Source organism: Streptomyces sp. NPDC048349 (assembly GCF_040651925.1).
Taxonomy (GTDB): domain Bacteria; phylum Actinomycetota; class Actinomycetes; order Streptomycetales; family Streptomycetaceae; genus Streptomyces.
Map to the genome: position 1 here is coordinate 56,056 of NZ_JBEZLA010000017.1, position 56,522 is coordinate 112,577.

Genomic DNA, 56,522 nt, shown 5'->3' on the forward strand with positions numbered 1-56,522 from the left:
GAGACGAAATCCGGTTTTCACGGAGGGGCGTGCGGCGGGGGCGGGGCGCCGGGCGGTAGCGGTCCGCCGCGACCGGGGCCAGGCCGAGGGCGGAGAAGAGTGGGCCCGGGCCGCGGCCCGGATCAGGGCACGAAGGCCGCCGGGACGGTGCGACGGGACGGTGCGACGCCGACGGTGCGACGGGGCGTGATCATCCCGTCGGCGTACCTACGCCTGCGTCTTCGGCGTCAGAGTCAGGAGGGTCGCTTCCGGCGGGCACGCGAAGCGGACCGGGGTGAACCGGTTGGTGCCGCATCCCGCCGAGACGTGGAGGTACGCGCGGTTGCCGTCCGCCTCGTGCGCGGAGAGGCCCTTCACCCGCTTGGTGTCCAGGTCGCAGTTGGTGACGAGCGCCCCGTAGAAGGGGATGCACAGCTGTCCGCCGTGCGTGTGCCCGGCGAGGATCAGCGGGTACCGGTCGGCGGTGAAGGCCTCGAGGACCCGCAGGTAGGGGGCGTGCACCACGGCCATCGAGAAGTCCGCGTCCGGCTCCGGGCCGCCCGCGACCTGCTCGTAGCGGTCGCGCTTGATGTGCGGGTCGTCCAGGCCGGTGAAGGCCAGCTCCATGCCCTCCAGCCGCAGCCGGCCCCGGGTGTTGGTGAGGTTCAGCCAGCCCGCCTTGTCGAAGGCGTCCCGCATCTCCTCCCACGGGTTGTGGACGGCTCCGACGACCGGCTTGTTGCCGTTCAGCCCGTGCCGGCCCTGGGCCTTCTCGAGCAGGTAGCGCCCGGGGTTGCGCAGCCGGGGCCCGTAGTAGTCGTTCGACCCGAAGACGTACACGCCCGGGAAGTCCATCAGGGGACCCAGCGCGTCGAGCAGCTCGGGGATGCCCTCGGTGTCCGAGAGGTTGTCGCCGGTGTTGACGACGAAGTCGGGGCGCAGGCCCGCCAGGGAATGCAGCCAGGCGCGCTTCTTGCGCTGGCCGCCGACCATGTGGATGTCCGAGACCTGGAGCACGCGCAACGGGCGCATGCCCTGCGGGAGCACCGGCACCGTGACCCGGCGCAGCCGGAAGGACCTCGCCTCGAAACCGGCGGCGTAGGCCAGGCCCGCGGCCCCCACCGCGGCGATTCCGGCAGCTGCCTTCAGGGGGACTCCGTAACGCGCACGCATGGCCCCATCGTCGCAGACCCGGAAAACCTGCGGGCGCCACCGCCCCCGCAGGTGGCAGACTCAGGTGCATGACCACGCTCAAGGCCAAGCTCCAGGAAGACCTCACGACCGCCATCAGGGAGCGGAACGAGCTGCACTCGTCCACCCTGCGGCTGACCCTCTCCGCCATCACCAACCAGGAGGTCGCGGGCAAGGAAGCCCGTGTCCTGTCCGACGAGGAAGTCCTCAAGGTGATCGCCAAGGAGGCGAAGAAGCGCCGTGAGGCGGCGGATGCCTTCACCCAGGGCGGCCGTCCCGAGCAGGCCGCCCGAGAGGCCGCGGAGGGCGAGTTCCTCGACACGTACCTGCCCAAGCAGCTGGCCGACGACGAGCTCGTCGCGATCGTGGCGCAGGCCGTCGAAGAGGCCAGGGCGGCGGGCGCCGAGGGGCCGCGGGCCATGGGCGCCGTCATGAAGATCGTGGGCCCGAAGGTCGCCGGGCTGGCCGAGGGCGGTCGCGTCGCCGCCGTCGTCAAGCAGCAGCTCTCCTGAGCCGTACGTGACGAAGGGGCACTCGGCCGGACCGGCCGGGTGCCCCTTCGCGTGTCGTTGCCGCCTACTGGGTGTCGCGGCCGCCGATCAGGCCGGGCTGGATGGTGATCCCGGGGAACGGGTTGTCCGGCGTGGCGCCGCCCGTCGTACCGCCGTCCGTCGTCCCGCCGGGCCGTCCGCCGGGCTTGTTGTCGCCCCCGGGCTTGCCGGGCTTGCCGGGCTTGCTCGGGTTCGTGGCCGGCCTGCCGCCGTTGGTGCCGCCCGGAAGTGCGGGTTCCGGGATGCTGACGGTGGTGAAGGTGGGGGCCTCGCGTCCGGCGAGTGCTCCGGTGATCGCGTCCTTCCAGATCGGACCGGGCAGACCGCCGCCGAAGACCTTGTCGTAGTACCTGCCGCCGATCTCGATGTTCTCCATCGTGATCTTCTTCGCGCCGCCCGAGCCGACCCACACCGCGCCCGAGATGTTCGGGGTGTAGCCGACGAACCAGGCGTTGTACCGGGAGTCGGTCGTACCGGTCTTGCCCGCGCTGTCGCGGTCGGTCAGGCCGGCCCGCTCACCGGTACCGGAGTCGACCACTCCGCGCAGCAGGGTGTTGATGGTGTCGGCGGTGTCCGGAGCCATCGCACGGTCGCACTTGGTCTTCGGCACGGCGAGCGCCTTGCCGTGCGCGTCGGTGATCGACTCGATGGCGACGGGGGTGCAGTACACGCCGCGGTTGGCGAAGGTCGCGTAGGCGTTGGCCATCGTCAGCGGGGAGAGCTCGGCGGATCCGAGCGCGATCGAGGGCGCCTCCACCAGCTTCTCGCCGTTGGCCGAGACCACGCCGAGCTTCTGCGTCATCTCCGTAACCGGGCACAGCCCGATCTCCGAGATCATCTGCACGAAGTAGGTGTTGATGGACTTCTCCATCGCCGTCCGCATCGCGTACGGGCCGACCTCGTCCTCGGTCTCGTTCTCGGCCGTCTGCAGCTTGCCGTTCGACAGCGGCAGGTTGAGCCAGTTGGTGCCGTCGCACTTCGGCACCGGGCTCGGGTAGTCCATCTTGTTCGGCGCCGGGTACACCTTGGTCGGCGGCATGCCCCGCTCTATGGCGGCGGCCGCGATGAACGGCTTGAAGGTGGAGCCGACCTGGAAGCCGAAGTTCGAGCCGCCCATCCGCTTGTCCACGGAGTAGTTGATCTGCGTCTCGTTCTTCCCGAAGCCGTACGGCTTGGACTGCCCCATGGCCAGCACCCGGCCGGTGCCCGGCTGGACCATGGTCACGGCCGTCGCGATCGAGTCGTCCTGGTAGACGTGGTCCTTGATCGACTCGTTGGCCGCGTCCTGCGACTGCGGGTCCAGGGTGGTGCGGACGGTCAGGCCGCCCTGGTTCCAGACCTTGGCCCGCTCCTCGCGCGTCTTGCCGAAGACCGCGTCGGTCAGGAAGCTGTTGCGCACGTAGTCGCAGAAGAAGCCCGCGCCCTTGACCGCGGTGATGCAGCCGTTCTTGGGCCGGGTCACCTTCAGCGTGACCGGCTTGGCCTTCGCCGCGTCCGCCTCCGCCTGCGAGACGTCCTTGATGTCGGCCATCCGCTGGAGGACGATGTTGCGGCGCTTCATCGCCTCCTGCGCGTCGTTCACCGGGTCGTAGCGGCTCGGCGACTGGACGACGCCCGCGAGCAGCGCGGACTCCTCGAGGGTGAGGTCCTTGGCCGGCTTGCTGAAGTAGCGCTGGGCCGCGGATTCGATTCCGTACGCCTGCTGGCCGAAGTACGTGATGTTGAGGTAGTTCTCGAGGATCTTCTTCTTCCCGAGTTCCTCTTCGACCTGGATCGCGTACTTCAGCTCGCGGATCTTGCGGCCGAGGCTCTTCTCCTGGGCCTCGCGCACCTTGGTCTCGTCGTCGCCCGCCTCTTCGACGAACACGTTCTTCACGTACTGCTGGGTGAGGGTGGAGGCGCCCTGCGCGGCGCCGCCTTCCTGTGCGTTGCGGTTGACCGCGCGCAGGATGCCCTTCAGGTCGACCGCGCCGTGCTCGTAGAAACGCGAGTCCTCGATGGCGACGATTGCCTTCTGCATGTACGGGGAGATCGCCGTGAGGGGGACCACCTGCCGGTCCCGCGAATAGACAGTGGCGATCAAGCCACCTTCGGAGTCCAGAATCGTGGTCCGCTGGCTCAGCGGCGGAGTCTTGAGATTGGCCGGGATCTCATCGAATCCCTCGACCGTTCCCTTGGCCGCGAGCCCCAGGGCGCCTGCCGCCGGGATCGCCATGCCGGCCAGCACAACTCCGGAGAGAACGGACACACCGAGGAACTTGGCGGCCTGCTGGCTCCCCGTGAGCCCGCCGCCCGAGCGCTTCTTTCCCATGGAGGGCAGCCTACGTTCTCATTCGCCGGACACACGCGAATGCCTTGGCCTAAGCTGTCCTCAACTGTCACAGCAGCGCGGTGCGACATCAACCCCTCGGCTTGATTTTCACCCTTCCCGAATGGGGTGGACTCATGTCCGAATCCCGCCTGCCGCGTCGGACGGCCCCACTGGCGGCTCGGTGATTTCACCCGAATCGCCGGAATGGTCGGGCATGTCGTCCGATCACTCCGTCGGGTGATCTGCCGCTTACCCATAGTCCGTTCGGACCATTCAAGATTGGGCCCGTCGGGGGTGTTGCACTGTGCTCGCCTTCCGTAACGTCCTCAACTGGCAGCGGTGAATATGCCGCTACCGCCGTGGGGGAGCCTCGATTCGGGAGAGGACGGCGCCGGGATGGGCTGGGTTACCGACTGGAGTGCGCAGGCAGCCTGCCGCACTACCGATCCGGATGAACTGTTCGTTCAAGGAGCGGCACAGAACAGGGCCAAGGCGGTGTGCACCGGATGTCCGGTGCGGACCGAGTGCCTGGCCGACGCGCTCGACAATCGCGTCGAGTTCGGCGTGTGGGGCGGAATGACCGAGCGGGAACGCCGTGCACTGCTGCGCAGGCGCCCCACCGTCACCTCGTGGCGACGGCTGCTCGAAACCGCGCGCACGGAGTACGAGCGCAGTACGGGCATCCTGACCATGGATGCCGGCGAGGAGATCGACGTTCCGTACGAGACGTACGCGGCAGCCGGGTAGATCACCCGGACGCCACGTCGTACGGACGCCGAACGCCTATGCTCCGGCCGGAACCCCGGCCGCGAGTCGCTCTCCGATGGCCCGCAGCCCGGCGAGGTCGTGTACATCGCCGGGCAGGGCCGCCACTTCGGCCACTGCCACCTCGGGGTGCAGTGAGGTGAAGCGGTCGCGCGTGCGTCGTTCGCGCGCGATCACCTGCATCCGCTCGGCGTGCAGCCGCAGCAGTCCTGCCGTGATCTCGTCCACGTCGGGTGCGGGGGAGCCGTCGTCGGCGGAGTCACGAAGTCCAGCTTTCCCGGGCTCCTGATCGACAATGCCGCGGTCCTCAAGATTCTCTGCGGCGGCCAGGGCCCGTTCGGCGGACAGCTGGTCGGCGCCGCTGCCGTGCACCCGGTTCAGTACCAGACCGGCCAGCGGCATCTTCTCCGCGGCCAGCCGCTCCACGAAGTACGCCGCCTCGCGCAGGGCGTCCGGTTCGGGGGCCGCGACCACGAGGAAGGCCGTACCGGGAGCCTGGAGCAGCCGGAAGGTGGCGTCCGCCCGCGTGCGGAACCCACCGAACATCGTGTCCATCGCCGCCACGAAGGTCTGTACGTCCTTCAGCAGCGAGGCGCCCATCAGCTTGCTCAGCGTGCCCGTCATCATCGACATGCCGACATTCAGGAACTTCATCCCGGCCCGGCCGCCCACCTTCGCCGGCGCCATCAGCACGCGGATGAACTTCCCGTCCAGGAAGGACCCGAGCCGCTTCGGCGCGTCCAGGAAGTCCAGCGCGGACCGGCTCGGCGGGGTGTCCACGATGATCAGGTCCCAGTCGTCCCTGGCCCGCAGTTGCCCCAGCTTCTCCATCGCCATGTACTCCTGCGTGCCCGCGAAGCCGGCCGACAGCGACTGGTAGAAGGGGTTGGCGAGGATGGCCTGGGCCCGCTCGCCGTCCGCGTGCGTCTCGACGATCTCGTCGAAGGTCCGCTTCATGTCCAGCATCATGGCGTGCAGTTCGCCGTCGTCCGCCGCTGCGGCTCCCACCCCGGTGACCCTGCGCGGGGTGTTGTCCAGCGAGTCGATCCCCATCGACTGCGCGAGGCGCCGCGCCGGGTCGATGGTGAGCACGACCGCCTTGCGCCCGCGCTCGGCCGCCCGCACGCCCAGCGCCGCGGCGGTGGTCGTCTTGCCGACCCCGCCCGCCCCGCAGCACACGATGATCCGGGTCTGCGGATCGTCCAGCAGCCCGTCGACCGCCAGCCGCGGCGGAGTGTCCAGGCCCACGGTGTCCACCCCCTCGCTCATTCGCCCACCGACTGCTTCCGCAGTTCCTTGGCCAGCTCGTACAACCCGGCCAGATCCATCCCCGCACCGAGGAGGGGGAGTTCGTACGCCGGCACGTCCAGCCCCGCCAGTACGGCGCGCTGCGCGCGCTCCAGTTCCACCCGGCCGGCGTGTTCGGCGGCCTGCGCGAGCAGCGGGTCCACCAGCCGCTCGGCCAGCCCGCCGCGGCGCGCGCCGCCCAGGCCGGCCCGCGACAGCGCCTGCGCCACCCCGGCCCGGTGGTCCTCGGCCGCGGCCCGCAGGGTGTCCTCGTCCAGGTGGTGCGGGCGCACCATGTTGACGACGACCCGCCCGACGGGCAGTCCGGCCTGCCGTAGTTCCTCGATGCCGTCCGCGGTCTCCTGGACGGGCATCTCCTCCAGGAGGGTGACCAGGTGCACCGCCGTCTCGGCGGACTTGAGCACCTTCATGACGGCCTGGGCCTGGTTGTGGATCGGCCCGAACCGGGCCAGGCCGGCCACCTCGTCGTTGACGTTCAGGAACCGGGTGATCCGCCCGGTCGGCGGCGCGTCCATGACCACGTGGTCGTAGACGAACCGGCCCGCCCTGTCCTTGCGCCGCACCGCCTCGCAGGCCTTGCCGGTCAGCAGCACGTCGCGGAGCCCGGGCGCGATGGTCGTCGCGAAGTCGATCGCGCCGAGCTTCTTGAGCGCGCGGCCCGCGGAGCCGAGCTTGTAGAACATCTGGAGGTAGTCCAGCAGCGCCCGTTCGGCGTCGATGGCGAGTGCGAAGACCTCGCCGCTGCCGCCCGGCGCGACGGCGATCTTCCGCTCCTCGTACGGGAGCGCCTCCGTCCCGAAGATCTGTGCGATGCCCTGCCTGCCCTCGACCTCCACGAGAAGAGTCCGCTTGCCCTCGCGTGCGAGGGCGAGCGCGAGTGCCGCGGCGACCGTGGTCTTGCCGGTGCCGCCCTTGCCGCTGACCACCTGGAGCCTGCTCACAGCGTCCGAGCCTAATTCCTTCGCCCCGGACCGCAGGCACTACCCTCGCTCCCATGACCAAGAAGTTCGAATACGCGACGGTCCCGCTGCTGGTTCACGCCACCAAGCAGATCCTGGACACCTGGGGCGAGGACGGCTGGGAGCTCGTCCAGGTCGTGCCCGGGCCGAACAACCCCGAGCAGCTCGTGGCCTACCTCAAGCGGGAGAAGGCATGAGCGGCGTCGTCGAGGCGAAGCTGGCCGAGCTCGGCCTGACCATGCCCGAGGTCGTCCCGCCGCTGGCCACGTACCAGCCGGCCGTCCGCTCGGGCTCGTACGTCTACACCGCGGGCCAGCTCCCGATGGTCAAGGGCAACCTGCCGGTCACCGGCAAGGTCGGCGCCGAGGTCTCGGCGGAGCAGGCCAAGGAGCTGGCCGCCACGTGCGCGCTGAACGCCCTGGCCGCGGTCAAGTCGGTCGTCGGCGACCTCGACAAGATCGCGCGTGTCGTGAAGGTCGTCGGCTTCGTCGCCTCGGCCCCGGACTTCACCGCCCAGCCGGGCGTGCTGAACGGCGCGAGCGAGCTCCTGGGCGCCGTCCTCGGCGACAAGGGCGTCCACGCCCGCAGCGCGGTGGGCGTGGCGGTCCTCCCGCTGGACGCCCCGGTGGAGATCGAGATCCAGGTCGAGCTGGTCGCCGGAGCCTGAGCCCGAGCCCGAGCCCGACCCCGGCGGGGCTGGAACTGGTCCACAGGACGGTTCCAGCCCCGCCGCCGTGTGGGGCGCGGGTCAGGGCCGGAGCCCCGGGAGGCCGGGCGGAGCCCGTTCCACGACCGCGCCGGGCCCGGCTGCTCTCGAACATCGGGCCGGATGGCCGTAGCATCCGGCCATGCCGAATGGTCAGCAGCAGCCCCAGGCCCAGCCCCCCGCCGGAGGCCAGTGGTACCCGCCGGAGTGGCCGGACCGCATCCGCGCGCTCGCCGACGGGTCCCTCACCCCGGTGGACCCCAGACGCGCCGCCACCGTGATGCTGCTGCGCGACACCCCCGACGGTCCCGTCGTGCACATGCTGCGCCGCCGCGCCTCCATGGCCTTCGCCGGCGGCGCGTACGCCTATCCGGGCGGCGGGGTCGACCCCCGCGACGAGGACCACCAGGTCGGCTGGGCGGGCCCGAGCCGGGAAGACTGGGCCCGCCGCCTCGGTACGGACGCCCGTTCCGCCCAGGCCATCGTCTGCGGCGCCGTACGCGAGACCTTCGAGGAGGCGGGCGTCCTGCTCGCCGGCGAGACCCCCGGCACGGTCGTCGGCGACACCACCGGCGACGACTGGGAGGCCGACCGGCAGGCGCTCGTGGCGCGGGAGCTGTCCTTCGCCGAGTTCCTGGACCGCCGCGGCCTGCGGCTGCGCTCCGACCTGCTCGGCGCGTGGGCGCGCTGGATCACCCCGGAGTTCGAGCCGCGCCGCTACGACACCTGGTTCTTCGTCGCGGCCCTCCCCGAGGGCCAGCGCACCCGCAACGCCTCCACCGAAGCCGACCGGACCGTCTGGATCCGCCCGGCCGACGCCGCCGGCGGGTACGACAAGGGCGAGCTTCTGATGATGCCGCCCACCATCTCGACCCTGCGCTCCCTCGAGCCGTACGGGAGCGCCGCCGAGGCGCTCGCCGCGGCCGGGGCGCAGGACCTGACCCCCGTACTGGCCCAGGCGGCGCTGGAGAACGGCGAGCTGGTGCTCAGCTGGCCGGGCCACGACGAGTTCACCAAACGAGTGCGCCCCGGAGGCCCCTCATGACCGACGCCGCCGCACTCCCCGGCCAGCCCCGCGGAACCGTTACCTCAGGGCCCGCCACCGCCCGCGCGGTCAACGTCCTGGCCCCCAACGCCTCCGCGATGACGCTGGACGGCACCAACACCTGGCTGCTCTCCGAGCCCGGATCCACCCAGGCCGTCGTCATCGACCCGGGCCCGCTGGACGAGGCCCACCTGCGCGCGGTCATCGACACCGCGGAGCGCGCCGGGAAGCGGATCGCCCTGACCTTGCTCACCCACGGGCACCCCGACCACGCCGAGGGCGCCGGCCGGTTCGCCGAGCTCACCGGCACCAAGGTCCGCGCCCTGGACCCGGCCCTGCGGCTCGGCGACGAGGGTCTGGCCGCCGGGGACGTGATCCGGACGGGGGGCCTGGAGCTGCGCGTGGTCCCGACCCCCGGACACACCAGTGACTCGCTCTGCTTCCACCTGCCCGCCGACCGGGCCGTCCTGACCGGAGACACCATCCTCGGCCGCGGCACCACCGTCGTGGCCCACCCCGACGGCCGCCTGGGGGACTACCTGGACTCCCTGCGCCGCCTGCGCTCGCTCACGGTCGACGACGGCGTGCACACCGTGCTGCCGGGCCACGGGCCGGTCCTGGAGGACGCCCAGGGCGTCGTCGAGTACTACCTGGCCCACCGCGCACACCGCCTGGCCCAGGTCGAGACCGCGGTCGAGGACGGCTACGCCACCCCGGAGGCGGTCGTCGCCCACGTCTACGCGGACGTGGACCGCTCCCTGTGGCCGGCCGCGGAATGGTCCGTACGCGCCCAGCTGGAGTACCTCCAGGAGCACGGCCTCATCCCGGGCGGCCCCGAGCTCTAGGCCGGCCCGGAGCTCTGAGCAGGCCCCGAGCTTCCAGCCGGCCCGGAGCTCTGGGCCGGCCGGGGCGTCTTGGTGCCGTGGCGGGCCGTGTACTCGTCCGCCAGCCACGGTCCGAGGTCCTCGATGTAGGTGCGCAGCACGGCCGGGTCCGCGACCGGATCCAGCGCCACGGCGGCCGCGGCCCGCATCTGGTCGGCGCGCTGCGGGTAGTACGTACCGAAGACCTCCGCGGACTCGGCGAGGTCGCTGGTCCAGCCGCCCCACCGGGGCATGACCAGGGTGAATCCGGTGCGCACCAGGCGCCGCGCGAAGATCCGGCTCAGCCTGCGGTACTCCTGCGGGGTCGACGCGGCCTGTGCCCTGGCCCGCCAGGCGGGCAGGAGCTCCGCCAGATCGCCGTTGGTCTCCCGGGCGAGCAGGCCGTCGGGGCGGTAGCGCGGCAGGTGCTCGGCCAGGTCGGCGCCGAGCAGCGGGGTGCACAGGCAGGCCAGGAACCAGCCGAGGTCGTACCGCTCCTGCTCGCTGAGCAGGGTCTCCTTGCCGTAGAGCAGGATGCCGACCCCGTCGGTCTCGGGGAAGTCCTCGTCGAGCCCGCGCGCCAGGACGTCGGCGGCGGCCCGGTCCTCGTCGGCGGGCTCGCGGTGCAGGGCGAGCAGCAGGTCGAGGTCGGAGCGCCCGGGCCGGGCCGTCCCGCGCGGCACGGACCCGTACAGGTAGGCGCTGTGCAGCCGCCGTCCGTACGCCTCGGCGATCCGCTCCCGCGCCGCGGCGACGACGGCCCTGAACTCCCCCGGCACCTTCCCGAGGGACCCCTCCCGCTCGAAGTACCCGTACGCGTCGAGACCTCTGTGCTCCATGAGTCCACTGTGCCTGGCTCCCGGCCCGATGCGGCCCACCTGCGCCGGTCGGATCACATCCGGCGCCGGCCGGATCGCGTCCCGGCGTCCCGGAAGGCGCGAAGGGGCCCCGCCCAGACCGGGCAGGACCCCTCGAAACCGCCGGTACCGGCGTCAGCGCGAACGCTTCGCCAGCCGCTCCACGTCCAGCAGGATCACGGCGCGCGCCTCGAGGCGGAGCCAGCCGCGTCCCGCGAAGTCGGCCAGGGCCTTGTTCACGGTCTCGCGGGAGGCGCCGACGAGCTGCGCGAGCTCCTCCTGCGTGAGGTCGTGCACGACGTGGATGCCCTCCTCCGACTGCACGCCGAACCGGCGCGACAGGTCGAGGAGCGCCCGCGCCACACGGCCCGGGACGTCGGAGAAGACCAGGTCGGACATCTGGTCGTTGGTCTTGCGCAGGCGCCGCGCGACGGCGCGCAGCAGGGCGGTCGCGACCTCGGGCCGGGCGTTGAGCCAGGGCTGGAGGTCGCCGTGGCCCAGGCCGAGGAGCTTGACCTCGGTCAGCGCGGTGGCGGTGGCGGTGCGCGGGCCCGGGTCGAACAGCGACAGTTCGCCGATCAGCTCGCCGGGGCCGAGGACGGCCAGCATGTTCTCGCGACCGTCGGGGGAGGTGCGGTGGAGCTTCACCTTGCCCTCGGTCACGACGTACAGCCGGTCGCCGGGGTCGCCCTCGTGGAACAGGGCGTCACCGCGTGCGAGGGTCACCTCGCCCATGGAGGCGCGGAGCTCCGCGGCCTGCTCGTCATCGAGCGCCGCGAAGAGCGGGGCGCGCCGCAGAACGTCGTCCACGAGTTTCTCTCCTATGTCGACCAGCTCAGGGGACCGGTCCCCCATTTTGCCGGACGGCTCAAACAGTGCGATCAATCACTACCAAGGATGCCGGACGGACGCCCGTGCTGTGTGGTGGGAGACCAATCGGGGTGGTGTTACCTGAGGTCCGGGCGGGTGTCAGCGCCCGGCCTTAGGCTGGCCGGGTGTCCAATAAGCCGGTGAGAGCACAGGCCAAGGGGTCCGCGGGTGTGAGGGCGGCCCATAATTCAGCTGTGGGCGAACAAGCCTCCGGGAGGGCGATCCCAGCGGCCCCGCCCGCCCCTCAGGGCAAAGGTTCGGCCAAGAAAGCCGCGTCGAGACCCGCCGCGAAACCCTCTGCGGCCAAGCCGGAGTCCCGGCTGGCCATGGTGCGCCGGGCGCGGAGGATCAACCGCGAGCTGGCCGAAATCTATCCATACGCCCATCCGGAGCTCGACTTCCGCAACCCGTTCGAACTGCTCGTCGCGACCGTGCTGTCCGCGCAGACCACGGACCTGCGGGTGAACCAGACGACGCCGGCCCTCTTCGCGGCCTACCCGACCCCCGAGGACATGGCCGCGGCCGTCCCGGAGGAACTCGAGGAACTGATCCGGCCGACCGGGTTCTTCCGGATGAAGGCCAAGTCCCTCCTCGGCCTCTCGCAGGCCCTGCGGGACGACTTCGGCGGCGAGGTGCCCGGGCGGCTCGAGGACCTCGTGACCCTGCCCGGAGTCGGCCGCAAGACGGCGAACGTGGTCCTCGGCAATGCCTTCGGCGTCCCGGGCATCACCGTGGACACCCACTTCGGCCGGCTCGTGCGCCGTTGGAAGTGGACCGAACAGGAGGACCCGGAGAAGGTCGAGGCGGACATCTGCACGATCTTCCCCAAGAGCGAGTGGACGATGCTCTCGCACCGCGTCGTCTTCCACGGCCGCCGGATCTGCCACGCGCGCAATCCGGCCTGCGGGGCCTGCCCGATCGCCCCGCTCTGCCCGGCGTACGGGGAGGGCGAAACGGACCCGGAGAAGGCCCGCAAGCTGCTGAGGTACGAGAAGGGCGGCCGGCCGGGCCAGCGTCTGAGCCCGCCCCCGGACTACCCGGGCCTCCCGGCTCCGCCGCTGGGCGACCCGGCGCCGTAACAGGAACGAATCAGTGCCCGGACCGCGTTGGCGGTGTGGGGAGACGGTGTCGACAGAAGGACGCGGACAGGGGTGCCTATGACGCGCGGTAGCGATACACGGGACGAGACGGCGGCGGGAGCCGCGGCGGGCGGCAGCACGGCTCTGAGCACCGACGGCCTGCCCGCCTGGCTGGACCCCGTCGTCGAGGCCGCCCGGACCATCGAGCCGCCCCAGCTGAGCCGGTTCCTGCCGCCCGAGGACGGCCGCGGCCGGCAGTCCGCCGTGCTCGTGCTGTTCGGCGAGGGCCCCCGCGGGCCCGAGCTGCTGCTCATGGAGCGCGCCGGCACCCTCCGCTCGCACGCGGGCCAGCCCTCCTTCCCGGGCGGCGCCCTCGACCCCGAGGACGGCGATCCGCACACCACCGGCCCGCTGCGCGCCGCGCTGCGCGAGGCCGAGGAGGAGACCGGGCTGGACCCGTCCGGGGTCCAGCTCTTCGGGGTGCTGCCCCGCCTCTACATCCCGGTCAGCGAGTTCGTCGTCACCCCGGTCCTCGGCTGGTGGCGCACCCCGAGCCCGGTCGGCGCGGTGGACCCGGCCGAGACGGCCCGCGTGTTCACCGTGCCCGTGGCGGATCTCACGGACCCCGAGCACCGGGTCACGGCCGTCCACCCGAGCGGTCACCTGGGCCCGGGTTTCACCGTCGCATCGGCCCTGGTCTGGGGTTTCACGGCCGGGGTGATCGACCGGCTGCTGCACTTCGCGGGCTGGGAGCGCCCCTGGGACCGCTCGCGGCAGGTCCCGCTCGACTGGCGCGCGTGAGACGGTGGCCCATGTGAACGTGCTGGACATCCTGTTGCTGCTCGCTGCCGTGTGGTTCGCGATCGTCGGCTACCGCCAGGGGTTCGTCGTCGGCATCCTGTCGGTGATCGGGTTCCTCGGCGGTGGCCTCGTCGCCGTGTCCCTGCTCCCGCTGATCTGGGACCGGGTGACCGACAACGGCACCCAGGTGTCCACCACGGTCGTCGTGATCGCCGTCGTCGTGATCATCGTCTGTGCCTCGATCGGCCAGGCCCTGACCACCCACCTGGGCAGCCGGCTCCGCCGCCACATCACCTGGTCGCCGGCGCGCGCGCTGGACGCGACCGGCGGGGCCCTGGTCAACGTGGTCGCGATGCTGCTGGTGGCATGGCTGATCGGCTCCGCCCTCGCCGGGACCTCGCTTCCCACGCTGGGCAAGGAAGTGCGCAACTCCAAGGTGCTGCTCGGCGTGTCGCGGGTGCTGCCCGCGCAGGCCAACACGTGGTTCTCGGACTTCAGCTCCACCCTCGCGCGCAACGGCTTCCCGCAGGTGTTCAGCCCGTTCTCCAACGAGCCCATCACCGAGGTGAGGGCGCCCGATCCGGCACTCGCCCGCAGCCCGGTCACCGAGCAGGCCAAGCGCTCGATCGTGAAGGTCGTCGGCACCGCGCCCGGCTGCAGCAAGGTGCTGGAGGGCACGGGCTTCGTCTTCTCGCCCGGCAAGGTGATGACCAACGCGCACGTCGTCGGCGGGGTCGGCGAGCCGACGGTGCAGATCGGCGGCGAGGGCAAGCTCTACGACGGCAAGGTCGTGCTCTACGACTGGGAGCGCGACATCGCCGTCCTGGACGTGCCCAAGCTGAAGGCTCCGCCGCTGGAGTTCGCCGACCGGGACGCGGCGAGCGGCAGCGACGCGATCGTCGCCGGTTTCCCGGAGAACGGCGCGTACGACGTCCGATCCGCCCGCGTCCGCGGCCGGATCAACGCCAACGGCCCCGACATCTACCACCGGGGCACCGTCCGGCGTGACGTCTACTCGCTGTACGCGACGGTCCGCCAGGGCAACTCCGGCGGTCCGCTGCTGACGCCGGACGGCAAGGTGTACGGGGTCGTGTTCGCGAAGTCCCTCGACGACCCGAACACCGGATACGCCCTGACGGTGGACGAGATCCGCGACGACATCCGGATCGGCCGGAGCGCCGAACAGCGGGTCGACAGCCAGGGCTGCGCCCTCTGACACCGGAACGCCGGGCCCGCGGCGGGCCCGGCGGACGGGTGCGCCGGGTCTCTACGTCCGCGGATGGCGCAGGCGCGCCGAGACCCACAGGGCCCGGCGGCGCAGAATGCGCGGAATCCCGAGGCGGAGGTCGTGGCCCTCACGGCCGGCCCTCCCGTGGGTGCCCGGCGTCGCTGCCGAGCTGCGTTCGTGTGCGGTTTCGCGGTAGTCGTGCGTCCAGCCCATACTCCGAGCTGTGCCCGTGACCCATGGTCGGTAACCCCGTACGACGCGGCCAATTGGCCTATGCGCGCGGCAATTGAGTGCTTGTCATACCCATCAGCGGTCCGGTTCGGGGTCCTTGAGCCAGTTCACGAGCTCGGTCGAGAACGCCACGGGGTCCTCCTCGTGCGGGAAGTGCCCCAGACCGTCGAACAGCCGCCACCGGTACGGGGCTTCGACGTACTCGCCGGATCCGGCCGCGCTCCGCGTGCGCATCACCGGGTCGAGCGAGCCGTGCAGGTGCAGCGTCGGCACCCGCACCGGCCGCTTCATGCGCCGGTTGAACTGGAGGCCGTCGGGCCGTGCCATCGACCGCATCATCCAGCGGTACGGCTCGATCGAGCAGTGCGCGGTGGAGGGGATGCACATCGCCCGCCGGTACACGGCGAGCGCCTCCTCGTCGGCGCCGTCCTCCCGCAGCCGCGGCCCCGACCAGTCCCGGATCAGCTCCCCCACGAGCGCCCCGTCGTCGGCGACGAGCTGCCGCTCGGGGATGAACGGCCGCTGGAAGCCCCAGATGTGTGAACTCGCCCGGGTCTGGCCGAAGTCGGACAGCATGGCCGAACGCCAGCGGCGCGGATGGGGCATCGACGACACGACCAGGCGGCGCACCAGCTTGGGCCGCATCACGGCAGCCGTCCAGGCCAGGTAGCCGCCCAGGTCGTGCCCGACGAGCGCGGCGTCCGGCTCGCCGAGGGACCGTACGACCCCGGTGATGTCGAGCGCCAGATTGGCCGGGTCGTAGCCGCGCGGGGTGCGGTCGCTGCCGCCCACGCCGCGCAGGTCCATCGCGACGGCCCGGTAGCCGGCGTCGGCGAGCGCGGTCATCTGGTGCCGCCAGGTCCACCAGAACTGCGGGAAGCCGTGCAGGAGCAGCACCAGCGGCCCGTCACCGAGTTCGGCGACGTGGAAGCGGGCGCCGTTGGCGGCGACGTCCCGGTGCGTGACCGCCTGCCCGCCGGGCAGATCGAGCCGGATCGCCGAGGCGGCGGTGGGCGGATTGCCGGGGTCAGGGGAGGGGGCTGTCATGAGGACGAGCGTGCCACACCCACGGCGTTGTCACTCACCGGCCGCGGGTGCGGCTTGACGGTCCCGACGAGCGCCGCGGTCTGCTTGACCGACTCGATGGTCTTCACCGGCGGCTTGACCTTCTTGAACTTGACCACGGCGAGCAGCCCGACCAGGCCCGCGAGCAGCCAGAACGCGCCGCCGACGATGAGGAAGGACCACGCGAGGCCGAGGCCGAGGTTATGGATTCCGTAGGCCGCGGCGAAACTCAGTACGGGGAGGGAGAAGAGCACGAGCACGCCCGCGACGATCGCGGCGCCGCTGCCGATGCCCGCGCGCTTGACGTCCTGCTTGATCTCCACCTTGGCGAGGGCGATCTCGTCGTGCACCAGGGCCGACATCTCGGCGGTGGCCGAGGCGACCAGTTGGCCGAGTGTGCGCTCGGCTCCCCGCGCCCCTTGGTCCACTGCGCTCATCGCTCTCTCCCTCTGTCGTCTGCCGCGTGTGTGCGTGCGTGTGTACGCCGTCCTCCGTCAGATCATGCCGGACGGTCGCCCTCGATGCTGGACGCGGCCGCCGCTTCGGCCCGGCGCCGGTGTTCCGCGGCCTTCGCCTCGTGGATCTTCGCCATCCGCAGGTGGTACGCCGGGGTGTGCTCCTCGTAGATGTCCGGGATGCCGTCGCGGTCGTCGTCGCGCTCCTCGGCGTCGGTGAGGGCCCGGTACTTGCGGTCGCGGAGCTTGAGCAGGACGCAGGCGAACACCGCGGCGATGAGCGAGCCGATGAGGACGGCGGCCTTGATCTCGTCGGTGAGGACCGGGTCGTCGGCGAAGGCGAGTTCACCGATCAGCAGGGAGACGGTGAATCCGATCCCGGCGAGGGCGGCGACCGCGAGCACGTCCGGCCAGGCGAGGTCGTCGTTGAGCTCGGCCTTGGTGAAACGGGCGGCCAGCCAGGTCCCGCCGAAGATGCCCACGGCCTTGCCGACGACGAGGCCGAGGACCACGCCGAGGGTTTCCGGACGGGTGAAGACCTGCCCGATGGCCTCGTCGGAGAGGGAGACCCCGGCCGAGAACAGTGCGAACAGCGGTACGGCGAGACCGGCCGAGACCGGCCGTACGAGGTGCTCGATGTGCTCGCCGGGGGAGTGCTTCTCGCCGTCCTTGCGGGTGCAGCGCAGCATCAGGCCCATGGCGACGCCGGCGATGGTGGCGTGGACGCCGCTGTTGTACATCAGGCCCCACACGGCCAGGGCGAGGGGCACGTAGACGTACCAGCCGCGGACGCCCCGGCGCAGCAGGAACCAGAACAGCGCGAGTCCCACGACCGCGCCGCCGAGGGCCAGGAAGTCGATCTCGCTGGTGAAGAACACCGCGATGATGATGATCGCGAAGAGGTCGTCGACGACGGCGAGGGTGAGCAGGAACGCGCGCAGGGCGGAGGGCAGCGAGGTGCCGATGACCGCGAGGACGGCGAGTGCGAAGGCGATGTCGGTGGCGGTGGGGACCGCCCAGCCGGCCATGGACCCGTTGCCGAAGGCGTTGACCAGGGCGTAGACCCCGGCGGGGGCGGCCATGCCGCACAGGGCGGCGATGACGGGGAGCGCGGCGGCCTTGGGGTCGCGCAGGTCGCCCGCGACCAGCTCGCGCTTGAGCTCGATGCCGGCCACGAAGAAGAAGACGGCCAGCAGCCCGTCGGCGGCCCAGTGCTGGAGCGACAGGTTCAGGCCGAGCAGTCCGGGGCCGAGGTGGAAGTCCCGGACGGTCTCGTAGCTCTCCGTCAGGGCGGGGGTGTTCGCCCAGACCAGGGCGGCGACGGCGGCCACGAGGAGCAGAACACCGCCGACGGTTTCGGCGCGCAGGGCGTCGGCGACGAAACGGCGCTCGGGCAGTGAGAGCCTGCCGAGGAGCTTGCGGCTCTGGTGCTCGGTGGGGTGGGGCGCGGCCACGGGGGACACCTCCGGCGGGTCGACGGCACGGCTCATCACGTTGCCGACCAGACTTCCCGGCGCACCCTGAGACTTGAAACGTCAAACCTTGACGCTTCTCCTACGTTACAGGGTCACGCAGTCGTATCGGGTGATCTTCACCTTAAACGGCAGGGGGGCGCCCGGCGCGCTGTGCGCCGGACGCCCCAGGTCCTGCTTTTGCGTTCCGTGCCGCTCAGTCCTCGCTGGACGCGGACGGGAGCTTGCTCTGGATCAGGTCCATCACCGAGGAGTCGGCGAGCGTGGTGACGTCGCCGACCGTGCGGTTCTCCGCCACGTCGCGCAGCAGGCGGCGCATGATCTTGCCCGAGCGGGTCTTCGGCAGTTCCTGGACCGGCAGGATCCGCTTCGGCTTGGCGATCGGGCCGAGCGTGGCGCCCACGTGGTTGCGCAGTTCGGCGACCAGGTTCTCGGTCTCCGAGGCGCTGCCGCGCAGGATGACGAAGGCCACGATGGCCTGTCCGGTGGTCTCGTCGTTGGCGCCGACCACGGCCGCCTCGGCGACCGCGGGGTGCGAGACGAGCGCCGACTCGACCTCGGTCGTGGAGATGTTGTGGCCGGACACGAGCATCACGTCGTCCACCCGGCCGAGCAGCCAGATGTCGCCGTCGTCGTCCTTCTTGGCGCCGTCGCCCGCGAAGTACTTGCCCTCGAAGCGCGACCAGTAGGTGTCGATGAACCGCTGGTCGTCGCCCCAGATGGTGCGCAGCATCGACGGCCAGGGCTCGGTCAGGACCAGGTAGCCGCCCCCGCCGTTCGGGACCTCGTGCGCCTCGTCGTCCACGACGGTGGCGCAGATTCCGGGCAGGGCGCGCTGGGCCGAGCCCGGCTTGGTCTCCGTGACGCCCGGCAGCGGGGAGATCATCATCGCGCCGGTCTCGGTCTGCCACCAGGTGTCCACGATCGGGCAGCGGTCGCCGCCGATGTGCTTGCGGTACCAGATCCAGGCCTCGGGGTTGATCGGCTCGCCGACCGAGCCCAGGACACGCAGGCTCGACAGGTCGAACTTCGCGGGGATGTCGTCGCCCCACTTCATGAACGTACGGATGGCCGTGGGCGCCGTGTAGAGGATGGTGACGCCGTACTTCTGCACGACCTCCCAGAACCGGCCCTGGTGCGGGGTGTCCGGCGTGCCCTCGTACATCACCTGGGTGGCACCGTTCGCGAGCGGCCCGTAGACGATGTACGAGTGCCCGGTCACCCAGCCGATGTCGGCGGTGCACCAGTAGACGTCGGTCTCCGGCTTCAGGTCGAAGACCGCGTGGTGGGTGTACGCCGCCTGCGTGAGGTAGCCGCCCGAGGTGTGCAGGATGCCCTTCGGCTTACCCGTGGTCCCCGAGGTGTACAGGATGAAAAGCGGGTGCTCGGCGTCGAAGGCCTGCGGGGTGTGCTCGGCGGACTGCCGGCCGACCACGTCGTGCCACCAGAGGTCCCGGCCCTCGGTGAAGGCGGTGTCCTGGCCCGTGCGCTGCACGACGAGCACGTGCTCGACCTGCGGGCACTTGCCGACGGCCTCGTCGATGGCCGGCTTCAGGGCGGTGGGCTTTCCGCGGCGGTAGCCGCCGTCGGCGGTGATGACCAGCTTGGCGTCGGCGTCCTGGATGCGGGAGGCGACGGCGTCGGCGGAGAAACCGCCGAAGACCACGGAGTGCGCGGCGCCGATGCGGGCGCACGCGAGCATCGCCACGACCGCTTCGGGGATCATCGGCAGGTAGACGGCGACGCGGTCGCCGGCCTGGACCCCGAGCTCGGTCAGGGCGTTGGCGGCCTTGGAGACCTCGTCCTTGAGCTGGGCGTAGGTGATCGAGCGGCTGTCACCGGGCTCGCCCTCGAAGTGGAGGGCGACGCGCTCGCCGTTGCCGGCCTCGACGTGCCGGTCCACACAGTTGTAGGCGACGTTCAGCTTGCCGTCCGCGAACCACTTCGCGAAGGGCGGGTTCGTCCAGTCGAGCGTCTCGGTCGGCTCCGTGGCCCAGGTCAGCCGCCGGGCCTGCTCGGCCCAGAAGCCCAGCCGGTCCGCGTCGGCCTGTGCGTACGCAGCCCGTGTCACGTTGGCGGCGGCGGCCAGATCGGCGGGCGGTGCGAACCGCCGCTCCTCCTTGAGCAGATTGGCCAGGCTTTCATTGCTCACGACATATCCCTTTCCCAGGGTGTCCGTTGTGTCCCCGGCATAGCTCATCAGCCGGCGGCCCGGGTGACAAGAGGTAGCCGAGAATTGGTTTAGACCTATAGCACGTCCGGGGGCGTGCGACGGCCCCTCCCCGCTGCAAGGTGCGGAAAGGGGCCGAATGATGGCACGGATAGCGGAGGGTACCGGTTCGAACCTGCCGTGACGTTGTCGCGAATCAGGCGTTCTGGCCGACCGTGTCGAAGACCCGGCAGTCGAAGAAGTCCTCGCCCTCGGACAGCAGGTAGGCCTGCGCCTCGCCCACGTGGAAGTACATCCCGTGCAGCTCCAGCGTGCCCTCGGCCAGCCGCCGGGCCACCGATTCGTGGGCCCGCAGGTGCTCCAGCTGCTGCACCACATTGGTCAGGCACAGCTGCTCCACCGCGTCCGCGGGGAGCCGGCCCGAGATCCGGGCCCAGGCGTGGTGCCGGCTCGCCATCCGCTCCAGGCTGGGCAGCCCGTGCCGCAGCCAGCGGCGCAGCGGGGTCATGGGCGCCGCGGGGGAGGAGTTGAGCAGCGCCTGCATCGCTCCGCAGCCCGAGTGCCCGCACACGGTGATGCTGTCCACCTTGAGCACGTCCACCGCGTACTCGATGGCCGCCGCGACGGAGTCGTCGGTGGACTCGGCGCCCGGCAGCGGGACGAGGTTGCCGACGTTGCGCACGGTGAAAAGGTCACCCGGCCCGCTGGCCGTGATCATGCTGGTCACCAGACGGGAGTCCGCGCAGGTGAGGAAGAGCTGGGAGGGCCGCTGCCCCTCGCGGGCGAGGCGGGCCAGCTCGTCGCGCACGTGCGGTGCGGTGTCGCGCTGGAAGGCGCTGATCCCGTTGGCCAGTTGCCCGGCGCCGCGCCGCCGCGGCGCGGGCGCCGCGGATGCTGACGGTGCGGCGGCGGTGGCCGGGTCCGTGGGGGTCTCGGCGGCGCGGTGGTCGCAGTGGTTCTGCCACGGGGTCCAGGGGCGGCAGCACTGGTGCCCCCCGCGCTGCGGGGTGCGCCGGGCCGGATCGAAGTGCTGGGACCCGTCGGCCTTGCGGCCGGTGACCTCCACCGATCCGCCGTGGGCGAGGTGCGAGTCCTGCCAGTCCCGCAGCGTCTCGTAGGCCGCGTGGTCCATGAACGAGCCGTCCAGCTCGATCAGCGCGCGCCCGTCGTGCGGGATCTGGTTCAGCACCCGGCTCAGCCGCGGCACGGCGAGAAAGGTCAGCTGCCCGCGCGCCCAGACCCGGTGGACGCCGTTGTCCAGCTGCTCGAGCGTGATGCGGGTCCGGGCCAGCCGGTGCAGGGCCAGGGCGACCGCCACCGCGATGCCGATGGCCACGCCCTCCAGTACCCCGCCGAGGACCACGGCCACGATGGTGGTCGCGTAGACCGGGATCTCCCGGTGCCGGGTGACGCTGCGCAGGTGCGTGATGCTCACCATCTGCACCCCCACCGCCATGACCAGGGCGGCCAGCGCGGCGAGCGGGATCAGGTCGAGGACCGGGACCAGCAGCCCGGCCGCGAGCAGGACCCACAGGCCGTGCAGCATGGCCGACTTCCGGCTGGCGGCGCCGGCCTTGACGTTGGCCACGCTGCGGACGGCGACGCCGGTGATCGGCAGCCCGCCCAGCGCCCCGGAGACGATGTTCGCCGCGCCCTGTCCGCGCAGTTCGCGGTTGAGGTCGGCGCGCGGCGGGCGGTTGCTGCCCCGCTCCGAGGCGATCAGCTTGTCGGTCGCGACGGCGGAGAGCAGCGACTCCACGCTCCCGACCAGGGTGATGGTCAGCACGGCGGCGATCAGGCCGAGGACGGGTCCCTCGGGCAGTTCGGGCAGGGCGTGGCTGCGCCAGGACGGCAGGTCGACCCGGGGCAGGGAGAACCCGGCCAGGGTCGCGACGGCGGTGGCCGTCGCCACGGCGGCGAGCGCCGCCGGCACCTTGCGCAGTGCGCGGCCCGTCCGTCCGGGCAGCCGCGGCCAGCCCAGGAGGACGACCAGCGTCAGCACGCTGGTGCCGAGCGCGATCGGGTGCAGGTCCGCGAGCTGGCCCGGCAGGCCGAGGACGTTCGCCACGGCGGAGCTCTGCGGGGTGCCGCCGAGCACGATGTGCAGCTGGGCCAGCGCGATGGTCACGCCGATGCCGGCGAGCATGCCGTGCACGATGGCCGGGCTCACCATGAGCGCCGACCGTGCGGTGCGCAGCAGTGCGAGGCCCAGCTGGCACAGTCCGGCGAGCACGGTGATGGCGCAGGTGGTGCGCCAGCCGTAGCGCTGGATCAACTCGGCGGTGACCACGGTGAGTCCGGCCGCGGGACCGCTCACCTGGAGCGGGGCGCCGCCGAGCCGCCCGGCGACGATCCCGCCGGCGGCCGCCGCGACCAGACCGGCCTGGAGCGGGGCGCCGGTGGCCAGGGCGATGCCGAGGGAGAGCGGCAGGGCGATCAGGAACACGGCGATGGAGGCGGAGAGGTCAGCGGGCAGATCCTTGCGGAGCTGCGCGCGAGCCTCTTCACGAGCCCGCTCGTGTGCTTCTTTGCGGAGCTTGGTGGTGCTTTCTTCGTCTGCTGCGGGTGTACGTGGTGTGGCTGTCATAAGGTCCCGTCTCCTCGGGGGGAGGGGTGAAGCGGCGGGAGTCTCAACACTCGGTAAATGGATGGTAATGGAGAGTAAAGGGTCGTGGTAGAAAATACGGGCAAATGGCCTATGAATTAATCCCCTGGGGTGATTAAGCATTTTGTACGGCTTGTCACACCGGCCTCTCGGCAGACCGCATGGGACGTTGCGGCGCGGAAGTCCTGCGATGGAACTGCGAGGGAGAGGTGGGGCGGATGATCGCCGCCACGAAGAAGATCGCCGGCGGCCTGGTCGCCACGGCGCTGGTCCTGGGCGTCGCCGGGTGCAGCGGCTCGGAACCCGCCAAGTCTCCGGCGTCCGGCCCCCAGAACGCCCGGAAGGGCCCCGCCGCCCCCGAGGCCCCCGGCAGCGTCAACCGGCCCATCGGCGACGGTTCGACCGCCTACACCGGCGGGCAGCCGAACGTCCGGAAGCCGCAGAAGCTCAAGCCCGGCGAAAAGCCCCCGCAGTTCGTGGTGTTCTCGTGGGACGGGGCCGGCGAGGACAGCCAGAAGCTCTTCTCGCACTTCCGCGAGGTCGGCAAGAAGTACAACGCCCGGATGACGTACTTCCTCAGCGGCGTGTACATGCTCCCGGAGGAGAAGCGCTCCCTCTACACCGCCCCGCAGCACGAACCCGGCCGTTCGGACATCGGCTTCGGTGACCTCCAGGGCATCAAGGACACCGCCACCCAGGTGCGCGGGGCCTGGCTCGAGGGCAACGAGATCGGCACCCACTTCAACGGCCATTTCTGCGGCCCCGACGGCGGCGTCGGCACCTGGTCCGTGGACGAGTGGAAGAGCGAGATCAGCCAGGCGAAGTCCTTCGTCAAGAACTGGAAGACCAACGCCGGCCTGAAGAACATGGAGGCGCTCCCCTTCGACTACGACAAGGAGCTCATCGGGGCCCGCACCCCGTGCCTCGAAGGCCAGAAGAACTTCATGCTGGCGGCGAAGGGCCTGGGGTTCCGCTACGACTCCAGCGGCATCAGCAAGCAGATCTGGCCCAAGAAGACGGACGGGCTCTGGGACATCCCGCTGCAGCTGGTGCCGGTGCCGGGGCGCGCCTTCGAGACGCTGAGCATGGACTACAACTTCATGACGAACCAGTCCGGAACGACCTCGCAGGGCGACCCCTCGCAGCACGCGTACTGGGGCGACCAGATGCGCGACGGCCTGCGCCAGGCCTTCGACCGCGCCTACCAGGGCAACCGGGCGCCGCTGATCATCGGCAACCACTTCGAGTCCTGGAACGGCGGCACCTACATGCGCGCCGTCGAGGAGTCCATCAAGGGGATGTGCACCCAGAAGGAGGTCCGCTGCGTGCCGTTCCGCGAGCTGGTGGACTGGCTGGACGCCCAGGATCCCAAGGTCGTGGACTGGATGCGCACCCTCGACGTCGGCGAGGCGCCGAAGGAGGGCTGGGCGAAGTTCCTGACCGCGGGGCCGCCGCCCGCCCGGCCGACGGCCCCCGCCGGGGTCACGCCGGCTGCGGAGCCGGCTGAAGACGGGGCGGACGAGGGCTGACGAGAGCCTCGGCTCCTTCTTCGGACCCCTCGAACCCCTCGAACACCTCGGTCTCCTGGGGCCCGTCGGCCGCCTCCGCCGCCTGGGCCACCTCGGCCCCTTCCGCCGCCTCGGCCGCCTCGCGCAGGACGAAGCCGGGGTCGACCTGGTCCGCCAGGTCGACCCCGGTCTTCGCGTTTCCCCAGCTCTCCGCGTTCTTCACGTGGAACCGCACCATCTGCTCGGTGTACCGGTCCCAGTCGCGGTGCGCGTACGAGTCGTCCACCGCATCCTGGAGGGACTGGAGGGCGAGCCGGTTCGTCGCCTCCAGCAGCTCGAACGCGGCCGGCCGGCCCTTCTCCATGGCCCGCACCCAGTCGGAGTGCCCGACGGTGACGAGCAGGTCCTCGCCGACCTCGTCCTGGAGGAACTCGATGTCCTCGGGGCCCTGGACCTTGTTGCCGACGACCTTGAGGGCCACCCCGAAGTCCCGGGCGTACTCCTTGTACTGGCGGTAGACGGACACGCCCTTGCGGGTGGGCTCGGCGACCAGGAAGGTCACGTCGAAGCGGGTGAACATGCCGGAGGCGAAGGAGTCGGAGCCCGCGGTCATGTCGACGACGACGTACTCGTCGGGGCCGTCGACGAGGTGGTTGAGGCACAGCTCGACCGCCCCGACCTTGGAGTGGTAGCAGGCCACGCCCAGATCGGCCTCGGTGAACGGACCCGTGGCCATGAGCCGTACGGGCGCCCCGTCGAGCAGGAGCGTGCGCGCGCAGGCCTCGTACACCGGGTTGTCCTCGGTGACCCGCAGCAGGCGCGAACCCCGGCCGGGCGGAGTGGTCTTGATCATCGTGTCGGCGGACGCGATGCGCGGGTTGGAGCCCCGCAGGTAGTCCTTGATCAGGGGCAGGTGCGCGCCCAGGGCGGGCAGCTCGGCGGCTTCGTCCTCGCCGAGCCCGAGGGCGGCGCCCAGGTGCTGGTTGATGTCGGCGTCCACCGCGACGACGGGGGCTTCATTGGAGGCGAGGTGGCGGATGAAGAGGGAGGACAGCGTGGTCTTGCCGCTGCCGCCCTTTCCCACGAAAGCGATCTTCATGTTCACCAAGCGTAGTGGGTCGAAAGCGTAGAGTTGTCAAGGTGAGTGAAGAAGACCACTCCAAGGAGGGGTCGGTGCTACGGGTGCGCAGTGCGTAGGCTCCCTACTTATGAGTAGCGCTTCTGACCCGTTGGCCGCCCTGGCCGGGCTGCCGGGTGTCGCCGATTCCGTGGATTCCGTACGCAAGGCCGTGGACCGGGTCTACGGGCACCGGGTCATGCGCCGCCGCAGCGGCGAGATCACCTCGGAGGCCGCCCTGCGCGGCGCCCGGGCGAGCGCCGCGCTGTCGGGAGCGGACTGGGCGCTGGAAGAGGTGCGGCGCCGGACCGACTTCCGCGCCGAGCCCGAGGCCCTGACGGTGGGCGCCGCGCTGCGGCTCACCGCGGAGGCCGGTCAGCTGCTGAGCATCTGGCGCCAGTCGCCGCTGCGGGTTCTGGCGCGGCTCCACCTGGTCGCGTCGGGGTCGGCGGTGGAGGGGGACGTCGTGGGGCGGCCCCGCCTGGCGGGCGAGCCGGTGGACGAACCGCTGATCGGGCTCCCGCTGCCGAGCGCGGAGGAGGTCGCGGGCCGACTGGACGGCCTGTCCCGCCTGGTCATCGCGGGCGGGTCCGCCCCCGCCCTGGTCACGGCGGCGGTGGTGCACGGCGAGCTGCTGGCCCTGCGGCCCTTCGCCACCTGCAACGGACTGGTGGCGCGGGCGGCCGAGCGCATCGTCCTGATCAACAGTGGTCTGGATCCGAAGGCGATCTGCCCGGCGGAGGTCGGCCACGCGGAGCAGGGCCGGGAGGCGTACCTGGCCGCCTTCGAGGGCTACGTCTCCGGCACCGCGGAGGGGATGGCCGCCTGGATCGCCCACTGCGGCCGGGCGATCGAACTCGGTGTGCGCGAGTCGACGGCGGTCTGCGAGGCGCTGCAGCGCGGCGCGGCCTGAGCTCCGGGGGCCGGACCGACCGGACCGCCCGGGGTGTCGGGGTTTTCCGCCCGGACATGGGTTGCGGCGACACCGTACTGCTTTGGTGTCGCCGCTGGCATTCACGCCCAGTTACCAAGCGTCCTCGATGGTTGCCCATCAGGTCGGGAACTTTGCCCGTCACCTGGTGCGGCTGGCCCGTAATCGACGGGTCGACGTCGCGTGGGTGCTCGGCGTTCATGCTTCGGTCCGTGGGCCTTACTGCGTTTTAAAGATGATCCTCTCGGATGTTCTTTGGTCTCGCGGGCCGTTGCTTTATTTGTACTCCGCTTCGGTCCTATGCGAAACCCCTGGCTCCACTTTTTACTTTCCGGGGCGAGTCCGGCGAACCGGACGGCACGTATTGCCGCAGTTCAGGACAATCAGCTGCCGGCGGCCGCAGCCAGGGCCCCGGCCCGGCGCCTGCTCGCATACCAGACCAGGCCGGCGGTGGCGGCCGCCGCGCCCACGGCGGCGGCGGCGACCAGCGCGGGCCGCGCCGGCATCGACAGCCCGGGCAGCCGCTGCTTGAGGCGCACGGGACGGTTGAACACGAGGACCGGCCACTCCCGGGCCAGCGCCTCCCGGCGCAGCGCGCGGTCGGGATTGACGGCGTGCGGGTGCCCGACCGCCTCCAGCATCGGGATGTCGGTGGCCGAGTCGCTGTAGGCGTAGCAGCGGGCGAGGTCGTAGCCCTCGGACTCCGCGAGCTCGCGGACGGCTTCCGCCTTCGTGGGTCCGTAGGCGTAGTACTCGATCTCGCCGGTGAAGCAGCCGTCCTCGCCCACGACCATGCGCGTGGCGACGACGCGGTCGGCGCCGAGCATCTCCCCGATGGGCTCGACCACTTCTGCACCGGAGGTCGACACGATCACCACGTCGCGGCCGGCGGTGTGATGGGCCTCGATGAGGGACGCGGCCTCGTCGTAGATGATCGGGTCGATGAGGTCGTGCAGGGCTTCCGCGACGATCTCCCGGACCTGCTGCACGTTCCACCCCTTGCAGAGGGCGGAGAGGTACTCGCGCATCCGCTCCATCTGGTCGTGGTCGGCGCCGCCGGCCAGGAAGATGAACTGCGTGTACGCGGTGCGCAGCACGGCACGCCGGTTGATCAGTCCGCCCTGGTAGAAGGACTTGCTGAACGTCAGGGTGCTCGACTTCGCAATGACCGTCTTGTCCAGGTCGAAGAAGGCTGCGGTGCGAGGCGAGGAGTGCGGCAAGGGCTGATTTTCCACGCTCCGAGCATATGCGCCCACCATTCGGCGTAAGGTGTGGCGCGTGGGTTTGCCTGAGAAGGCTCTCGGGTACACCATGGAAGTCACGGATCGTTCGCGACCGTGCTAACCCGGTCTGGCTCCTCCCCCCCCGAGTCGGACCGTGGGGACGACCCCCGCTCTCCCCCCCGGCGGGGGTCGTCGCATGTCCGGACGCGGTTCGCGTCCCTGCCTTCGGCCCCAAGTGTCCATTCCTGCGGACCTCCCCGTCGTTCGGGGCCTCCACGGCGAAGGCCCTCACCCTCTGAGACTCGTGACGCTGCGTAGTGGTTCCGCCGCGCTCCGGAACTCACCTGAGTGGGTGACCGGGTTATTCACAATCGACTCGTTGTCCACAGTTTTCGAGCAAGATCCACTTCTTTTCCCCGATCGCGGCACGGTGATTCCGGCCGCGAAGTCCGCGGTGCTGGATTTCGCAGGGAGAAGGGGGCGGAGATCGTGGCTCGATCGAAGTCGTGTGAAACACCGGAGGCGGCGCCGACCGGAGCGGGGACCGCGTCCGCAGCGCCCGCCGGGAGCGGCGGCGGGCGCCCGCTGATCATCACTGAGGATCCCCTGCTGCTCGACGATCTGCTGCGGCTGTGCGCCGCCGCGGGAGCCGAGCCGCACGTGCTCCACGAGGTGCCGGAGCCGGGCGGCGCCGGCGGACCCCAAGGAGGCGTCGGATGGGAGTCCTCCCCGCTCGTGCTGGTCGGGGACGACGCGGCCCGGCGGGTGCGCGGGGCGCCACGCAGGGACGGCGTGTTCCTCGTGGGCCGGGACCTCGACGACCCCGCGGTGTGGCAGCGGGCGGTGGAGATCGGCGCGGAGGAGGTGCTGAGGATCCCCGACGCCGAGAGCCGCCTGGTCGACCGGATCGCCGACGTCGTGGAAGGAGCCGGGCGGCCCGCCCTCGCCGTCGGGGTGATCGGCGGCAGCGGCGGCGCCGGGGCCTCCACCCTCGCCTGCGCCCTCGCCGTGCGTGCCGCGCGCACCGGCGAGCGGACCATCCTCATCGACGGAGACCCCCTGGGCGGCGGCATGGACGTCCTCCTCGGGGGCGAGAACGCGGAAGGGATGCGCTGGCCCGACTTCGCGGCCTCGCGCGGACGGGTCGGCGCCGGAGCCCTGGAGGAGTCCCTGCCCGAACTGCACGCCCTGCGCGTGCTCAGCTGGGACCGCGGGGACCGGGTGGTCGTGCCGCCCGCCGCGATGCGGTCGGTGGTGGCCGCCGCCCGGCGCCGCGGCGGGGTCGTGGTGGTCGACCTCCCCCGGCGGGTGGACGAAGCCGTGGCCGAGGTGCTGGCCCAGCTCGACCTGGTGCTCATGGTGGTGCCCGGCGAGCTGCGGGCGGTGGCCGCCGCGGGCCGGGTGGCCGCGGGAGTGCGGATGGTGGCCCGGGACGTGCGCGTCGTCGTACGGGGGCGCTGGCCCGGCGGCCTCGAACCGGAGGCCGTGGCCGAGCTCCTGGGCGCGCCGCTGGCCGGTGAGGTGCCGGTCGAGGTGGGCCTCCCGGGCCGGGTCGCCGAGGGGGAACCGCCGGGGGCCCAGGGGCGGGGCGCTCTGGCCCGCTTCTGCGACGGCTTCTGGCAGCGCGCACTCGGCTCCGCCCAGGGGGTGCCGGCATGAGCGCCGTGCTCCTGGACGCGGTGCGCAGGCGGCTCGCCGAAACCGGGGCGGAACCGACGCCGGCGCGGGTGGCGGCGGCCCTGCGGGCCCAGGGCAGGCTGCTGGGCGATGCGGAGGTGCTCGGCGTCGCCGCCGAGTTGAGGTCCGAGCTGGTCGGCGCCGGCCCGCTGGAGCCGCTGCTCGCCGACCCGGAGGTCACCGACGTGCTCGTGGCGGCCCCCGACCGGGTGTGGGTGGACCGGGGCGGCGGGCTGGAGCTGACCGGGGTGACCTTCGAGGGCCCCGAGGGCGTGCGCAGGCTCGCCCAGCGGCTGGCCGCCGTGGCGGGACGCCGGCTGGACGACGCCCGGCCCTGGGTCGACGCCCGGATGCCGGACGGTACCCGGCTGCACGCGGTCCTCCCCCCGGTGTCCGTCGGCTCGGCCTGCCTCTCGCTGCGCGTGGTCCGGCCACGGGCGTTCACCCTCGAGGAACTGGTCGCGGCCGGCACCCTGCCGCCCGGCGGGCAGCGGCTGCTCCGGGAGATGGTCGAGGCCCGACTGTCGTTCCTCGTCTCGGGCGGGACCGGGACGGGCAAGACCACCCTGCTCAGCGCACTGTTGGGGCTGGTCGGCCCCGGCGAGCGGATCGTGCTGGCGGAGGATTCGGCCGAGCTGCGCCCCGATCATCCACACGTGGTGCGGCTGGAGACCCGGCCCGCCAATCAGGAGGGCGCGGGCCTGGTCACCCTGGCGGACCTGGTGCGGCAGGCGCTGCGGATGCGCCCCGACCGGCTGGTGGTCGGCGAGGTCCGCGGTCCTGAGGTGGCGGACCTCCTGGCCGCTTTGAACACGGGACACGAAGGAGGCTGCGGAACGGTACACGCCAATGCGGCCGCCCACGTGCCCGCCCGGCTGGAGGCGCTGGGGACGGCCGCCGGGCTCGACCGGGCTGCCTTGCACAGCCAGTTGGCGGCGGCGCTGACCCTGGTGGTCCACCTCGTCCGGGACCGGGAGGGGCGGCGCCGGGTGGCCGAGGTGCACGTGCTCGAACGGGACGCCGCCGGGTTGGTGATCACCGTGCCGGCGCTGCGCTGGGCCGCGCGGGGCTTCGTACGGGAGCGGGGCTGGGAGCGGCTGCGCCCGTTGCTGAGGGGTGCCCGGTGAGCCCGGGGGCGGCGCTGCCGGTGCCCGTGTTCGCCGGGGTGCTGTGTGCGGTGGCGGCCGCCTGGGGGCTGAGCGGCGCAGACCGGGTGGTCCGGCGGGCCCGGGTGGTGCTGGCCGGGGGCGGTCCGGTGGTGCCCCGCGGTCCGGCCCGGATGGAGTGGCTGCTGGCCGCCGTGCGGGTGCGGTCGGCGCGGTGGCGGGAGTGGTCCGTCCTCGGGGCGGGGCTGCTGGTCGCGGTGCTCGGCGGGTCGGTGATCCCGCTGCTGGCCGGGACCGTCGCGGTGCCGCTCGTGCGGCGGTGGCTGCGGACGCGGGCCCGGGAGCGGGCCCGGGCGGCCCGGGCCGCCGAGGTGGTGGCGCTGTGCGGTGCGGTGGTGGGTGAGCTGCGGGCGGGAGCTCAGCCCGGGCAGGCCCTGACTGCCGCGATACGGCGCACCACGCCCGGCCCCGGCGGCCCCGGGGCGGCGGAGGCGGGGGTACTGGCCGCCGCGGCGTTCGGCGGGGACGTGCCCGGGGCGCTGCGGCAGGCGGCCCGCGAGCCGGGCGCCGAAGGGCTGGCCGGGATGGCCGCCTGCTGGCGGGTGTCGGTGGACGGCGGGGCGGGCCTGGCCGCCGGGCTGGAGCGGCTGGAGGGCGCCCTGCGGGCCGAGCGGGACCGGCAGGAGTCGCTGCGGGCCCAGTTGGCGGGGGCGCGCTCCACGGCGGTGGTGCTCGCCCTGCTGCCCCTGGTGGGGCTGTTGATCGGCACCGGGCTGGGCGCGGATCCGCTGCGGGTGCTGCTGCACAGCCCGGTCGGATGGGGATGCCTGGTCGCGGGCGCGCTGCTGGAGGCGCTGGGACTGGTGTGGTGCCGGCGGATCGTACGGACGGGGGAGCGGTGATGGGCGGCTTCGCGATCCACAGGCTGGGGATGGGGCTGTGGCTGGCGGTGGCGGCGCTGTGCGCGGCCTCGGCGCTGGCGGCGCGGATGCGGGAGAGCCGGGTCCGGCGCAGGATCGGCCTCCTGCTCGGGGTGCGGCCGAGCCCGCGGGAGCCGGTGTGGCGTGCCCGGCTGCGCGGTGCGCCGGCCTTGTGGGCAGGGCCGGTCGGGGCGCTGGTGGCGGGCTGGGTGCTCGTCGGCGGGGCGGCCGGTGTGGCCGTCGGCGCGCTGGCCGCGCTCGGGGTGCGGCGCTGGCAGGCCAGGGCGCGTCCCCCGGCCTCGGTGGACCCGCGGGAGGCGGAGCGTCAGCTGCCGTTCGCCGCCGATCTGTTGGCCGCTTGTCTGGCGGCCGGCGCCGGTCCGGTGGAGGCCGCTGAGGTCGTGGGGGAGTCGCTCGGCGGCCCGGTGGGCGAGCGGCTGGCGCAGGCAGGGGCGGAACTGCGGCTCGGCGGTGAACCGGGCGCCGGGTGGGGGAGATTGGCGGAGATACCGGGTGCCCGTGCCCTCGCGGAATGCCTGGAGCGGGCCGCCCGGACGGGAGCGCCCGCCGCCGAACCGGTCTCCCGGCTGGCCTCGGCCCTACGGGAGGACCGCTGCCGGCAGGCGGGTGCCAGGGCGCAGCGGGCGGCCGTGCTCATCACGGCACCGGTCGGGTTGTGTTTCCTCCCCGCATTTCTTGCGATCGGGGTGGCCCCGGTGGTGATCGGAATGGCCTCGGGCCTTCTCGCGAACACCTGACGTCACATGAGCCACGCACATCAACAACGCACATTAACAACAGACATCAACAACAGACATCAACAACGGTAATCAACAGGAGGCTGACATGAGGATCATCTGGTTTCGGGTACGGACGGCACTGCGCGGTCGCGGAGGCGATGCGGGGATGTCCACTTCTGAATACGCCATGGGCACGATCGCGGCCTGTGCGTTCGCCGCTGTTCTGTACAAGGTGGTGACGAGCGAAGTGGTTTCCACGGCCCTTCAGTCGACCATCGGGAAGGCGCTCGATGTGCCGTTCTGAGGACGGATCCGGCGCCGGCCGGAAAAGGGGCGACCGGGGATATGTGACCGCGGAGGCGGCCCTGGTGATCCCGGCCCTGGTGCTGTTCGCCGCGCTCCTGGTGTGGGCGTTGATGTCGGCTGCCGCGCAGATCCGGTGCGTGGACGCGGCCCGGGCCGGCGCCCGGGCGGCAGCCCGCTCGGAGCCCGCGGAGGTGGCGGTGGCAGCGGCCCGGGCGGCCGCGCCGCCGGGGGCGCGGGTGGAGCTGGAGCGGGAGGGCGACCTCTGGCGGGTGCGGGTGGCTGCCCCGGCTCCCGGCCCGCGCGGGCTGCCGGTACGGCTCGGGGCGCAGGCGGTGGCCCTGGCGGAGGACAGCGTGGGGCCGCCGCCGTGAGCCGGGACCGGGGTTCGGCGACGGTGTGGGCGGTGCTGGTCGCCACCGTCCTGGGGGCGGTGTTCGGTGGTGTGCTGCTGCTCGGCCAGGCGGTGGTGGCCCGGCACCGGGCGGCGGCCGCCGCCGACCTGGCGGCGCTCGCGGCGGCGGCGTCGTGGGCCCATGGGCCGGAGGCGGCCTGTGCAGCGGCGCTGCGGGTGGCCCGGGCTCAGGGCGCTGCGCTGGGCGCCTGCGACCTCCGGGGCGAGGTCGCCGAGGTCTCGGCCCGCCCGGCGGCCGGGACCTTCACCCCGGCGATCCGGGCCCGCGCGGGCCCGTCGCAGGGCTGAGCCGCGGCCGGAAAGGATGCCGCCCCAATCCTTCCGGCCTGATCAGCACTAGGCAGGCGGGGACTGCGCCAGGAGGCGGGTGAGGAGGCGGATGGCGCCGCGCTTGTGGAGCGGGTCGTTGCCGTTGCCGCACTTGGGCGACTGGATGCAGGAAGGGCAGCCGGCCTCGCACTCGCAGGCCGCGATGGCGTCGCGGGTGGCCGTCAGCCAGGCGCGGGCCGTGTGGAAGGCCCGTTCCGCGAATCCGGCGCCGCCGGGGTGGCCGTCGTAGACGAAGACCGTGGGGAGGAGGGTGTCGGGATGCAGCGGCACGGAGACGCCGCCGATGTCCCAGCGGTCGCAGGTGGCGAACAGCGGGAGCAGCCCGATGGAGGCGTGCTCGGCGGCGTGCAGGGCGCCGCCGAGGATCTCCGGGCTGATTCCGGCCTCGTCGAGCTGGTCCTCGGTGACCGTCCACCACACGGCCCGGGTGCGCAGGGTGCGGGGCGGCAGGTCCAGCTTGGACTCGCCCAGGACCTCGCCGGTGATCAGTTTGCGGCGCAGATAGGAGACGACCTGGTTGGTGACCTCAACCGAGCCGTAGCAGAGCCGGGCCGGGCCCCAGGGGACCTCGGTCTCGGTCTCCAGGACGGAGATGGAGGTGGTGTCGCGGGCGGTGGTGGAGAAGGGCGGGTTCGCCTCTTCGACCAGGGCCGCCGCGCCCTCCAGGTCCAGGTGCTGCACGAGGTAGGTGCGGCCCTGGTGGAGGTGGACGGCCCCGTCGTGGACGGCGGTGTGCGCGGCCGACTCGTCGACCGTGCCCAGCAGCCGCCCGGTCGAGGCCTCGACGATCTGCACCGGGCGGCCGCCGCCGCCCCGGATGTCGGTGAGGTCCGAGGCCCGCTCCCGGCGGGTCCAGTGCCAGGCCGTGGCCCGCCGGCGCAGCAGCTTGGCCGCTTCCAGCTGGGGGAGGAGGTCCTCGGTCGACGGGCCGAAGAGGTCCAGGTCCGCTTCGGTCAGCGGGAGCTCCGCCGCGGCGGCGCACAGGTGGGGGGCGAGGACGTACGGGTTGTCGGGGTCCAGCACGGTGGCTTCGACGGGCCGGCGGAACAGCGCCTCGGGGTGGTGGACCAGATAGGTGTCCAGCGGGTCGTCACGGGCGATCAGCACGGCCAGGGCGCCCTGGCCCGCGCGCCCGGCGCGGCCCGCCTGCTGCCACAGGGAGGCCCTGGTGCCCGGGTAGCCGGTGATCAGGACGGCGTCCAGGCCCGCGACGTGCACGCCCAGCTCCAGGGCGCTCGTGGCGGCCAGGCCCAGCAGCTCGCCGGAGTGCAGGGCCCGCTCCAGGGCCCGGCGCTCCTCGGGCAGGTAGCCGCCCCGGTAGGCGGCGACCCGCCGGGCCAGGGAGCGGTCCACCGCGGAGAGGCGCTCCTGGGCGATCACCGAGATCAGCTCGGCGCCGCGCCGCGAGCGGACGAAGGCGACCGTACGGACCCCCTGGACGACCAGGTCGGTCAGCAGGTCCGCGGTCTCGGCCGTGGCCGTGCGGCGTACGGGCGCGCCCCTCTCGCCCCGCAGCTCGGTCAGGAGCGGCGGCTCCCACAGGGCGAAGACCACCTCGCCGCGGGGCGAGGCGTCCTCGGTGATCTCGATCACGCGGGTTCCGGTCAGCCGGGAGGCCGCCGCCGCCGGGTCGCTCGCGGTGGCCGAGGCCAGCAGGAACACCGGGTCGGAGCCGTAGCGGGCGCACAGCCGCCGCAGCCGGCGCAGTACCTGGGCCACGTGGGAGCCGAAGACCCCGCGGTAGCTGTGGCACTCGTCGATCACCACGTAGCGCAGTGCCTTCAGGAAGGAGGACCAGCGCGGATGGGCCGGGAGGATGCCGCGGTGCAGCATGTCGGGGTTCGTGAGGACGTAATTGGCGTACTGACGCACCCATTCGCGTTCTTCTACCGGCGTGTCGCCGTCGTAGACGGCAGGGCGGACCGCGGTGCCGAGCGGGGCGGCCAGGTCCCGTACGGCGCGCCGCTGGTCGGCCGCCAGGGCCTTGGTGGGGGCCAGGTAGAGGGCGGTGGCGCCGCGGCCGTTCGGAGCCTGGGCGCCGTCCGCGAGCGCGGAGAGGACGGGCGCCAGATAGGCCAGGGACTTGCCCGAGGCGGTGCCGGTCGCGACCACGACGGACTCCCCGTCCAGGGCGTGCTCGGCCACCTGGGCCTGGTGTTCCCACGGATGGTCGATTCCGGCGGCCTGAATCGCGGCTACGACATCCGTTCGGATGCGGTCGGGCCAGACTGCATGACGGCCCTCCCGAGGGGGCAAGTGCTCCGTATGGGTGATGCGCGCAGCCCGGGAAGACCCCCGTGATAGCCGGTCGAGGACCGTGCCGGGGGTGGGTTTGGGGTCCGCGGGTGCCGTGGGCCGACCGGGACGGTGAGTATTGGCCATTGGAACCGAGTGTGTCACTGGCGTGCGGGACAATGGTCCCAAGGCGTCGTGCGCGCCTGCCGGTAAGTGATTGAATGCCATCGCGGCAGCCAATCCCTCGCCTACCTTCGGGTGGGGAGGCCCCTGGGGGGCGCCGCTCGATAGCAAGGTGCTGGAGGATCCGTGGACCTGTCCCTGTCGACTCGCACTGTCGGCGACCGTACGGTCGTAGAGGTCGGTGGCGAGATTGATGTGTATACCGCGCCCAAGCTGCGCGAGCAGTTGGTCGAGTTGGTGAACGACGGCAGCTACCACCTGGTTGTCGACATGGAGCGAGTGGACTTCCTCGACTCCACCGGACTTGGTGTGCTCGTGGGAGGCCTCAAGCGCGTCCGCGCGCACGAGGGTTCGCTGCGTCTGGTGTGCAACCAGGAGCGCATCCTGAAGATCTTCCGCATCACTGGTCTGACCAAGGTGTTCCCGATCCACACCTCCGTGGAAGACGCCGTCAACGCCACCGACTGACGGCTCCCGCAGACAAGGAGCCGAAGGAGAGCGGGGGTACCGGGCCACAGGTGGCCCGGGCCCCTGTCAAGGCACGCCCGTTGTCCGAGGGGGACGCGCATGGCCACCGTTGAACTGCGCTTCAGCGCCCAGCCCGAACACGTCCGGACGGCCCGCCTCGTCGCGGCCGCCGTGGCGCGCCGGGCCGGAGTGGAGGAAGCCGTCCTCGACGAGGTCCGCCTCGCCGTGGGTGAGGCCTGCTCGCGCGCCGTCGGACTGCACCGCAGCAACGGGCTGACCGCGCCGGTCCGGGTCGTCCTGACCGAGGAGGAGAAGGTGTTCTCCATCGAGGTCGGCGACGAGGTTCCCGGACCGGGCGGCGGCCCGGCCGATGCCGTGTCCGGCATCACGGCCGTCCTGGACCCCGACATCGAGGGGGAGGACGAGATGGGTCTCGCCGTGATCAGCGGGCTCGTCGACGACGTCGAGGTGACCAGTGGGGAATCGGGCGGGACCATCCGGATGAGCTGGCCGGTCGCGGGAGCCGCCGACCTGCCGTAGATCCACTGCGCGCGGAATCCTTCGTATCTTCCGATCTTTATCAAGGCCCTGCTGAGCAGGGCCTTTTTCATTTCCCTAGATCAATGACCCGGCGTCAATGCCTTTGCCCCATTACTTCTTTCGGGGGTAATGGAGTGACGCGATCTATTGCTGAGGAGCAAGAGCACGCCAATTCCGTTTCCTGCGCACTGTTTTGATCAGGGTGCGCTCCTTACAATCCGTCCACATCTTGAGCTCATCACGTCAAGGAGGACGAATGACGGGGCTCTTCACCCCTATCGCGCCGGACCGCACCTCTGATCTGGCAGCCGCAGTACTCACCGATGACAATCGGCTCATCGTGATCGTCATCGCGGCCGTGGCACTGGCCGCGCTCGTCGTCGCGCAGATCCTGGTCCGCCAGGTGCTCGCCGCCGACGAGGGAACCGAAAGCATGAAGAAGATCGCCGCGGCGGTGCAGGAGGGCGCCAACGCCTATCTGGGCCGCCAGCTGCGCACCCTCGGCGTGTTCGCCGTCGTGGTGTTCTTCCTGCTCTTCCTGCTCCCCGCCGACACCTGGTCGCAGCGGGCGGGACGTTCCGCCTTCTTCCTCGTGGGCGCCCTCTTCTCGGCGGCCACGGGCTACATCGGCATGCGGCTCGCGGTCCGCGCCAACGTCCGCGTCGCCGCGGCCGCACGCGAGGCCACCCCCGCCGAGGGCGAGCCCGCCAAGGACCTGACCGAGGTCGCCCACAAGGCGATGAAGATCGCCTTCCGCACGGGCGGCGTGGTCGGCATGTTCACCGTCGGCCTCGGCCTGCTCGGCGCCTCCTGCGTCGTCCTGGTCTACGCGGCCGACGCACCCAAGGTCCTGGAGGGCTTCGGCCTCGGCGCCGCGCTGATCGCGATGTTCATGCGTGTCGGCGGCGGCATCTTCACCAAGGCCGCCGACGTCGGCGCCGACCTGGTCGGCAAGGTCGAGCAGGGCATTCCGGAGGACGACCCGCGCAATGCCGCGACCATCGCCGACAACGTGGGCGACAACGTCGGCGACTGCGCCGGAATGGCAGCCGACCTCTTCGAGTCGTACGCCGTCACCCTGGTGGCCGCGCTCATTCTCGGCAAGGCCGCCTTCGGCGACCTGGGCCTGGCCTTCCCGCTGATCGTCCCCGCGATCGGCGTGATCACCGCGATGATCGGCATCTTCGCCGTGTCCCCGCGGCGCAGCGACCGCAGCGGAATGACCGCCATCAACCGCGGCTTCTTCATCTCCGCGGTGATCTCGCTGGTGCTGGTCGCGATCGCCGTCTACGCGTACCTGCCGGCCACCTACAAGGAGCTCGTGGGCGTCGAGAACGCCGCGATCACCAACCACTCCGGGGACCCGCGCATCCTGGCCGTCGTCGCCGTCGCGATCGGCATCGTGCTCGCGGCCCTGATCCAGCAGCTGACCGGCTATTTCACCGAGACCAACCGCCGTCCCGTCCGGGACATCGGCAAGTCCTCCCTCACCGGGGCGGCCACCGTCGTCCTCGCCGGCATCTCCGTCGGCCTGGAATCCGCGGTCTATACGGCACTGCTGATCGGCCTCGGTGTCTACGGGGCGTTCCTGCTCGGCGGTACGTCGATCATGCTGGCGCTCTTCGCGGTGGCCCTGGCCGGCACCGGCCTGCTCACCACCGTCGGCGTCATCGTCGCCATGGACACCTTCGGCCCGGTCTCCGACAACGCCCAGGGCATCGCCGAGATGTCCGGCGACGTCGAGGGCGCGGGGGCGCAGGTCCTGACCGACCTGGACGCGGTGGGCAACACCACCAAGGCCATCACCAAGGGCATCGCCATCGCCACGGCCGTGCTCGCCGCGGCCGCGCTGTTCGGCTCGTACAACGACGCGATCGCCACCGCGGTCAAGGAGGTCGGGGCCAAGGCCGGGGAGATGAACCTCAGCCTGGACATCGCGCAGCCCAACAACCTGGTCGGGCTGATCCTGGGCGCGGCGGTGGTGTTCCTGTTCTCGGGCCTCGCCATCAACGCGGTCTCGCGCTCCGCGGGCGCCGTGGTCTACGAGGTGCGCCGCCAGTTCCGCGAGCACCCCGGGATCATGGACTACTCCGAGAAGCCCGAGTACGGGCGCGTGGTGGACATCTGCACCAAGGACGCGCTGCGCGAGCTCGCCACGCCCGGCCTGCTCGCCGTCCTCACGCCGATCGCCGTCGGGTTCACCCTGGGCGTCGGCGCCCTCGGCTCCTTCCTCGCGGGCGCCATCGGCACGGGCACGCTCATGGCCGTGTTCCTGGCCAACTCCGGCGGCGCGTGGGACAACGCGAAGAAGCTGGTCGAGGACGGCCACCACGGCGGCAAGGGCAGCGAGGCCCACGCGGCGGTCGTCATCGGCGACACGGTCGGCGACCCGTTCAAGGACACCGCCGGCCCGGCCATCAACCCGCTGCTGAAGGTCATGAACCTGGTGGCCCTGCTGATCGCCCCGGCGGTCGTGCAGTTCAGCTACGGGGCCGACACCAGTGCGACCGTACGGGCGGTGGTCGCGGTCCTCGCGATCGGCGTCATCATCGGCGCGGTGTACGTCTCCAAGCGTCGCGGCATCGCCGTGGGCGAGGACAGCGAGGGCGGAGCCGCCGAGCGGGTGGGCCAGCAGGCCGACCCCGCGACGGTCTCCTGACCCGGGGCACGACAGCGGTAGGGGCAGGGGGCATCGGGCCGGGCAGGGCCGGCCGGATGCCCGTACGCCCGAACGGCGGACAGGCGGCGCGGACTGACGCGCCGTCTGTCCGCCTTTGTGCGGAGCCGGATGGCGGCCGTGTATCTTCCGGGCCGAGAGCCTTCGAAGGGACCAATCCGGTGAACAAGAAGCTTGCGGCCGCAGTGGCGGGCGGTGCGGTACTGATGCTCGTCCTGTCGGGCTGCGGTGGGGACGACAGCGACAAGAAGGCCGACGCCTGGGCCAAGAAGGTCTGTGACCAGTGGCAGCCCGAGCTCAAGAAGGTCGAGGCGGCCAACGCCGAGATCAAGCGCGTGGCGACCGAGAGCAGCAAGCCCGAGGAGGTCCAGAAGACCGACTCGGCGGCGTTCGCGACCATGTCCGAGTCGTACAAGACGATGGGGAGCGCGCTGCAGGGGGCGGGAGTCCCGCCGGTCAAGAACGGCCAGGCGACCCTGGACGCGGCGGTCAAGGGCTTCGAGGAGACCTCCAAGGGCTACGCCGACCTGAAGGCCAAGATGGACGCCCTCGACGCCAAGGACCAGACGAAGTTCGCCGAGGGGCTCAAGGAGCTGGCGGGCGGCCTCCAGGAGGCCACGAAGGGCGGCAAGGACGCCCTGGCCCAGCTCAACGCGGGGGGCCTGGACAAGGCGATGAACAGCCAGAAGGGCTGCCAGGTCGCGGCGCCCTCGCCGTCGCCCAAGTAGCGCGGTGGGCAGGTGAGCTGACGACGGCCCGGCGGCCGTGTCCCGAAGGGGCGCGGCCGCCTCGTCGTGTCGCGGCGGGTCCCGGCCGCCGCCTCGCCGGCGGTGCGTGTGCGCCGGAGTCGGCGCGTCGCAGCCGGTCCGTGCCCCCGCCCCGCCGCCGGCGCCGGGCCGCTGTCTCTCGGTTCGGGCGGATCCGCCCTGCCGACAGCCGCGCGGGCGCACGGATTGTCGGCCCCAGCGGCCACAATGGTGGGGTGAGTACCACCAGCCTTCCCTCGCCCGACCACGCCGCCGAGTTGCGCACCGCCCTGCTGGCCGCCGGTTTCACCGCCGACGGGCTGCTCGACCTGCTCGGTGCCCCCGCGTACGCCGCGCTCGCCCGCAGCGAGACGGTCCCCGCCCTGCGCGCCACCCGCAGCCGCGGCAACGGCCTCGCCAGCCTGGTCCGGCTCTTCCTGCTGCAGCAGCCGGAGCCGTACGTGCACGCCGCGGAGGCGCTGCCCGTCGAGGCCGCGCTGGCCGACGGATGGCTGCGCCGGGAGGGCGACGAGGTGCACGCCACCGTCGACGTGCGCCCGTACGGCGGGCCCGACGGCGAGGACTGGTTCATCGTCTCCGACCTCGGCTGCGCCGTCGGCGGGGCCGGCGGGATCGGCAGCCGGGAAGAGGGAGTGGTCCTCGGGGTCGGCGGTGCCTCCACCACGCTGGCCGGGATCACCGTCCGCGTCCCGGTGGGCTCCGCCCTCGACCTCGGCACCGGATCGGGCATCCAGGCGCTGCACGCGGCGCAGCACGCCACCCGGGTCACGGCCACCGACGTCAACCCGCGGGCCCTGGAGTTCACCCGGTTGACGCTCGCGCTGTCCGGCGCCCCGGAGGCGGAGCTGCTCACCGGCTCGCTCTTCGAGCCGGTGGGGGATGCGACGTACGACCTGATCGTGTCCAACCCGCCGTTCGTGATCTCCCCCGGCGCCCGCCTCACGTACCGCGACGGCGGCATGGGCGGCGACGACCTGTGCCGCACCCTGGTCCAGGAGGCCGGCGCACACCTCAACCCCGGCGGGTACGCGCAGTTCCTCGGCAACTGGCAGCACGTGGAGGGCGAGGACTGGCGCGACCGCGTCCGCGCCTGGGTGCCGCGCGGCTGCGACGCGTGGATCGTGCAGCGCGACGTACAGGACGTGACGCAGTACGCCGAGCTGTGGCTGCGGGACGCGGGCGACCACCGCACCGACCCCGCCGAGTACGCGCGGCGCTACGAGGACTGGCTCGACGAGTTCGAGGCGCGCAAGACGAAGTCCGTCGGCTTCGGGTGGATCACCCTGCGCCGGACGGACGCGGCCGAGCCCTCGATCGTGGTGGAGGAGTGGCCGCACTCGGTGGAGCAGCCGCTCGGCGAGACCGTGCTGGCCCACTTCGCCCGGCAGGACTACCTGCGCGACCACGATGACGCGGCGCTGCTGGAGGGCTACTTCCAGCTGGCCGGCGAGGTCGTCCAGGAGCAGGTCGGCTCGCCCGGCTCGGAGGATCCGGAGCACGTCGTGCTCCGGCAGCACCGCGGAATGCGGCGCGCGACCAAGGTCGACACGGTCGGAGCGGGTTTCGCGGGAGTGTGTGACGGCTCACTGACCGCGGGACGGATCCTGGACGCGATCGCGCACCTGGTGCAGGAAGATCCGGTCGTGCTGCGGGACCGGACGCCGGAGGCGATCCGGATGCTGGTCGAGCAGGGTTTCCTGGAGCCGGTCACGGGCCCCGCGCACTAGCCGGAACCTGGATGTAACCGGGGGTTCGCCTGCCGTACGCGAAGTGCTGGAAGGCTCTGCGCAGCGGGATCCGGGCGGATCCTGTGAGCGGCCCATGGGGAGGGGAGAACGGCAGGGAAAGCGGCCCGGAGATTTTCGCGGACGCCGTGTTCCTGCTGTTCGGGGCCGCTCTGCAGGCCTGGACGGGGGCGCGCGCCCGGCGCGGCGCGCCGGTGGCCGAGGGCGTGCGCCCCGTCGCGGCCGTACCGCCGGCGCTGCCCGCCGCCGGCGCGTCGCCGGCCCTCGGGGCGCGGTGCCCCGCGAGGCACCCACGAGAGGGCCGCGGCCGACCCGGTCCGGCGGTGACGGCCGACGTGAAACCCGATGTGGAAGAGGGTTCCGGGGTGGGTCCGGGAGCGGGGGCCAGACGGCCCCCCGGACACTCGGCCCGGTGATCGGCAAGGGCCCGGCGCGGCATCCGGGCGGCAGAACCGGCGCTTGTCGGGTTACCGTTCGAGTGGCCGTTGCGGGCTTGTGCCGTTTGACACGGGGGCGGGTTGTACCGTCACACTCCGCAGCGTCGCCGTACTGCGACCGAGTGCCGACCGGAGAGAAGAGCCAAGTTGTCCCCGACTAGCGAGACCGCAAAGGGCGGCCGCCGACTCGTCATCGTCGAGTCCCCTGCCAAGGCGAAGACGATCAAGGGCTACCTCGGCCCGGGATACGTCGTCGAGGCGAGCGTCGGGCACATCCGCGACCTCCCGAACGGCGCGGCCGAGGTTCCCGACAAGTACACCGGCGAGGTCCGTCGCCTCGGTGTGGACGTCGAGCACGACTTCCAGCCGATCTACGTCGTCAACGCGGACAAGAAGGCCCAGGTCAGGAAGCTCAAGGAGCTGCTGGCCGAGTCCGACGAACTCTTCCTCGCCACCGATGAGGACCGCGAGGGCGAAGCCATCGCGTGGCACCTGCAGGAAGTCCTCAAGCCCAAGGTCCCCGTCCACCGGATGGTCTTCCACGAGATCACCAAGGACGCGATCCGCGACGCCGTCGCCAACCCGCGCGAGCTCAACCAGCGCATGGTCGACGCCCAGGAAACCCGCCGCATCCTCGACCGCCTCTACGGCTACGAGGTCTCGCCGGTCCTGTGGAAGAAGGTCATGCCGCGGCTGTCGGCCGGGCGCGTCCAGTCGGTGGCCACCCGCCTCGTCGTCGAGCGGGAGCGCGAGCGCATCGCCTTCCGGTCCGCCGAGTACTGGGACCTGACCGGAACCTTCGCCACCGGGCGCACCGGTGACGCGTCCGACCCCTCGACGCTGGTCGCCCGCCTGAACACGGTGGACGGCAAGCGCGTCGCCCAGGGTCGCGACTTCGGCTCGAACGGGCAGCTCAAGAGCGAGGTGCTGCACCTCGACGAGGCAGGTGCGCGGGCGCTCGCCGCCGCGCTGGCGGACACCTCGTTCGCCGTCCGCTCGGTCGAGTCCAAGCCGTACCGCCGCTCCCCGTACGCCCCGTTCCGCACGACCACGCTCCAGCAGGAGGCCTCGCGCAAGCTGGGCTTCGGTGCGAAGGCGACCATGCAGGTGGCGCAGAAGCTGTACGAGAACGGCTTCATCACCTACATGCGTACGGACTCCACCACGCTGTCGGACACCGCGGTGTCGGCGGCGCGGGCGCAGGTCACCCAGCTCTACGGGGCCGACTACCTGCCGGAGAAGCCGCGTGTCTACGCGGGCAAGGTCAAGAACGCGCAGGAGGCGCACGAGGCGATCCGGCCCTCGGGTGATCGTTTCCGCACCCCGGCCGAGACCGGCCTGTCCGGCGACCAGTTCCGCCTCTACGAGCTCATCTGGAAGCGGACCGTCGCCTCCCAGATGAAGGACGCGGTCGGCAACAGCGTCACCGTGAAGATCGGCGGTCGTGCGGCCGACGGGCGGGACGCCGAGTTCACCGCCTCCGGCAAGACGATCACCTTCCACGGCTTCATGAAGGCCTACGTCGAGGGTGCGGACGACCCGAACGCCGAGCTCGACGACCGCGAGAAGCGCCTGCCGCAGGTCGCGGAGGGCGACGCGCTCGCCGCCGAGGAGATCACGGCGGACGGCCACTCGACCAAGCCGCCGGCCCGCTACACCGAGGCCTCGCTGGTCAAGGAGCTGGAAGAGCGCGAGATCGGCCGCCCGTCGACGTACGCGTCGATCATCGGCACGATCCTCGACCGCGGCTACGTCTTCAAGAAGGGCACGGCGCTCGTGCCGTCCTTCCTGTCGTTCGCCGTGGTGAACCTGCTGGAGACGCACTTCGGCCGCCTGGTCGACTACGACTTCACCGCGAAGATGGAGGACGACCTCGACCGCATCGCGCGCGGCGAGGCCCAGTCCGTGCCGTGGCTGAAGCGCTTCTACTTCGGCTCGGAGGACGCGACCGAGGTCGTGCCCGCCGACGGGGACCACCTCGGCGGTCTGAAGGAGCTGGTCACGGACCTGGGCGCGATCGACGCCCGCGAGATCTCCTCCTTCCCGGTCGGCGAGGGCATCGTGCTGCGGGTCGGCCGCTACGGGCCGTACGTGGAGCGGGGCGAGAAGGACGCGGAGGGCCACCAGCGGGCCGACGTGCCGGACGACATGGCTCCGGACGAGCTGACGGTCGCGTACGCGGAGGAGCTCTTCGCCAAGCCGAGCGGCGAGTTCGAGCTCGGCAAGGACCCGGTCAGCGGGAACCAGATCGTCGCCAAGGACGGCCGCTACGGGCCGTACGTGACGGAGATCCTTCCCGAGGGCACGCCGAAGACGGGCAAGAACGCGGTCAAGCCGCGGACGGCCTCGCTCTTCAAGTCCATGAGCCTGGACACGGTCACGCTCGACGACGCGCTGAAGCTGATGTCGCTGCCGCGGGTGGTCGGCGTGGACGCGGAAGGCGTGGAGATCACGGCCCAGAACGGCCGCTACGGCCCGTACCTGAAGAAGGGCACGGACTCGCGGTCGCTGGAGACCGAGGACCAGCTGTTCTCGATCACGCTGGACGAGGCGCTGGCCATCTACGCACAGCCCAAGCAGCGGGGCCGGGCCGCGGCCAAGCCCCCGCTGAAGGAGCTGGGCACGGACCCGGTCAGCGAGAAGCCGGTGGTGGTCAAGGACGGCCGCTTCGGGCCGTACGTGACGGACGGCGAGACGAACGCGACGCTGCGGCGGGACGACGACGTCGAGACGATCACGCCGGAGCGGGGCTACGAGCTGCTCGCCGAGAAGCGGGCGAAGGGTCCGGCCAAGAAGACGGCGAAGAAGGCCCCGGCCAAGAAGGCCCCGGCGAAGAAGGCGACGGCGGCGAAGACCGCTGCCGCGAAGAAGACGACGGCGGCCAAGAAGACGACCGCCGCGGCGAAGAAGACGACGGCCAAGAAGACAGTGGCGAAGAAGGCGGCGGCAGCCGCCCCGACGGACGAGTAGCCCCGACGGACGAGTAGCCCCGACGGCTCCGGAACAGGGCTCCGTGCGAAAGCGCACGGGGCCCTGTCCCTGTCCTCGTGGGGCCCTGTCCTCGTGGGGCGCCGGGCGGCACGTCCGGCCTCGCCTGCGTTCGAGGCGAGGGGCCTCGGGGCAGAGCTGCCGCAACGGCGCCGCCCGTCTGGGCCGCGCCGGGTCCGGGAGCGGGCGCCGGGAGCCCGGGGGAGAGGTGGGTCCGGGGTCACAGCGGACCTTGTCCACAGGCCTCCGCACCCGCCAAGCGCAGCGGATAGGCTGGGCGGATGACGCGAGCCGAGCAGCCGACGGTCGTGACCGCCCCCGCGAACCCCACCTACGACGAAGCCCTAGCCGCGGATTCCCGCGAGCGTGCGGTGCGCGCACTGCTGCGCACCCCAAGGCTGCGCCGGCTGTGGAGCGCCCAGTTGGTGAGCGGCATCGGAGATGCCCTCGCCCTGCTGGCGCTGGTGCTGCTGGCCCTCCAGGCGGCCGTCACGGAAGAGGCCTTCGGCGGCGGCTACCGCGGCGCGGCCCTCGCCGTGGCCGTCGTCTTCGGCGTCCGTATCCTCGCGACCCTGTTCTTCGGCGCGGTCCTGCTGGGCCCGCTGTCCGGTCTGCTCGCCCCCGGCGGCAAGCTGGACCGCCGCTGGACGATGATCGGCGCCGACGGGCTCCGGCTCGGGCTCTTCGTCGTCGCCCCGCTGTGGCTCGACTGGATCCCGGCCCACGCGCTCACCGCCCTGCTGGTCACCGTCTTCGTCGCCGGCGCAGCCGAGCGGGTGTGGACCCTGGCCAAGGAGAGCGCCGCCCCCGCCCTGCTGCCGGCGCCGCCGCCCGAGGGGGCGACCGTACGGCCGCTCCCGGACCACATGGACGCGCTGCGGCGGCTGACGCTGCGCACGTCCTTCGCGGCGCTCCCGATCGCCGCGGCCGCGCTGCTCGCCGCCACCCTCGTCGGCAAGGCCCTCGCGCTCGGCATCGACTGGTTCGCCGCGAACCAGGCCGCGCTCGGCTCGTACGTGGCCTCCGGCCTCTTCGCGGCGTCCGTCTCACTGCTGCTGCCGCTGGTGCTGCCTGGGGCGAAGACCCCGCGGCCCCGTTCGCCGCTGGAGGGCCTGCGCGCCCCCAAGGCGGGGGACCGGCCGGACAAGGGCCGTACCGGCGCGATCCCGCTGCTGGTCCTGGCCTGCGCGGCGGTCGCCGGTGCGGTGTCCTGCGCCGTGGCCGTGGCCGTCCTGCACGCCTTCGACCTCGGCGGCGGCCCGGCCGCCTTCGCCCTGTTCGTCCTCGCGCTGGTCGGCGGCACCGCCGCCGGCATCCGGGCCACCCAGGCCGGCAAGGTACTGCCCGCCCTGTCCCGGCGCCGTCTGCTGGCCTTGGCCATAGCGGTCGCGGGTCTCGCGCTGCTGCTCACCGGGCTGGTCCCGGACACGGCGACCGTGCTGTTCCTGTCGCTGCTCGCCGGCGTCGCCGCGGGTGTCGCCGCGCACACCGGCCACGCGCTGCTGGACCAGGAGACCGAGGAGTTCCGCCGGGCCCGGATCACCGAGCACCTGCAGGCGGTCGTGCGGGTGGCCGTGGCGCTCGGCGCCCTCGCCGCACCCGTGCTGGCCGCGATGATCGGGCCGCACCGGCTGGGCGGGGGCGAGGTCGTCTTCGCACACGGCGGCGCCGCCTTCACGCTGATGCTGGTCGGCGCCCTGCTGCTGCCGGTCGCCGCGGTGGTCCTGGCCAAGGCCGACGACCGCACCGGCGTACCCCTGCGGCGCGACCTGCGCGAGGCGCTGCGCGGCGGGGAGCCGGTGCAGGCGCCGTCCGGCACCGGGTTCTTCATCGCCCTGGAGGGCGGCGACGGCGCCGGCAAGTCCACCCAGGTGCAGGCGCTGGCCGACTGGATACGGGGCAAGGGCCACGAGGTCGTCGTGACCCGCGAGCCGGGGGCCACACCGGTCGGCAAGCGGCTCCGTTCGATCCTGCTCGACATCTCCTCGGCCGGTCTGTCGAACCGCGCCGAGGCACTGCTGTACGCCGCCGACCGCGCGGAGCACGTGGACACGGTGGTGCGTCCGGCCCTGGAGCGCGGCGCGGTGGTCATCTCCGACCGCTACATCGACTCCTCCGTGGCCTACCAGGGCGCCGGGCGCGACCTGTCCCCGACGGAGATCGCGCGGATCTCGCGGTGGGCCACCGACGGGCTCGTCCCCAACCTGACCGTGCTCCTCGACGTGTCGCCGGAGGCGGCGCGCGAGCGGTTCACGGAGGCCCCGGACCGGCTGGAGTCGGAGCCGGCGGAGTTCCACCAGCGGGTGCGGTCCGGGTTCCTGACGCTGGCCGCGTCCGACCCGGGGCGCTACCTGGTGGTCGATGCGGGCCAGGATCCGGACTCGGTGACCACCGTCGTACGCCACCGGCTGGACCGGATGCTCCCGCTCTCCGAGGCCGAGGTGGCCGCCCAGGCGGAGGCCCGGCGGCTCGCCGAGGAGGAGGCGCGGCGCAAGGCGGAGGAAGAGGCCGCGCGCAAGGCGGAGGAAGCCCGGCTCAAGGCCGAGGAGGAGGCCCGCCTCGCACGGGAGGCCGAGGCCGCCCGGGTCAAGGCCGAGGCCGAGGCCGCCCGCAAGGCGGAGGAGGAGCGGATCCGCGCCGAGGAAGAGGCACGGGCCCGCGCCGAGGCCGAGCGGCTGCGCGCGGAGGCCGAGGAGCGGGCGCGGGCGGCCGAGCAGGAGCGGCTGCGCCGGCAGGCGGAGGAGGAGGCCCGGCTGCGGGCCGAGGCCGAGGAGCGGCGGCTGGAGAAGCAGCGCCGGGCCGAAGAGGCCCTGCTGAAGGCCGAGGAAGCGCGCCGGCTCGCGGCGGCAGCGGCCGCCGAGGCCGCGGCCGAGGCATCGGCGGCCGCGGCGGCTTCTGCGGCGCAGGCCGCGGCGGCTACTGCGGCGCAGGCTTCGGCTGCTCAGGCCCCCGCCGCACCGGTCCGTAAGACGGAGCAGGACGGGCCGCATCCGGACGACGCGGTGACGCTCGAGACCCCGGCGCTCCGGCGGGTCGTCCAGCCGGACGACATCACGCAGACCGTGCCCGTCCCCAAGGTCGACACGACGAAGCCGCCGGTGCGGCCGACCGACGAGACGGCCGTACTGCCCCCCGTGCGCCCGCAGGCCTCGCGGCCCACGGCCCGGCGCCCCGAGGAGAACCCGGCCGACCGGGTGCCGCCGGGCATCTTCCGGGACTCCGGCAGCAGCGCGGGCGCTTCCGGCGAGGACCGTACGCGCGAGCTCCCCGTCCTCGGCGAGGACGGTCGCCCGCGCCGGGCGCGTTCGGACTGGGCCGAGGAGACCCCGCTGGACGACCTGCCGACGCTGGCGGACGAGCTGCTGGGCCGCCACCGCGAGGACGAGCACGGCGAGGACGACGAGCGGGGATCGCGCCGAGGGCGCTGACCCGGGCGGGACCGGATTGTCAGTGCCGCGCGCCACAATGGGTGCACGCAGAGTGAAGTGAAAGGTGGTGGGCGGGATGCCCGTATGGGACGACCTGGTGGGACAGGAGCGGGTCCAAAAGCAGCTCGCCGCCGCCGCCCGCGATGCGGACGGCCTGGTCACGGCCATCACGGACGGGACGCCGCCGCCCGCCGCGTCCAGGATGACCCACGCCTGGCTGTTCACCGGCCCGCCCGGCTCGGGGCGCTCCACCGCCGCCCGCGCCTTCGCGGCCGCCCTGCAGTGCACCAGCCCTGACCGGGCCCTCGGGGGCGAGCCGGGCTGCGGGTTCTGCGACGGCTGCCACACCACCGTCGTCGGCACGCACGCCGATGTGGAGATCGTGCGCACCGATCTGCTGTCGATCGGTGTGAAGGAGACCCGCGAACTGGTGCGCCGCGCCCAGCTCTCCCCGGCCGTGGGCCGCTGGCAGGTCATCGTCCTGGAGGACGCCGACCGGCTCACCGAGGGCGCGGGGAACGTGATCCTCAAGGCCGTGGAGGAGCCCGCTCCGCGGACGGTGTGGCTGCTGTGCGCGCCCTCGCTGGAGGACGTCCTGCCCACGATCCGCTCCCGCTGCCGGCACCTGATCCTGCGCACCCCGCCGGTCCACGCCGTGGCCGAGGTGCTCGTGCGGCGCGACGGCATCGAGCCCGCCGTCGCCGAGGCCGCCGCCCGCGCCACCCAGGGGCACATCGGGCGGGCCCGCAGGCTCGCGACCGACGAGGCCGCCCGCTCGCGCCGGGCGACCGTCCTCAAGCTGCCCCTCCGCGTCGACGACGTGGGTGGCTGCCTCAAGGCCGCGCAGGAGCTGGTCGAAGCCGCCGCCGAGGACGCCAAGCAGGTCGCGGAGGAGGTCGACACCAAGGAGACCGAGGAGCTGAGGGCCGCGCTCGGTGCCCAGGCGGGCGCCGGCAGCCGGATGCCGCGCGGTACGGCGGGCGTGATGAAGGAGCTGGAGGACCGGCAGAAGCGCCGCCGCACCCGCACCCAGCGCGACAGCCTGGACCTGGCGCTGACCGACCTCACCGGTTTCTACCGGGATGTGCTGGCCCTGCAGCTCGGCTCGTCCGTGGCCATCGCCAATGATGAGATACGCCCGGACCTCGACCGGATCGCCCGCGCCTCGGGCCCCGAGCGAACCCTGCGCCGGATCGAGGCGATCATCGCCTGCCGCGAGGCCCTGGACCGCAACGTGGCGCCCCTGCTCGCGGTCGAGGCGATGACGATGTCCCTGCGCGCGGGCTGATGCGCGCCTTGACGTGCGGGCCGATGCGCGGGCCGATGCGGGGCCGATGCGCGGGTTGACCGGTCCGCGGCGTCCACGCCGGGTTGACCGGCTCACCCGTACGGGCGGACCGGCCGCCCGGCCCTGAACGGTGCCGGGCGCTTCCCGGTCCGTGCCGCGCCCGCCGGCGGCCACGGACGGGGTGGAAGCGCCCGGTGATCGGCGGTGGCCTGGTCCCGGTCGGCAGGACGTAGGCTCCGAGGATGGACACCAGTCGCCTGCTGCGTACCACCGGGACCGTGATCGCGGCCGCCGGGCTGCTGCTCGTCGGATGCACCTCCGGCGGGTCGGCAGGCCCCAAGGCCTCCGCGTCCTCCGGAGGGGGGTCCGCTTCGCCGTCGGGGCAGCCGTCCCCCGACGCGGCGGCGCTGCGCCCGTACTACGAGCAGAAGCTGACCTGGCGCGACTGCGGTGTCCCCGGGTTCCAGTGCTCCACGATGAAGGCCCCGCTGGACTACGCGAACCCGGGCTCCGGCCAGGACGTCGACATCGCCGTGTCCCGCCGCCCGGCGGGCGGCCCGGGCAAGCGGCTCGGTTCCCTGGTGGTCAACCCGGGCGGCCCGGGCGGATCCGGCATCGGGTACCTCCAGGCGTACGCGGGGATCGGCTATCCCGCGCCCGTCCGCGCCCTGTACGACATGGTCTCCTTCGATCCGCGCGGGGTGGACCGCAGCAGCCCCGTCGAGTGCCTGACCGGCCCGGCGATGGACAAGTACACGCAGGTGGACCAGACCCCGGACGACGCCGCCGAGCGGGGGCAGCTGGTGGCGGCCTTCAAGGAGTTCGCGGCCGGCTGCCAGGCACGCTCGCAACGGATCCTGCCGCACGTCGCCACCGTGGACGCCGCCCGCGACATGGACCTGCTGCGCGCGGTGCTCGGCGACGAGAAGCTCACGTACGTCGGCGCCTCGTACGGCACCTTCCTCGGGGCGACGTACGCGGACCTCTTCCCGGACCGGGTCGGGCGGCTGGTGCTGGACGGCGCGATGGACCCCACCCGCCCGGCGGTCGACCTGAACCGGGACCAGACGGCGGGCTTCGAGACGGCCTTCACCGCCTTCGCGAAGGACTGCGCCGAGCAGGCCGACTGCCCGCTCGGCAAGGGCACTCCGGACGAGGTGGCGGCCCGCCTGAAGGAATTCTTCCGCAAGCTCGACGCCCGGCCGGTGCCCACCGGTGAGTCTGCCAGGCCGCTGGGCGAGGCCCTGGCGACCACCGGGGTGATCGCGGCGCTGTACGACGAGAGCGCCTGGCCGCAGCTGCGCGACGCCCTCGCCGCGGCCATGGACGGCGACGGGGCGGGCCTCCTGAGCCTGGCCGACGGCTATTACGAGCGCTCGCCGGACGGCAAGTACGCCAACCTGATGGCCGCGAACGCCGCCGTGAACTGCCTGGACCAGCCGCCGGCCTTCACCGGCCCGGACTCGGTCGCAGCCGCCCTGCCCTCCTTCGAGAAGGCCTCCCCGGTCTTCGGTGCGGGCTTGGCCTGGGCTTCGCTCAACTGCACGTACTGGCCGGTGAAGGCCACGGGCACGGCGAAGCCGCTGACGGCGAAGGGCGCCCCGCCGATCCTGGTCGTCGGCACCACCCGCGACCCGGCGACCCCGTACAAGTGGGCCCAGGCCCTGGCGGGCCAGCTGGAGTCCGGCACCCTGCTCACGTACGACGGCGACGGCCACACGGCTTACGGGCGCGGCAGCGACTGCATCGACACCGCGATCAACCGGTACCTGCTGGAGGGCGAGGCCCCGGCGGACGGCAAGAAGTGCTGAGCCGCGCCCGCGGCTGGCCGGCGTCGGGGCCCTGGTCGATTCATCCCGCTATGTGACGTCCGTCCCCGGGCTTCACAACCTGGTTCAGGGCACCCCCCGACACCCTGTAGACTTGGCGCCGCTGCTGATGAGAGCACCTCTTCGAGGGAATACTTGTCTGACCAGCGGTGCCGCCTTAGCTCAGTTGGCCAGAGCAACGCACTCGTAATGCGTAGGTCTCGGGTTCGAATCCCGAAGGCGGCTCTGTAGAAGCCCCAGGACTCACTCGCCGTGACCTGGGGCTTTTGCTTTCGTGGGATGTTTCAGGGCAGGTGGGCGCTGGGACTCTTCACTCTGTGCGTGAGCGTGCGCGAGCGCCGGATCGGGGAACCTGCTCGCGATCACCGGCCGGCGCGTAGAGCGGCCGCCGACTCCAGGAGGCCGTCCCGCTCCAGGCGGTCGAGCACATCGCCCGCGGTGCCAGGTGGGTTTCGCCAGGAGTCGGCGATCTGTTGGACGGCGGCAAAGACCCGCTGTCGATCGAGATCGACCTGGGCCAGAACGAAGTCGTCTGCAGAGACGGCCTCGACGTTCCATGCTGCCAGCGTCTCTTCGGGGAAGTCCTTGAGGTTGTTGGTCACGATGAGCTGAGCTCGCGACTTGATAGCGGCGGCAAGTACATGGCGGTCGTCTGTGTCTGGCAGTTGCAGAACCGACTCCAGCGGTTCGTAGTCCTTGACGAGGCAGTCCCGTACGGCGCGCATCATCAACTCGCGCGTCCGGGTCAGCTTTGTCGGATCGAGCTCTGGCCTGTTGGCCTGGAGGTTCGTGAAGACTTCGTCCAGGATCCGATCCGTCCACTTCGCCTGCACGAGCCCTGCCTGGGCTATGCGGATCAGAAGGTCGCGCAGCGTGCTCGGGTACAGAACGCAGGCGTCGTAGACGACGATGAAGGCCACGGGATCAGATCAGCCCCATCTCCTGGTTCAGGGATGTGAGTTCGTCTGCTGCTGCCCGGCGATTCCGATCGTCCTGGCGCTGGTACTCAAGTAGGGACTGCGCCTTGATCCGGCGATGGGTGCCGACCCTCCGGTAGTCGATCTCACCCGCCTCCAGTAGTCCGATCAGGAACGGCCGGGAGACGTTCAACATGTCAGCGGCTTGCTGTGTGGTCAGCTCTGCGTGCTCGGGAACGATGGAGACAGCGCGTCCAGCGGCCATGTGGCTCAGTACCGTCGCCAGCAGTTCCACGGCCTCGCGTGGCAACTCGAGGTCGGCCGTGCCGTCCTCGATCCGGAACCGGATCCGTTCCGCGTGCGGCGAGCGCGCGAGCGACCGCTTCACCGGCTTGAGTGCGCGCGCAGCGAAGTCGGCGTTCGCCCCGGATGGGGGAGTGGGCCGAGCGGTCGACGTGCTCATCGTGTCCGTCCCTTCCTGTGGCGGAGCGGGCGCCCGAACGCCGCCCTATTCGCATTATCCGCAGCAATCGAAATTATCGCAACCCGCTTCGAGGTGATGTAGGAGTGAATCCCCCGTGATCCTCTCCGGCTGCGTGGCGGGACCTCGGCGCGACCGGAATATGCGGCTCGATGACGCGTGAGCGGTGCGTGAGCGGACTGGACAGCGCAGGGTGGACTGGGCGGCACGTGGGTTCAGGGGCGTAGGTCGCTGAACTGGGGAAACGGGATTTTGCGGCCCGGAGCGGCACCAGCCGGGATGATCTTTTGGGGGCCTCGTAATGCGTAGGTCTCGGGTTCGAATCCCGAAGGCGGCTCTGTAGAAGCCCCAGGACTCACTCGCCGTGACCTGGGGCTTTTGCTATTTTCCGGCGCGGCTGCGGTTGCGGGTGCCCTGCTTCGCGAGGAGGGCCAGCCATGCCCAGCGGGCGACGCCGCCGACGGCGAGGGACACGGTGATGGCGCCCCAGTCGATGACGTGGGGGAGGCCGGGGAAGAAGGCGAAGAAGGCGAGGGACGCGGCGGCGCCGGTGAGGAAGGCGGCGAGGCCGGCGCGTCGGCGCCTGGCTTCCGAGGCGGGGTCCGCAGGGGTGGGCTGGGGGCTCATGTGCGGCTCACTTCGTGATGTGGTGGCACTGGCTGACCCGTCGGGTGCCGTTGATGTGGAGGTGGGCGCAAGCTTTGCCGTACCGGGGGAGCTTCTGGGGTGCGTTGTTGCGCATCGGGTTGATCTTGCACTCGGTGTGGGTCTTGCCGCGGGAGGTCCGGTAGGTCTTGTTGTCGGTGTCCGCGTAGGTGAAGTCGATGCTCCAGTTGCAGAAACCGGCGTTGAGGGCTCCGACGAAGCCGCAGTCGACGCCGGCGTTCTGGTACGTGATGTTCTTGCCGTCACCACGGATGACGTGAGTGAACATGCAGCCTGTGGGGACCTTCATCGTGACGCCTCCGACTTGGTAGTCGAAGGTGGCCACGGGCGTCGAGCCGATGGCGCCCGCGTGCGCCTCGGCGGGGGGTAAGACGGCCAGCGCGGCCATGGTGGCGAGGGTGGCCAGGATCCGGGCCCTTGTGCTGCTTCAGTGCGTCTGCCAGGGCCCGGCCGAAGGCCGTCTCGTTCTTGTGGACGAAGTGGTGGACCAGGTTGATCGGCGGATGCGGGACGACCTGGAGCAGGTTGCGTGGGGCGACCCCGATCACCTCGGGGTTTGAGGCCAGCTGTCTCATGCGCGTCTGGTGACGGCAGGTGACGGCCAGCCAGAGGGCCGGCAGTCAGTTACTCGGGTGGGCCGCCGCTCGCGGGGCGCGCAGAGCCAGGAGGGAGGGGGCGGAGCTGTCGGGGCCGGTCGGTTCGCCGGGACAACCGCTCGCTTTGGTCAGGCGCTCCGTGGCTCGGGTGAGGCCGCTGACCGTGGAGTTGGGCCGGCTCTCGAGGTGCTTCTAAGCTGCGGACATGAGCGACCTGTATGCCGTGGACCTGGCCCTGGACCTCCGCGACTCCGTGCCGCCTTCCCTGCTCGCCGATCTGCGGTGGCACCTCGGTGAAGAGGAGCGGGAGGCGGACGAGGAACTCGATGCGTATCCCCTGCTCGCATCGCGCGGCCCGGCAGTCCGCATCGGCGGTGTCCGGGTGGGGGAGCTCGTCCGGACCGGCAACGGGTGGGCGCTGACGGTACGGTACGAGATCCACACCGAGGTCATGCCGGACTTCGATTCGCTGGTGGAACGTCTCGCCTGGCATTCCGACACCGAGGGTCCCATCGGCCAGGTCCGTTTCTACGAAGACGACGTTCCGGAGATGCTGATCAACAGATCGGGGACGCTCGTTCGGATGCCGCTCGCTCCGAAGCCGACGTCGTAAGAGCAGCGTCAGTCATTGACCGACGGCACGACACCCAGAACGATTTCCGCGTTCGCGATCATGCGCCCGATTTCGATGGGGAGATTCTCGAATTCCTCCATCACCACGTCGAAGGGCTCCACCTTGCGAACCGTGCCGTCCAGACCCCGGGCTTCCACGAAGAACCGATAACCGGCCGGCGAACTCGGGTCGGCGACCTTCGTCCAGGCCGCACCGTGGCGAAGCACCAACAAGTCGCCCAGGTAGGACGTCAGGTCCGTGTGGAGCGTGATCCAGTCCGACTGCTCGAATTCGGCGAGGGGGAGGCGATCCGCATAGCTCTGCAGACCGGGCATCAGGACCAAGGGGTCATCCGCGTACTGCTCCGCCGAGATGCCCAGCATGGATCCGAGGTTGACGGCGTTCAGATGCGCCCCGCGCCCCCATTCGACGAGATCCGCATCGATCTCGCCCGGCGTCCTGTCAGGCATACCAAAGAACCTTTCGATCGACCCGCATCACATCTACTTCTTCCGCCTCGTCGGCGGGTCCCACTGGTCCCGCTTGGGATGGGGGCCGTATTCGAGGAAGATTATCTTCGCATCCGTGAGGTACTTACGGAGTTCAGCGGACGGCCCTGCATGCGTGAACGACCACCGTGGATCATATCCAGGATTAAGCCGCCGCAGAGCGATGTCCTTGTTGATCTGTTCCTTGATCGCAGGCTTGAGCGGGACCTCGTTCACGATCGTACGAGTGGTTTCGTCCTTCAGCGTGATGGTGCGGTACGGGCCGTACGTCTTGACCTCCACCGCGATCACACGACCGTCGGGCAGGTCCACGGGCACATCCACCTTGCGTCCGCCCGGGGTCGTTACGGGATACCGGGGATCGGCGTTCATGGGCACCGGATACGCCCGCTCGGCGCCACCACCCCACATCTGCCGGTGGAACTCCTCCCCTCGCTGCCACCGGAGCTCATGGTCACGCGTGTTGCGGACGTCCCGCAGTGTGAGCGGACCGTCGGCGGGCAGCAGGGCGGGCCTGGAGTAGTCGGGCTCTTGCCCCGCATACGGATTCTCGGTGCCCGCCTTCGCCCCGCCGTCCTTGGACCCTGCCTCCGGCGAGTCGCCGGGTGCGGTGGCCTCGTCGGAGGCCTGAGCGGCGTCGTCAGCCGTGCGGCCCCCGTCGTCCAAGCCGCCCGCGCCCGGGGTCTCCGGGTGGGATCCGCCCGTGGACGGGCCGTCCGGGTGGCCCGTGCCGCCGGGACCGCCGCCGTGGCCGCCCGTGGAGCCGGGGCCGTCGGTGTGGGCGGCTCCGGGACCCCGGTCGGCCGTGTGTGTACCGGCCGTGGTCGGGGTGTCCGGGCGGGAACCGCTGCGGGGGGTGTTGTCCAGGTCGTTGCGCGGCATGTTCTCCGGGGCGTGGCCGCCGGGGGTGCCGTGGTCGCCTGCGCGGCCGGTCGGGGTGTTGTCGAAGGCGCCCGTGCCGTGCACGCCGTTGTCCACCGTGTGGAGGGGGTGGGAGAGGTCGGAGGTGAGGTGGATGCCGTCGTCGGCGCGGCCGCCCACAGAGGTCAGGACACGGTCCGGGGCCTCGACCCTGGCCGGGGTGGCGTGCAGGGGGGCGTCCGCGTCCGGCTTCGGGGCCGGGGTCGCGTCCGGCTTCGGGGCCGGGGCCGTGTCCGGGGTCTTCTCGACCGGGGCTTCGTCGATGTGCTGGTGGAGGCTGCCGTCTGCCTTGTAGTAGTTGCCGTCGCCGTCGAGGTACTTCGCCGGGCCGTCGAAGGGCAGCTTGACCGTGCCCGGGGGCAGGGTGGCCGTGCCCTCCGGCAGCTTGATGTTGCCGTCCGGGAGTTTGATCGCGCCGTCGGGGACTGCCGTGCCCTTGGGGAGCTGGATGGA

47 protein-coding genes, 1 tRNA gene and 1 pseudogene are annotated in these 56,522 nt (G+C 71.9%); 29 read left to right on the forward strand and 20 right to left on the reverse strand.

Annotation, left to right across the window (positions count from 1 at the left end; all coding sequences use genetic code 11):
- Nucleotides 1-207: 207 nt before the first annotated feature.
- Nucleotides 208-1,152, reverse strand: a complete 945-nt coding sequence (locus tag AB0D44_RS12440; RefSeq protein WP_362588499.1) for a metallophosphoesterase — start codon at nucleotides 1,150-1,152, stop codon at nucleotides 208-210.
- Nucleotides 1,153-1,220: 68 nt separating this feature from the next.
- Here AB0D44_RS12440 and AB0D44_RS12445 point away from each other — a divergent pair, with 68 nt between their 5' ends.
- Entirely contained in the window at nucleotides 1,221-1,682 is a 462-nt protein-coding gene (locus AB0D44_RS12445; protein ID WP_362588502.1) for a GatB/YqeY domain-containing protein, read from the forward strand.
- A 64-nt stretch (nucleotides 1,683-1,746) separates the two neighbouring features.
- Here the strand turns inward: AB0D44_RS12445 and AB0D44_RS12450 are convergent, their stop codons facing one another.
- The gene (locus AB0D44_RS12450) at nucleotides 1,747-4,032 is read right to left on the reverse strand and encodes a transglycosylase domain-containing protein (RefSeq protein ID WP_362588505.1); all 2,286 of its coding nucleotides are present in this window, start codon (nucleotides 4,030-4,032) and stop codon (nucleotides 1,747-1,749) included.
- A gap of 396 nt (nucleotides 4,033-4,428) precedes the next feature.
- Between AB0D44_RS12450 and AB0D44_RS12455 the strand changes: the two genes are divergently transcribed.
- Nucleotides 4,429-4,779: a WhiB family transcriptional regulator gene (locus AB0D44_RS12455; RefSeq protein ID WP_362588508.1), complete on the forward strand. Its 351-nt coding sequence runs from the start codon at nucleotides 4,429-4,431 to the stop codon at nucleotides 4,777-4,779.
- 36 nt (nucleotides 4,780-4,815) lie between these two features.
- On the opposite strand, the gene AB0D44_RS12460 is transcribed toward AB0D44_RS12455, so the two are convergent.
- Both AB0D44_RS12460 and AB0D44_RS12465 read right to left on the reverse strand, forming a co-directional pair.
- The gene (locus AB0D44_RS12460; protein WP_362588511.1) at nucleotides 4,816-6,066 is read right to left on the reverse strand and encodes an ArsA family ATPase; all 1,251 of its coding nucleotides are present in this window, start codon (nucleotides 6,064-6,066) and stop codon (nucleotides 4,816-4,818) included.
- On the reverse strand, nucleotides 6,063-7,046 hold the full coding sequence (locus AB0D44_RS12465; RefSeq protein ID WP_362588514.1) for an ArsA-related P-loop ATPase: 984 nt from the start codon (nucleotides 7,044-7,046) through the stop codon (nucleotides 6,063-6,065). The genes AB0D44_RS12460 and AB0D44_RS12465 overlap by 4 nt, the downstream gene beginning before the upstream one ends.
- 53 nt (nucleotides 7,047-7,099) lie before the next feature.
- Here AB0D44_RS12465 and AB0D44_RS12470 point away from each other — a divergent pair, with 53 nt between their 5' ends.
- The 4 genes from AB0D44_RS12470 (at nucleotide 7,100) to AB0D44_RS12485 (ending at nucleotide 9,660) form a co-directional block, all read left to right on the forward strand.
- Complete coding sequence (locus AB0D44_RS12470) at nucleotides 7,100-7,261, forward strand: DUF4177 domain-containing protein (RefSeq protein WP_007264966.1); 162 nt, start codon at nucleotides 7,100-7,102, stop codon at nucleotides 7,259-7,261.
- Nucleotides 7,258-7,731 (forward strand): RidA family protein, encoded by a 474-nt coding sequence (locus AB0D44_RS12475; protein WP_362588517.1) that lies wholly within the window; start codon nucleotides 7,258-7,260, stop codon nucleotides 7,729-7,731. Before AB0D44_RS12470 ends, AB0D44_RS12475 begins: the two co-directional genes overlap by 4 nt.
- A 181-nt stretch (nucleotides 7,732-7,912) precedes the next feature.
- Nucleotides 7,913-8,815: an NUDIX hydrolase gene (locus tag AB0D44_RS12480; RefSeq protein ID WP_362588519.1), complete on the forward strand. Its 903-nt coding sequence runs from the start codon at nucleotides 7,913-7,915 to the stop codon at nucleotides 8,813-8,815.
- Nucleotides 8,812-9,660 carry an MBL fold metallo-hydrolase gene (locus AB0D44_RS12485; protein WP_362588521.1) on the forward strand — a complete coding sequence of 283 codons (849 nt, stop codon included), beginning with the start codon at nucleotides 8,812-8,814 and terminating at the stop codon, nucleotides 9,658-9,660. The genes AB0D44_RS12480 and AB0D44_RS12485 overlap by 4 nt, the downstream gene beginning before the upstream one ends.
- Here the strand turns inward: AB0D44_RS12485 and AB0D44_RS12490 are convergent.
- A complete protein-coding gene (locus AB0D44_RS12490) occupies nucleotides 9,657-10,517 on the reverse strand; it encodes a nucleotidyltransferase domain-containing protein (RefSeq protein WP_362588524.1) in 861 nt (286 codons plus the stop codon). The genes AB0D44_RS12485 and AB0D44_RS12490 overlap by 4 nt on opposite strands.
- A gap of 153 nt (nucleotides 10,518-10,670) precedes the next feature.
- Nucleotides 10,671-11,345 carry a Crp/Fnr family transcriptional regulator gene (locus AB0D44_RS12495; protein WP_003981529.1) on the reverse strand — a complete coding sequence of 225 codons (675 nt, stop codon included), beginning with the start codon at nucleotides 11,343-11,345 and terminating at the stop codon, nucleotides 10,671-10,673.
- Nucleotides 11,346-11,599: 254 nt separating this feature from the next.
- Between AB0D44_RS12495 and nth the strand changes: the two genes are divergently transcribed.
- The 3 genes from nth to AB0D44_RS12510 all read left to right on the forward strand — a co-directional run bounded on the left by nth (nucleotide 11,600) and on the right by AB0D44_RS12510 (nucleotide 14,501).
- Entirely contained in the window at nucleotides 11,600-12,484 is an 885-nt protein-coding gene (gene nth / locus AB0D44_RS12500; RefSeq protein WP_362588527.1) for an endonuclease III, read from the forward strand.
- A gap of 78 nt (nucleotides 12,485-12,562) precedes the next feature.
- The gene (locus AB0D44_RS12505) at nucleotides 12,563-13,285 is read left to right on the forward strand and encodes a CoA pyrophosphatase (protein WP_362588530.1); all 723 of its coding nucleotides are present in this window, start codon (nucleotides 12,563-12,565) and stop codon (nucleotides 13,283-13,285) included.
- Between the two features lie 13 nt (nucleotides 13,286-13,298).
- Nucleotides 13,299-14,501, forward strand: a complete 1,203-nt coding sequence (locus tag AB0D44_RS12510; RefSeq protein ID WP_362588533.1) for a MarP family serine protease — start codon at nucleotides 13,299-13,301, stop codon at nucleotides 14,499-14,501.
- Between the two features lie 318 nt (nucleotides 14,502-14,819).
- On the opposite strand, the gene AB0D44_RS12515 is transcribed toward AB0D44_RS12510, so the two are convergent.
- From AB0D44_RS12515 to AB0D44_RS12535, 5 genes are all read right to left on the reverse strand, one after another.
- Entirely contained in the window at nucleotides 14,820-15,791 is a 972-nt protein-coding gene (locus tag AB0D44_RS12515; RefSeq protein ID WP_362588535.1) for an alpha/beta hydrolase, read from the reverse strand.
- Nucleotides 15,788-16,246 (reverse strand): phage holin family protein, encoded by a 459-nt coding sequence (locus AB0D44_RS12520; protein ID WP_362588538.1) that lies wholly within the window; start codon nucleotides 16,244-16,246, stop codon nucleotides 15,788-15,790. The genes AB0D44_RS12515 and AB0D44_RS12520 overlap by 4 nt, the downstream gene beginning before the upstream one ends.
- A gap of 62 nt (nucleotides 16,247-16,308) precedes the next feature.
- A complete protein-coding gene (nhaA, locus tag AB0D44_RS12525) occupies nucleotides 16,309-17,718 on the reverse strand; it encodes a Na+/H+ antiporter NhaA (protein WP_362588541.1) in 1,410 nt (469 codons plus the stop codon).
- 214 nt (nucleotides 17,719-17,932) lie between these two features.
- A complete protein-coding gene (gene acs / locus AB0D44_RS12530; protein WP_362588544.1) occupies nucleotides 17,933-19,936 on the reverse strand; it encodes an acetate--CoA ligase in 2,004 nt (667 codons plus the stop codon).
- Nucleotides 19,937-20,102: 166 nt separating this feature from the next.
- Nucleotides 20,103-22,493 carry a SulP family inorganic anion transporter gene (locus tag AB0D44_RS12535; protein WP_362588547.1) on the reverse strand — a complete coding sequence of 797 codons (2,391 nt, stop codon included), beginning with the start codon at nucleotides 22,491-22,493 and terminating at the stop codon, nucleotides 20,103-20,105.
- Nucleotides 22,494-22,729: 236 nt separating this feature from the next.
- Here AB0D44_RS12535 and AB0D44_RS12540 point away from each other — a divergent pair, with 236 nt between their 5' ends.
- A complete protein-coding gene (locus AB0D44_RS12540) occupies nucleotides 22,730-24,040 on the forward strand; it encodes a hypothetical protein (protein WP_362588550.1) in 1,311 nt (436 codons plus the stop codon).
- Here AB0D44_RS12540 and AB0D44_RS12545 read toward each other — a convergent pair.
- Nucleotides 23,994-25,118, reverse strand: a complete 1,125-nt coding sequence (locus AB0D44_RS12545; RefSeq protein WP_362588551.1) for an ATP-binding protein — start codon at nucleotides 25,116-25,118, stop codon at nucleotides 23,994-23,996. The genes AB0D44_RS12540 and AB0D44_RS12545 overlap by 47 nt on opposite strands.
- Before the next feature lie 109 nt (nucleotides 25,119-25,227).
- Here AB0D44_RS12545 and AB0D44_RS12550 point away from each other — a divergent pair, with 109 nt between their 5' ends.
- Nucleotides 25,228-26,049, forward strand: a complete 822-nt coding sequence (locus AB0D44_RS12550; protein ID WP_362588554.1) for an oxidoreductase — start codon at nucleotides 25,228-25,230, stop codon at nucleotides 26,047-26,049.
- A 401-nt stretch (nucleotides 26,050-26,450) separates the two neighbouring features.
- Here the strand turns inward: AB0D44_RS12550 and AB0D44_RS12555 are convergent, their stop codons facing one another.
- Nucleotides 26,451-27,326, reverse strand: coding sequence for an HAD-IB family hydrolase (locus AB0D44_RS12555; protein WP_362588557.1), 876 nt, complete (start codon nucleotides 27,324-27,326; stop codon nucleotides 26,451-26,453).
- A gap of 549 nt (nucleotides 27,327-27,875) precedes the next feature.
- Here AB0D44_RS12555 and ssd point away from each other — a divergent pair.
- From ssd to AB0D44_RS12590, 7 genes are all read left to right on the forward strand, one after another.
- A complete protein-coding gene (gene ssd, locus AB0D44_RS12560; RefSeq protein WP_362588629.1) occupies nucleotides 27,876-28,949 on the forward strand; it encodes a septum site-determining protein Ssd in 1,074 nt (357 codons plus the stop codon).
- A complete protein-coding gene (locus tag AB0D44_RS12565) occupies nucleotides 28,946-30,094 on the forward strand; it encodes a TadA family conjugal transfer-associated ATPase (RefSeq protein WP_362588559.1) in 1,149 nt (382 codons plus the stop codon). Before ssd ends, AB0D44_RS12565 begins: the two co-directional genes overlap by 4 nt.
- The gene (locus AB0D44_RS12570) at nucleotides 30,091-30,975 is read left to right on the forward strand and encodes a type II secretion system F family protein (RefSeq protein ID WP_362588562.1); all 885 of its coding nucleotides are present in this window, start codon (nucleotides 30,091-30,093) and stop codon (nucleotides 30,973-30,975) included. The genes AB0D44_RS12565 and AB0D44_RS12570 overlap by 4 nt, the downstream gene beginning before the upstream one ends.
- Nucleotides 30,975-31,751: a type II secretion system F family protein gene (locus tag AB0D44_RS12575; protein WP_362588565.1), complete on the forward strand. Its 777-nt coding sequence runs from the start codon at nucleotides 30,975-30,977 to the stop codon at nucleotides 31,749-31,751. The genes AB0D44_RS12570 and AB0D44_RS12575 overlap by 1 nt, the downstream gene beginning before the upstream one ends.
- 88 nt (nucleotides 31,752-31,839) lie before the next feature.
- Nucleotides 31,840-32,037: a DUF4244 domain-containing protein gene (locus AB0D44_RS12580; RefSeq protein ID WP_257555616.1), complete on the forward strand. Its 198-nt coding sequence runs from the start codon at nucleotides 31,840-31,842 to the stop codon at nucleotides 32,035-32,037.
- Nucleotides 32,024-32,410, forward strand: a complete 387-nt coding sequence (locus AB0D44_RS12585; RefSeq protein WP_362588568.1) for a TadE family type IV pilus minor pilin — start codon at nucleotides 32,024-32,026, stop codon at nucleotides 32,408-32,410. Before AB0D44_RS12580 ends, AB0D44_RS12585 begins: the two co-directional genes overlap by 14 nt.
- A complete protein-coding gene (locus AB0D44_RS12590) occupies nucleotides 32,407-32,739 on the forward strand; it encodes an Rv3654c family TadE-like protein (RefSeq protein ID WP_362588571.1) in 333 nt (110 codons plus the stop codon). The genes AB0D44_RS12585 and AB0D44_RS12590 overlap by 4 nt, the downstream gene beginning before the upstream one ends.
- A gap of 48 nt (nucleotides 32,740-32,787) precedes the next feature.
- Here the strand turns inward: AB0D44_RS12590 and AB0D44_RS12595 are convergent, their stop codons facing one another.
- Complete coding sequence (locus AB0D44_RS12595; protein ID WP_362588574.1) at nucleotides 32,788-35,244, reverse strand: DEAD/DEAH box helicase; 2,457 nt, start codon at nucleotides 35,242-35,244, stop codon at nucleotides 32,788-32,790.
- An 81-nt stretch (nucleotides 35,245-35,325) separates the two neighbouring features.
- Between AB0D44_RS12595 and bldG the strand changes: the two genes are divergently transcribed.
- The 10 genes from bldG (at nucleotide 35,326) to AB0D44_RS12645 (ending at nucleotide 51,591) form a co-directional block, all read left to right on the forward strand.
- The gene (bldG, locus tag AB0D44_RS12600) at nucleotides 35,326-35,667 is read left to right on the forward strand and encodes an anti-sigma factor antagonist BldG (protein ID WP_069920854.1); all 342 of its coding nucleotides are present in this window, start codon (nucleotides 35,326-35,328) and stop codon (nucleotides 35,665-35,667) included.
- A gap of 99 nt (nucleotides 35,668-35,766) precedes the next feature.
- Complete coding sequence (locus AB0D44_RS12605) at nucleotides 35,767-36,207, forward strand: ATP-binding protein (protein WP_362588577.1); 441 nt, start codon at nucleotides 35,767-35,769, stop codon at nucleotides 36,205-36,207.
- Between the two features lie 256 nt (nucleotides 36,208-36,463).
- Nucleotides 36,464-38,866 carry a sodium-translocating pyrophosphatase gene (locus tag AB0D44_RS12610; RefSeq protein WP_362588580.1) on the forward strand — a complete coding sequence of 801 codons (2,403 nt, stop codon included), beginning with the start codon at nucleotides 36,464-36,466 and terminating at the stop codon, nucleotides 38,864-38,866.
- Between the two features lie 179 nt (nucleotides 38,867-39,045).
- Entirely contained in the window at nucleotides 39,046-39,612 is a 567-nt protein-coding gene (locus AB0D44_RS12615; RefSeq protein ID WP_362588582.1) for a small secreted protein, read from the forward strand.
- A gap of 254 nt (nucleotides 39,613-39,866) precedes the next feature.
- Nucleotides 39,867-41,378: a class I SAM-dependent methyltransferase gene (locus tag AB0D44_RS12620; RefSeq protein ID WP_362588584.1), complete on the forward strand. Its 1,512-nt coding sequence runs from the start codon at nucleotides 39,867-39,869 to the stop codon at nucleotides 41,376-41,378.
- A 602-nt stretch (nucleotides 41,379-41,980) separates the two neighbouring features.
- Complete coding sequence (gene topA / locus AB0D44_RS12625; RefSeq protein WP_362588586.1) at nucleotides 41,981-44,803, forward strand: type I DNA topoisomerase; 2,823 nt, start codon at nucleotides 41,981-41,983, stop codon at nucleotides 44,801-44,803.
- 299 nt (nucleotides 44,804-45,102) lie between these two features.
- The gene (gene tmk, locus AB0D44_RS12630; protein WP_362588589.1) at nucleotides 45,103-48,249 is read left to right on the forward strand and encodes a dTMP kinase; all 3,147 of its coding nucleotides are present in this window, start codon (nucleotides 45,103-45,105) and stop codon (nucleotides 48,247-48,249) included.
- 76 nt (nucleotides 48,250-48,325) lie between these two features.
- Nucleotides 48,326-49,537, forward strand: a complete 1,212-nt coding sequence (locus tag AB0D44_RS12635; RefSeq protein ID WP_362588591.1) for a DNA polymerase III subunit delta' — start codon at nucleotides 48,326-48,328, stop codon at nucleotides 49,535-49,537.
- A 242-nt stretch (nucleotides 49,538-49,779) separates the two neighbouring features.
- Nucleotides 49,780-51,348, forward strand: a complete 1,569-nt coding sequence (locus tag AB0D44_RS12640; protein ID WP_362588594.1) for an alpha/beta hydrolase — start codon at nucleotides 49,780-49,782, stop codon at nucleotides 51,346-51,348.
- A 169-nt stretch (nucleotides 51,349-51,517) separates the two neighbouring features.
- Nucleotides 51,518-51,591: transfer RNA gene (locus AB0D44_RS12645), tRNA-Thr, on the forward strand.
- Nucleotides 51,592-51,728: 137 nt separating this feature from the next.
- Here AB0D44_RS12645 and AB0D44_RS12650 read toward each other — a convergent pair.
- From AB0D44_RS12650 to AB0D44_RS12665, 4 genes are all read right to left on the reverse strand, one after another.
- Nucleotides 51,729-52,286 carry a PIN domain-containing protein gene (locus AB0D44_RS12650; protein WP_362588596.1) on the reverse strand — a complete coding sequence of 186 codons (558 nt, stop codon included), beginning with the start codon at nucleotides 52,284-52,286 and terminating at the stop codon, nucleotides 51,729-51,731.
- A gap of 4 nt (nucleotides 52,287-52,290) precedes the next feature.
- Complete coding sequence (locus tag AB0D44_RS12655; RefSeq protein WP_362588599.1) at nucleotides 52,291-52,746, reverse strand: helix-turn-helix domain-containing protein; 456 nt, start codon at nucleotides 52,744-52,746, stop codon at nucleotides 52,291-52,293.
- Nucleotides 52,747-53,145: 399 nt separating this feature from the next.
- On the reverse strand, nucleotides 53,146-53,391 hold the full coding sequence (locus tag AB0D44_RS12660; RefSeq protein ID WP_362588602.1) for a hypothetical protein: 246 nt from the start codon (nucleotides 53,389-53,391) through the stop codon (nucleotides 53,146-53,148).
- A 7-nt stretch (nucleotides 53,392-53,398) separates the two neighbouring features.
- Nucleotides 53,399-53,818, reverse strand: a complete 420-nt coding sequence (locus AB0D44_RS12665) for a hypothetical protein (protein ID WP_362588605.1) — start codon at nucleotides 53,816-53,818, stop codon at nucleotides 53,399-53,401.
- A 413-nt stretch (nucleotides 53,819-54,231) separates the two neighbouring features.
- Between AB0D44_RS12665 and AB0D44_RS12670 the strand changes: the two genes are divergently transcribed.
- Nucleotides 54,232-54,639, forward strand: a complete 408-nt coding sequence (locus AB0D44_RS12670; protein WP_362588608.1) for a hypothetical protein — start codon at nucleotides 54,232-54,234, stop codon at nucleotides 54,637-54,639.
- 8 nt (nucleotides 54,640-54,647) lie between these two features.
- Here the strand turns inward: AB0D44_RS12670 and AB0D44_RS12675 are convergent, their stop codons facing one another.
- Entirely contained in the window at nucleotides 54,648-55,109 is a 462-nt protein-coding gene (locus tag AB0D44_RS12675; protein ID WP_362588611.1) for a hypothetical protein, read from the reverse strand.
- Between the two features lie 33 nt (nucleotides 55,110-55,142).
- A pseudogene (locus AB0D44_RS12680) lies at nucleotides 55,143-56,522 on the reverse strand (hypothetical protein); the annotation flags it as partial.

Coding starts and splice junctions, on each gene's coding strand:
- AB0D44_RS12440 (WP_362588499.1), bottom strand. CDS start 1,152: ATGCGTGCGCGTTACGGAGTCCCCCTGAAGGCAGCTGCCGGAATCGCC.
- AB0D44_RS12445 (WP_362588502.1), top strand. CDS start 1,221: ATGACCACGCTCAAGGCCAAGCTCCAGGAAGACCTCACGACCGCCATC.
- AB0D44_RS12450 (WP_362588505.1), bottom strand. CDS start 4,032: ATGGGAAAGAAGCGCTCGGGCGGCGGGCTCACGGGGAGCCAGCAGGCC.
- AB0D44_RS12455 (WP_362588508.1), top strand. CDS start 4,429: ATGGGCTGGGTTACCGACTGGAGTGCGCAGGCAGCCTGCCGCACTACC.
- AB0D44_RS12460 (WP_362588511.1), bottom strand. CDS start 6,066: ATGAGCGAGGGGGTGGACACCGTGGGCCTGGACACTCCGCCGCGGCTG.
- AB0D44_RS12470 (WP_007264966.1), top strand. CDS start 7,100: ATGACCAAGAAGTTCGAATACGCGACGGTCCCGCTGCTGGTTCACGCC.
- AB0D44_RS12475 (WP_362588517.1), top strand. CDS start 7,258: ATGAGCGGCGTCGTCGAGGCGAAGCTGGCCGAGCTCGGCCTGACCATG.
- AB0D44_RS12480 (WP_362588519.1), top strand. CDS start 7,913: ATGCCGAATGGTCAGCAGCAGCCCCAGGCCCAGCCCCCCGCCGGAGGC.
- AB0D44_RS12485 (WP_362588521.1), top strand. CDS start 8,812: ATGACCGACGCCGCCGCACTCCCCGGCCAGCCCCGCGGAACCGTTACC.
- AB0D44_RS12490 (WP_362588524.1), bottom strand. CDS start 10,517: ATGGAGCACAGAGGTCTCGACGCGTACGGGTACTTCGAGCGGGAGGGG.
- AB0D44_RS12505 (WP_362588530.1), top strand. CDS start 12,563: ATGACGCGCGGTAGCGATACACGGGACGAGACGGCGGCGGGAGCCGCG.
- AB0D44_RS12515 (WP_362588535.1), bottom strand. CDS start 15,791: ATGACAGCCCCCTCCCCTGACCCCGGCAATCCGCCCACCGCCGCCTCG.
- AB0D44_RS12520 (WP_362588538.1), bottom strand. CDS start 16,246: ATGAGCGCAGTGGACCAAGGGGCGCGGGGAGCCGAGCGCACACTCGGC.
- acs (WP_362588544.1), bottom strand. CDS start 19,936: ATGAGCTATGCCGGGGACACAACGGACACCCTGGGAAAGGGATATGTC.
- AB0D44_RS12535 (WP_362588547.1), bottom strand. CDS start 22,493: ATGACAGCCACACCACGTACACCCGCAGCAGACGAAGAAAGCACCACC.
- AB0D44_RS12540 (WP_362588550.1), top strand. CDS start 22,730: ATGATCGCCGCCACGAAGAAGATCGCCGGCGGCCTGGTCGCCACGGCG.
- AB0D44_RS12545 (WP_362588551.1), bottom strand. CDS start 25,118: ATGAAGATCGCTTTCGTGGGAAAGGGCGGCAGCGGCAAGACCACGCTG.
- AB0D44_RS12550 (WP_362588554.1), top strand. CDS start 25,228: ATGAGTAGCGCTTCTGACCCGTTGGCCGCCCTGGCCGGGCTGCCGGGT.
- AB0D44_RS12555 (WP_362588557.1), bottom strand. CDS start 27,326: ATGGTGGGCGCATATGCTCGGAGCGTGGAAAATCAGCCCTTGCCGCAC.
- AB0D44_RS12565 (WP_362588559.1), top strand. CDS start 28,946: ATGAGCGCCGTGCTCCTGGACGCGGTGCGCAGGCGGCTCGCCGAAACC.
- AB0D44_RS12575 (WP_362588565.1), top strand. CDS start 30,975: ATGGGCGGCTTCGCGATCCACAGGCTGGGGATGGGGCTGTGGCTGGCG.
- AB0D44_RS12580 (WP_257555616.1), top strand. CDS start 31,840: ATGAGGATCATCTGGTTTCGGGTACGGACGGCACTGCGCGGTCGCGGA.
- AB0D44_RS12585 (WP_362588568.1), top strand. CDS start 32,024: ATGTGCCGTTCTGAGGACGGATCCGGCGCCGGCCGGAAAAGGGGCGAC.
- AB0D44_RS12595 (WP_362588574.1), bottom strand. CDS start 35,244: ATGGCATTCAATCACTTACCGGCAGGCGCGCACGACGCCTTGGGACCA.
- AB0D44_RS12605 (WP_362588577.1), top strand. CDS start 35,767: ATGGCCACCGTTGAACTGCGCTTCAGCGCCCAGCCCGAACACGTCCGG.
- AB0D44_RS12610 (WP_362588580.1), top strand. CDS start 36,464: ATGACGGGGCTCTTCACCCCTATCGCGCCGGACCGCACCTCTGATCTG.
- tmk (WP_362588589.1), top strand. CDS start 45,103: ATGACGCGAGCCGAGCAGCCGACGGTCGTGACCGCCCCCGCGAACCCC.
- AB0D44_RS12635 (WP_362588591.1), top strand. CDS start 48,326: ATGCCCGTATGGGACGACCTGGTGGGACAGGAGCGGGTCCAAAAGCAG.
- AB0D44_RS12640 (WP_362588594.1), top strand. CDS start 49,780: ATGGACACCAGTCGCCTGCTGCGTACCACCGGGACCGTGATCGCGGCC.
- AB0D44_RS12655 (WP_362588599.1), bottom strand. CDS start 52,746: ATGAGCACGTCGACCGCTCGGCCCACTCCCCCATCCGGGGCGAACGCC.
- AB0D44_RS12660 (WP_362588602.1), bottom strand. CDS start 53,391: ATGAGCCCCCAGCCCACCCCTGCGGACCCCGCCTCGGAAGCCAGGCGC.
- AB0D44_RS12665 (WP_362588605.1), bottom strand. CDS start 53,818: ATGGCCGCGCTGGCCGTCTTACCCCCCGCCGAGGCGCACGCGGGCGCC.
- AB0D44_RS12670 (WP_362588608.1), top strand. CDS start 54,232: ATGAGCGACCTGTATGCCGTGGACCTGGCCCTGGACCTCCGCGACTCC.
- AB0D44_RS12675 (WP_362588611.1), bottom strand. CDS start 55,109: ATGCCTGACAGGACGCCGGGCGAGATCGATGCGGATCTCGTCGAATGG.